Annotated in this window: 40 protein-coding genes (1 of these 40 only partly in view); 14 read left to right on the top strand and 26 right to left on the bottom strand. The window is 58.7% G+C overall.

Annotated features, from left to right (window positions below; genetic code table 11):
• Positions 1-171: 171 nt before the first annotated feature.
• On the bottom strand, positions 172-498 hold the full coding sequence (locus MPRO_RS01895; RefSeq protein ID WP_067286276.1) for a DUF1820 family protein: 327 nt from the start codon (positions 496-498) through the stop codon (positions 172-174).
• A gap of 199 nt (positions 499-697) precedes the next feature.
• Here MPRO_RS01895 and miaB point away from each other — a divergent pair, with 199 nt between their 5' ends.
• The 6 genes from miaB to MPRO_RS01865 all read left to right on the top strand — a co-directional run bounded on the left by miaB (position 698) and on the right by MPRO_RS01865 (position 6,382).
• Positions 698-2,047, top strand: a complete 1,350-nt coding sequence (miaB, locus tag MPRO_RS01890) for a tRNA (N6-isopentenyl adenosine(37)-C2)-methylthiotransferase MiaB (RefSeq protein ID WP_067286275.1) — start codon at positions 698-700, stop codon at positions 2,045-2,047.
• 59 nt (positions 2,048-2,106) lie between these two features.
• On the top strand, positions 2,107-3,114 hold the full coding sequence (locus MPRO_RS01885) for a PhoH family protein (RefSeq protein WP_067286274.1): 1,008 nt from the start codon (positions 2,107-2,109) through the stop codon (positions 3,112-3,114).
• Positions 3,111-3,566: an rRNA maturation RNase YbeY gene (gene ybeY / locus MPRO_RS01880; protein ID WP_067286273.1), complete on the top strand. Its 456-nt coding sequence runs from the start codon at positions 3,111-3,113 to the stop codon at positions 3,564-3,566. The genes MPRO_RS01885 and ybeY overlap by 4 nt, the downstream gene beginning before the upstream one ends.
• 12 nt (positions 3,567-3,578) lie before the next feature.
• Complete coding sequence (locus MPRO_RS01875; protein WP_067286272.1) at positions 3,579-4,421, top strand: CorC family transporter; 843 nt, start codon at positions 3,579-3,581, stop codon at positions 4,419-4,421.
• A 15-nt stretch (positions 4,422-4,436) separates the two neighbouring features.
• Entirely contained in the window at positions 4,437-5,984 is a 1,548-nt protein-coding gene (gene lnt / locus MPRO_RS01870) for an apolipoprotein N-acyltransferase (protein WP_082708387.1), read from the top strand.
• A gap of 77 nt (positions 5,985-6,061) precedes the next feature.
• Positions 6,062-6,382, top strand: a complete 321-nt coding sequence (locus MPRO_RS01865) for a carboxymuconolactone decarboxylase family protein (protein WP_067286271.1) — start codon at positions 6,062-6,064, stop codon at positions 6,380-6,382.
• Positions 6,383-6,548: 166 nt separating this feature from the next.
• Here MPRO_RS01865 and MPRO_RS01860 read toward each other — a convergent pair whose 3' ends face one another.
• From MPRO_RS01860 to MPRO_RS01845, 4 genes are read right to left on the bottom strand one after another with little or no spacing between them, the layout of a single operon-like run.
• Positions 6,549-6,980, bottom strand: coding sequence for a YqaA family protein (locus tag MPRO_RS01860; RefSeq protein WP_067286270.1), 432 nt, complete (start codon positions 6,978-6,980; stop codon positions 6,549-6,551).
• 2 nt (positions 6,981-6,982) lie between these two features.
• Positions 6,983-7,681: a gamma-glutamyl-gamma-aminobutyrate hydrolase family protein gene (locus tag MPRO_RS01855; RefSeq protein WP_067286267.1), complete on the bottom strand. Its 699-nt coding sequence runs from the start codon at positions 7,679-7,681 to the stop codon at positions 6,983-6,985.
• Complete coding sequence (locus MPRO_RS01850; protein WP_067286259.1) at positions 7,660-8,631, bottom strand: amidoligase family protein; 972 nt, start codon at positions 8,629-8,631, stop codon at positions 7,660-7,662. Before MPRO_RS01850 ends, MPRO_RS01855 begins: the two co-directional genes overlap by 22 nt.
• A gap of 53 nt (positions 8,632-8,684) precedes the next feature.
• Positions 8,685-9,230: a zinc ribbon-containing protein gene (locus tag MPRO_RS01845; protein WP_067286258.1), complete on the bottom strand. Its 546-nt coding sequence runs from the start codon at positions 9,228-9,230 to the stop codon at positions 8,685-8,687.
• Between the two features lie 455 nt (positions 9,231-9,685).
• Here MPRO_RS01845 and leuS point away from each other — a divergent pair, with 455 nt between their 5' ends.
• The 6 genes from leuS (at position 9,686) to MPRO_RS01815 (ending at position 16,629) form a co-directional block, all read left to right on the top strand.
• Positions 9,686-12,280 carry a leucine--tRNA ligase gene (gene leuS / locus MPRO_RS01840; RefSeq protein ID WP_067286257.1) on the top strand — a complete coding sequence of 865 codons (2,595 nt, stop codon included), beginning with the start codon at positions 9,686-9,688 and terminating at the stop codon, positions 12,278-12,280.
• A 15-nt stretch (positions 12,281-12,295) separates the two neighbouring features.
• Positions 12,296-12,781 carry an LPS-assembly lipoprotein LptE gene (locus tag MPRO_RS01835; protein ID WP_067286256.1) on the top strand — a complete coding sequence of 162 codons (486 nt, stop codon included), beginning with the start codon at positions 12,296-12,298 and terminating at the stop codon, positions 12,779-12,781.
• Entirely contained in the window at positions 12,778-13,806 is a 1,029-nt protein-coding gene (gene holA, locus MPRO_RS01830) for a DNA polymerase III subunit delta (protein WP_067286255.1), read from the top strand. Before MPRO_RS01835 ends, holA begins: the two co-directional genes overlap by 4 nt.
• 533 nt (positions 13,807-14,339) lie before the next feature.
• On the top strand, positions 14,340-14,786 hold the full coding sequence (locus MPRO_RS01825) for a VOC family protein (protein ID WP_067286254.1): 447 nt from the start codon (positions 14,340-14,342) through the stop codon (positions 14,784-14,786).
• Positions 14,787-14,903: 117 nt separating this feature from the next.
• A complete protein-coding gene (locus MPRO_RS01820) occupies positions 14,904-15,719 on the top strand; it encodes a transglutaminase-like domain-containing protein (RefSeq protein ID WP_067286253.1) in 816 nt (271 codons plus the stop codon).
• A gap of 58 nt (positions 15,720-15,777) precedes the next feature.
• The gene (locus MPRO_RS01815; protein ID WP_067286252.1) at positions 15,778-16,629 is read left to right on the top strand and encodes a transglutaminase family protein; all 852 of its coding nucleotides are present in this window, start codon (positions 15,778-15,780) and stop codon (positions 16,627-16,629) included.
• Positions 16,630-16,746: 117 nt separating this feature from the next.
• Here the strand turns inward: MPRO_RS01815 and lipA are convergent, their stop codons facing one another.
• The 13 genes from lipA to MPRO_RS01750 form a co-directional block, all read right to left on the bottom strand.
• Complete coding sequence (gene lipA, locus MPRO_RS01810) at positions 16,747-17,727, bottom strand: lipoyl synthase (RefSeq protein ID WP_067286251.1); 981 nt, start codon at positions 17,725-17,727, stop codon at positions 16,747-16,749.
• Positions 17,728-17,734: 7 nt separating this feature from the next.
• Positions 17,735-18,385, bottom strand: a complete 651-nt coding sequence (lipB, locus tag MPRO_RS01805) for a lipoyl(octanoyl) transferase LipB (protein ID WP_067286305.1) — start codon at positions 18,383-18,385, stop codon at positions 17,735-17,737.
• Entirely contained in the window at positions 18,385-18,657 is a 273-nt protein-coding gene (locus tag MPRO_RS01800; protein WP_067286250.1) for a YbeD family protein, read from the bottom strand. The genes lipB and MPRO_RS01800 overlap by 1 nt, the downstream gene beginning before the upstream one ends.
• 3 nt (positions 18,658-18,660) lie before the next feature.
• The gene (locus MPRO_RS01795; RefSeq protein ID WP_067286249.1) at positions 18,661-19,515 is read right to left on the bottom strand and encodes an aminotransferase class IV; all 855 of its coding nucleotides are present in this window, start codon (positions 19,513-19,515) and stop codon (positions 18,661-18,663) included.
• Positions 19,516-19,587: 72 nt separating this feature from the next.
• Positions 19,588-20,808: a D-alanyl-D-alanine carboxypeptidase family protein gene (locus MPRO_RS01790; protein ID WP_245635007.1), complete on the bottom strand. Its 1,221-nt coding sequence runs from the start codon at positions 20,806-20,808 to the stop codon at positions 19,588-19,590.
• Positions 20,809-20,888: 80 nt separating this feature from the next.
• Entirely contained in the window at positions 20,889-21,761 is an 873-nt protein-coding gene (locus tag MPRO_RS01785) for a septal ring lytic transglycosylase RlpA family protein (protein ID WP_281177113.1), read from the bottom strand.
• Complete coding sequence (mltB, locus tag MPRO_RS01780; protein ID WP_067286247.1) at positions 21,758-22,816, bottom strand: lytic murein transglycosylase B; 1,059 nt, start codon at positions 22,814-22,816, stop codon at positions 21,758-21,760. The genes MPRO_RS01785 and mltB overlap by 4 nt, the downstream gene beginning before the upstream one ends.
• 13 nt (positions 22,817-22,829) lie before the next feature.
• The gene (rodA, locus tag MPRO_RS01775) at positions 22,830-23,972 is read right to left on the bottom strand and encodes a rod shape-determining protein RodA (protein WP_173645490.1); all 1,143 of its coding nucleotides are present in this window, start codon (positions 23,970-23,972) and stop codon (positions 22,830-22,832) included.
• Positions 23,973-24,123: 151 nt separating this feature from the next.
• Positions 24,124-26,046 (bottom strand): penicillin-binding protein 2, encoded by a 1,923-nt coding sequence (gene mrdA, locus MPRO_RS01770; RefSeq protein ID WP_067286245.1) that lies wholly within the window; start codon positions 26,044-26,046, stop codon positions 24,124-24,126.
• A gap of 7 nt (positions 26,047-26,053) precedes the next feature.
• Positions 26,054-26,521, bottom strand: a complete 468-nt coding sequence (gene rlmH / locus MPRO_RS01765) for a 23S rRNA (pseudouridine(1915)-N(3))-methyltransferase RlmH (protein WP_067286243.1) — start codon at positions 26,519-26,521, stop codon at positions 26,054-26,056.
• Between the two features lie 5 nt (positions 26,522-26,526).
• Complete coding sequence (gene rsfS, locus MPRO_RS01760; RefSeq protein WP_067286242.1) at positions 26,527-26,868, bottom strand: ribosome silencing factor; 342 nt, start codon at positions 26,866-26,868, stop codon at positions 26,527-26,529.
• Between the two features lie 6 nt (positions 26,869-26,874).
• Complete coding sequence (gene nadD / locus MPRO_RS01755) at positions 26,875-27,543, bottom strand: nicotinate-nucleotide adenylyltransferase (protein WP_067286240.1); 669 nt, start codon at positions 27,541-27,543, stop codon at positions 26,875-26,877.
• A 6-nt stretch (positions 27,544-27,549) separates the two neighbouring features.
• Positions 27,550-28,806: a glutamate-5-semialdehyde dehydrogenase gene (locus MPRO_RS01750; RefSeq protein WP_067286238.1), complete on the bottom strand. Its 1,257-nt coding sequence runs from the start codon at positions 28,804-28,806 to the stop codon at positions 27,550-27,552.
• Between the two features lie 61 nt (positions 28,807-28,867).
• Here MPRO_RS01750 and MPRO_RS25650 point away from each other — a divergent pair, with 61 nt between their 5' ends.
• Positions 28,868-29,008, top strand: a complete 141-nt coding sequence (locus MPRO_RS25650; RefSeq protein ID WP_158651717.1) for a hypothetical protein — start codon at positions 28,868-28,870, stop codon at positions 29,006-29,008.
• Between the two features lie 56 nt (positions 29,009-29,064).
• Positions 29,065-30,702: a hypothetical protein gene (locus MPRO_RS01745; protein WP_067286235.1), complete on the top strand. Its 1,638-nt coding sequence runs from the start codon at positions 29,065-29,067 to the stop codon at positions 30,700-30,702.
• Between the two features lie 105 nt (positions 30,703-30,807).
• On the opposite strand, the gene parC is transcribed toward MPRO_RS01745, so the two are convergent.
• The 8 genes from parC to MPRO_RS01705 form a co-directional block, all read right to left on the bottom strand.
• A complete protein-coding gene (parC, locus tag MPRO_RS01740; protein ID WP_067286234.1) occupies positions 30,808-33,063 on the bottom strand; it encodes a DNA topoisomerase IV subunit A in 2,256 nt (751 codons plus the stop codon).
• A gap of 40 nt (positions 33,064-33,103) precedes the next feature.
• Positions 33,104-35,005, bottom strand: coding sequence for a DNA topoisomerase IV subunit B (gene parE / locus MPRO_RS01735; protein ID WP_067286232.1), 1,902 nt, complete (start codon positions 35,003-35,005; stop codon positions 33,104-33,106).
• 16 nt (positions 35,006-35,021) lie between these two features.
• Positions 35,022-35,651, bottom strand: coding sequence for a YqiA/YcfP family alpha/beta fold hydrolase (locus MPRO_RS01730; protein WP_067286230.1), 630 nt, complete (start codon positions 35,649-35,651; stop codon positions 35,022-35,024).
• A gap of 46 nt (positions 35,652-35,697) precedes the next feature.
• Positions 35,698-36,483 carry a metallophosphoesterase gene (locus MPRO_RS01725; RefSeq protein WP_067286229.1) on the bottom strand — a complete coding sequence of 262 codons (786 nt, stop codon included), beginning with the start codon at positions 36,481-36,483 and terminating at the stop codon, positions 35,698-35,700.
• A 36-nt stretch (positions 36,484-36,519) separates the two neighbouring features.
• On the bottom strand, positions 36,520-36,957 hold the full coding sequence (locus tag MPRO_RS01720) for a DUF1249 domain-containing protein (RefSeq protein WP_067286227.1): 438 nt from the start codon (positions 36,955-36,957) through the stop codon (positions 36,520-36,522).
• An 11-nt stretch (positions 36,958-36,968) separates the two neighbouring features.
• Positions 36,969-37,589 (bottom strand): NUDIX domain-containing protein, encoded by a 621-nt coding sequence (locus MPRO_RS01715; protein WP_067286225.1) that lies wholly within the window; start codon positions 37,587-37,589, stop codon positions 36,969-36,971.
• 82 nt (positions 37,590-37,671) lie between these two features.
• Positions 37,672-39,441 carry a GGDEF domain-containing protein gene (locus tag MPRO_RS01710; protein WP_067286222.1) on the bottom strand — a complete coding sequence of 590 codons (1,770 nt, stop codon included), beginning with the start codon at positions 39,439-39,441 and terminating at the stop codon, positions 37,672-37,674.
• A gap of 101 nt (positions 39,442-39,542) precedes the next feature.
• Positions 39,543-40,598, bottom strand: partial view of a sensor domain-containing protein gene (locus MPRO_RS01705; RefSeq protein ID WP_067286221.1) — the end only. It continues 1,602 nt past the right edge of the window; 1,056 of the gene's 2,658 nt are visible here — the last part of the coding sequence; its start codon lies beyond the right edge, outside the window; its stop codon occupies positions 39,543-39,545.

The following is a 40,598-nucleotide window of genomic DNA, read 5'->3' as shown; positions in this document are numbered from 1 at the left end:
TTTTAAGTGACTGGGTGTAGTGTTGCACTCTTGGTGGCGCTTTAGAACGCGCTCATTTTTTCGCCAGCCAAGGCGTGAGGCGGAGTCATAGTGGGGCTACGGCGACAACGAACAACGCAGGATGGCGGAAAAAGGGGCCGTTATAAGCTTCATGTAGCGTGAAACACTACACTAGCGATCCCGCCGCGGCGGTACTGACAACGGGAAGGCCGTGACGCTGCCACGCGCTTCGCTGATCTTGGGAACCCCTTGCTGGCGGACTTCGTCGATACGGATAATAGCCTGCATCGGTATATAGGACCGTTTCACATCCCCGAACTGCTTTTTCAGTTTTTCCTCGCCAGGGTCCACCAGCAGCTCGGAACGACTGCCAAAGACAAAGTCTTCGATTTCGATAAAGCCCCACATCTCGCTCTGGAACACATGGCGCGCATAAAGCTCGTACACCTGATCCTGATTAATAAATTGCACCCGATACATTCGCTCATCACTGGTCATTGTCTGTACTGCTGCTAACTGTATTACGCCTTATAATGAGGGCGAAATCGCGCGATACAAGGCTGCTCAAAATCTAGGCAGCCCCGCTCGCTTTCAGTATAATGCCCGGTCCTTTCGGGAGCCGATGTGGCACTGTCGTGTAAAGCGACAGGCAAACGCGGTCCCCCAGAGCAACCCGTTTAATCAATACAGGTGAGAAATGGCGAAGAAGCTATTTATCAAAACCCATGGCTGCCAGATGAACGAGTACGATTCGTCTCGTATGGCGGATCTGCTGGGTGAGAGCCATGCGCTGGAGCTGACAGACAACCCGGAAGATGCGGATGTGCTGCTGCTCAACACCTGTTCTATACGTGAAAAAGCCCAGGAGAAGGTGTTTCATCAGCTCGGCCGCTGGCGCAAGCTCAAGGATCGCAACCCCGATCTGGTGATAGGTGTAGGCGGCTGCGTCGCCAGTCAGGAAGGCGAAGCCATCTATAAACGCGCGCCCTACGTGGACATGATTTTTGGTCCGCAAACCCTGCACCGCTTGCCGGAAATGATTGATCTGACCCACCAGGGCCAGAAAGGCGTGGTGGATGTCAGCTTCCCGGAAATCGAAAAGTTCGATCACCTGCCCGCTCCCAAGGTCGAGGGTGCCGAAGCCTTTGTATCTGTGATGGAAGGCTGCAGCAAGTACTGCACCTTCTGCGTGGTGCCCTATACCCGCGGTGAGGAAGTCAGCCGCCCACTGGACAGCGTACTGGCAGAATGCCAGGAGCTTGCCGAACAGGGCGTGCGTGAAGTGAATCTGCTGGGGCAGAACGTCAATGCCTATCGCGGTGACACAGCCGATGGCGACAGTGCGGACCTGGCCGAGCTAATCCGCCGGGTGGCCGCCATAGAGGGCCTCGATCGCATTCGCTTTACCACCTCCCACCCGGTGGAATTCAACGACAATCTGATCAACGCCTACGCCGATGTGCCAGAACTGGTCAGCCATCTGCATCTGCCAGTACAAAGTGGCTCGGATCGCATACTGATGGCCATGAAACGCGGCCATACCGCTCTGGAGTACAAATCCAAGCTGCGCCGTATCCGCAAGTTGCGCCCGGAGATCAGTTTCTCGTCAGATTTCATCGTCGGCTTCCCCGGCGAAACCGAAGCGGATTTTGAGGCCACCATGAACCTGATTCAGGACATCGGCTTCGATAATTCCTTCAGTTTCGTCTACAGCCGCCGCCCGGGCACACCAGCCGCCGACCTGCCGGATACCGTATCGGAAGACACCAAAAAGATGCACCTGAAAATTCTGCAGGAACGCATCGTCCAGCAGGCGATGGGGATCAGCCGCCGCATGGTGGGTACGGTGCAGCGCATTCTGGTGAACGGTTACTCCAGAAAAGACCCGGGTGAGTTGTCCGGGCGTACCGAGAACAACCGCGTCGTCAACTTCCGCTCCACCAATCCGGACTTGATCGGCCACTTTGCCGATATTCGGATACTGGATGCATACGCCAACTCGCTTCGCGGGGAACTGATCAGCTCGGAGCTTGATCAAACGCACTGAACGCGAACTCTGTAACCGCAGGGTGCTTTTCCCCCTGCGATTACCGACTAGGAGCTAAATTGAACACAGCGCAAACGCTACGCCTGACCCTAGAACCCGATAACATCGAACACTTGGCCAATCTGTGTGGCCAGCTCGATGAGCACATCAAACTGATCGAACAACGCCTGCATATTGAGATCCGTAATCGCGGCAATCACTTTCAGCTGATTGGCGACCTGGAAATCGTGCGCGTTGTCGCCGAAATGCTGCAGAACCTCTACAAGGAAGCTGGCGCCGGCGTACAGCTGACGCCCGAAGCCGTGCACCTGCAGTTACAGCAATCCGGTGTCGAGCTGCTGCAGAACCGCATCGATCAGGGCGGCGTCGGCGGCGACGTCAGCATCCGTACCAAGAAAGTCCATATACGACCGCGCGGTGAAAACCAGCAGCAGTATGTGCGCGCCATCCGTAGCCGCGACGTCAATTTCGGCATAGGCCCCGCCGGTACCGGCAAGACCTATCTGGCAGTAGCTTGCGCAGTGGAAGCACTGGAACGCGAAGAAGTCAGCCGCATTCTGCTGGTGCGCCCGGCCGTGGAAGCGGGCGAAAAACTCGGTTTTCTGCCCGGTGATCTGGCCCAGAAAGTGGATCCTTACCTGCGGCCACTGTACGACGCCCTCTACGAAATGCTGGGCTTTGAGCGCGTCACCAAACTGATCGAGCGCAACATCATCGAAGTGGCACCGCTGGCCTATATGCGCGGTCGCACACTCAACGGCTCTTTTGTGATTCTGGATGAAAGCCAGAACACGACCCGCGAGCAGATGAAAATGTTCCTCACCCGTATCGGCTTTGGCTCCACCGCCGTGATTACCGGCGACATCACTCAGGTCGACCTGCCCAAGCACGTCCAGTCAGGCCTCAGGCACGCCATGGAAGTGCTGGGCGATGTCGACGAGATTGGCTTTACCCACTTTTCGGCCAAGGATGTAGTGCGTCATCCGCTGGTGCAGCACATAGTGCGCGCCTACGAGCGCTATGAACTGGAGCAGGCTAACGCCTCGACTGCAGGAGCCAGCTCTTGAAGCCCAGCGTGGAAGTTCAACGGGCCAGCGAAGCTAGCGATATCCCTGGGGACGCACAGTTCCAGATCTGGGTCGAGGCAGCCCTTAAGGGCCGCTTCGACGGCGGCGAACTCTGCATTCGCGTAGTTGATAACAGCGAGAGCCAGGCACTGAACCTGCAGTACCGCGGCAAGGACAAACCCACCAACGTACTGTCTTTCCCCTTCGAAGTACCTGAGGGTATCGAGCTCGATCTGCTCGGCGATCTGGTCATCTGTGCCGACGTCGTCGCACTGGAAGCTGCTGAGCAGCAAAAACCGCTGCTCGATCACTGGGCGCATCTGGTTATTCACGGAACCTTGCATCTGCTGGGTTACGATCATATAAAGGACGAGGACGCCGAAGAGATGGAATCACTGGAACAGCAATTGCTTGCCGACCTGTCCATCCCGGATCCTTACCAGGAACGCTAATCGAGGAACACCATGAGCGTTGACCGATCGGGGGGCCAACCCCGAAGTTGGTTTGGCCGCCTTGCCCAGGCCTTTGCCGACGAACCTCGCACCCAGGAAGACTTGCTCTACCTGCTGCGCGAATCCGTTGAGGACAATGTCCTCAGCCTAGAAGCCCTCGGTATCATCGAGGGCGCCATGCAGGTAGCCGAAATGCAGGTGCGAGACGTCATGGTCCCGCGCTCGCAGATGGTGGTGGTGCAGGTAGAACAGTCGCCACGCGACTTTCTGCCGCTAATCATTTCCAGCGCTCACAGCCGCTTTCCGGTGATCGGCGAAAGCCCTGACGAAGTACTGGGTATTTTGCTGGCCAAGGAACTGCTGCCGCTGATTCTGGAAGATAACAATGACAATTTCGATATCCGTAACGCCCTGCGTCCGGTGACCGTCATTCCCGAATCCAAGCGCCTCAACACCCTGCTGCAGGAGTTTCGCGCCACGCGCAACCATATGGCAGTGGTGGTCGATGAGTACGGCGGCATCGCCGGCCTGATCACCATCGAGGATGTGCTGGAACAGATCGTCGGCGAAATCGAGGATGAAACTGATATTGACGACGATGACGGCAATATCCGCCCATTCGACGACAATGGCTATATCATCAAGGCACTGACCCCTATCGAGGACTTTAACGAGTATTTCGATGTTGGCCTGCCCGACGATAACTTCGACACCATTGGCGGTCTTGTCACCCAGCGTTTCGGTCATCTGCCGCGCAAGGACGAGACCGTTGAGCTGGACGAATTCACCGTCAAGGTGCTGTCCGCCGACAACCGCCGCATTCGCCTGCTGCAGGTCAGCCGCCAGTCCCGTTAATCCCGGATACCCCCTATGTTTGCGATGGATCGTGCTGCCCCGCTCTGGCTTAGAGCGCTGGCAGCCGCCCTCGCCGGTGGCCTGACGCCACTGGCTTTTGCCCCCTTTGACCTCTGGCCACTGGCGCTCTTTGCTCCGGCACTGCTGTGGCTGTGCCTGCGGGATCAGTCCCCCCGCCGTGCGGCCTGGTTAGGCTGGCTGTTTGGTCTGGGATTTTATGGCGTCGGCATTTCCTGGGTCTACGTCAGCATCCATAGCTACGGCAACGCTTCGGCCTTGCTGGCAGGGCTGCTTACCGCCGCCTTTGTCGCCGCGCTGGCCTTGCTGGGTGCCGCCCAGGGCTGGATGTACGGCCGCCTGTTTGGCCGTGGCGGTGGTCAGTGGCTCGGTTTTGTCGGTCTTTGGCTGATCTGGGAATGGGTGCGCAGCTGGCTGCTGACCGGATTTCCCTGGCTCTATCTGGGCTATCCGCTGATCGACACACCTCTGGCGCTCTGGGCACCGGTGGGCGGCGTCTGGGCACTGAGCCTGATTGCCGTACTGCTGGGTACAGGCCTGGTGCAACTGTTGCTGGCGCGCACAACCCGGAACCGGCTGTTGACCGCAACCCTGCTCAGCCTGCCGCTAGCCGGCATCGCCCTGCTGCCGCTAAGCTGGACGCAATCCTCAGGCGCGCCGCTCAAGGTCGCACTGGTGCAGGGCAATATTCCGCAACAGATGAAATGGGAATCGGGCCGCCTGTTCGACATCATCAGCCGTTATCAGCAGCTAAGCCTGCAGGCGGGCCCGGTTGATCTGCTGATCTGGCCTGAAACCGCCATTCCCTCGACCCTTCACCAGGCCGAACGTCAGCTCAGCCCCTTTGTAGCAGCGCTGGCACGCAGCGGCACCGGATTTATCTCGGGGCTGCCCTCGGTAGTGCAGGACAGCACCGACCCCGCCCGCAGCATCTATCACAACAGCCTGGCGATTCTGACGCCCGAGCCTGCGGTTTATCACAAGCAGCGGCTGGTGCCATTTGGCGAGTACGTGCCGCTGGAATCCTGGCTGCGTGGCCTGATCGACTTTTTCAACCTGCCAATGTCGGCCTTTAGCCTGCCCCAAAGCGAACAACAGCCGCTGCCGCTTGAGTCGCACCGCATCGCCGCGGCCATCTGCTACGAAATTGCCTACCCGGAGCTGGTACGCCGCTCCAGCCTGAACTCAGACCTGCTGCTGACCGTATCCAACGACACCTGGTTCGGCCGTTCCATAGCGCCCGATCAGCATTTGCAGATTGCTCGCATGCGGGCGCTGGAAAACGGTCGCTGGCTGATCCGGGCCACCAACAATGGTATCAGTGCACTGGTGGACAGCCAGGGTCAGATACGCGCCCAGGCGCCGCGTTACCAGAGCGCCGTACTGGTCGATGATGTGCAGGGTATGCGCGGACTGACACCCTATCAGCGCAGCGGCGTCTGGCCTGCGCTGTTAATCGCGGCACTCTTTTGCAGTCTGGCACTGATATCCCGCCTCCGTGCACCAGCCCCGAAACCCAGAGGGCATTCCCGTAGCGCCCGATGAATCCGCGCCCAGCCTTGGCCCCACTGCTATGCTGCAAGGCGTATGCTGATACACAGGATCAATCAGGAGAAGCCGTCATGGCCGAGTCGAAGCTTCCGAAAAACTATGTCCAGTTTCGCAGCCGCTACAAAAAGCTGGCCGGCGCACTGGATAACCTGGGCAAGGCAGTGCGCGAAGAAGGTCCGCTGGATGAAAAAAGCGCGCAGCTGATTCAGCTCGCCGCCGCCGCCAGCATCCGCTCCGAAGGCGCCGTACACAGCCACTGCCGTCGCGCACTGGACGCCGGTGCCAGTGCAGATGAAATCCGCCACGCCCTATTGTTGCTGACCAGTACCCTGGGGTTTCCCGCCATGATGGCTGCACTGAGCTGGGTGGAAGACATTATCGATGATGGCTAAACGCCCGACCGTTGGCGCAGCACGCAAACAGGATGCGGGAACCGATGAAATCCGGCGCTCCATTGTCCACTGTACTGCTCACCAGCACCCTGGGCTTTCCGTCCATGATGGCGGCACTGAGCTGGGCTGAGGATGTACTGGACAGCAACTAAGCCTTTAGGTCACTTCAGAACAGCAAGGCATCGGCAAACAGGATCACCACCAGGTACCGCAACCCCTTGCCGATGCCCACCAGCACTACGAAATGAGCCAGTTTCACTCGCATGATGCCACCAATAAAAGTCAGGGCATCACCACCGATCGGCAGCCAGGCAAACAAAAGACTCCAGACACCAAAGCGCTGAAACCAGCTTTGCGCCCGCTCCAGCTCCCGCGCCTTGATGGGAAACCAGCGCCGCTCCCGATAATGCAGCATGTACTGCCCCAGCCACCAGTTGAGTACCGCGCCAAGGGTATTGCCAGCAGTAGCCACCAGCCACAATAAGGCCCAGTTGGCGGGCTGTTCGGACAGCAGAATTGCCAGATAAACTTCAGAGTAAAACGGCAGAATGGTGGCGGCCGCGAAAGCGCCACCAAACAGCAAAAAATATTCAGTCATGGTCAGTCGTCAAGGGATTCGGGCTTGCTCTGTCGCGCACAGTCTATCAGATAGCGAAACAGCCGACGCTGCACCCCAAGGTAAGACAGATATTCGGGATGCCACTGCACCCCCAGAATCAGCCGACCCTGATCGCACTCCACCGCCTGCACAAAGTTATCCAGATCCCGCGCGGCGACCACCAGCCCCTGCCCCAGCCGATCGATGGCCTGATGATGCAGGCTGTTGATGGCCCAGCGCTCTCGCCCCAGGACCCTGCGCAGCACGCCTGAATGCGCACTCTGTGCCGTCTTGCGTGGCAAGGGGGTGCGAAAATTGGAGGTCTGGCGACGCAGGCCGCGAATATCGCCGTGCAACGATCCCCCCAGCACTACATTGATCAGCTGGGCGCCGCGACAGATACCCAGCAACGGCAGACGAGTATGCAAGGCATGCTCAATCATTTCGATTTCAAAGCGATCCCGCTCGGGGTCTATAGGCGCCCGGCCATTGTCATGGCCGTCGTAAAGGCTTGGGTCTATATCATCTCCGCCACCGATAATCAGGCCCTGCAGAGGATCGTGACTGTGCCGTTGATAACGGGTGGGCGTCAGTCGCAGCGCTCGCCCACCGGCCAGCCAGATTGCCAGACAGCTAGCCCACCAGGCGAAGACGAGTCCGCCATCGGGGCCCGTTACGCCTATGAGGGGTCGGCCAGCCACAGTTCCACCTTTTCAGACCAGGGTGCGATCCAGTCCGGCAATGCCCCCTGCAAATGGACCCGATAATGCCGACAGAGCGCATCCAGCTTCGCAGGGGACTGCACCAGCATTTCCACCTGTTGCCAGTCCTGCCAGGCATCCAGCAGACGCCACTGGGGGTTGTCGATATCTGAATTGGGCAGACGGTAATGCAGCGTGGGTCTTGCATTGATCTTTTCATCCGGCACCGCCGCCTTCACCGCCGCCGAATCCAGCCAGGCCAGTAGCGGCAGCATGTCGAGCGCCCGGTTGCGGGTCGGATTGAGGGCCAGATAGTCACGAATCAGGCCGTCCTGATCTGGCCAGTAGTCGCTTTGCAATACCTGCTCACAGTATTCCCGCGCAAAGGGCTGAATAAAGGGGCTCAGGCGCCGTACCAGTGCTGTTTCCTCCCGTGCACCCAGCCAGTCATGCAGACACAGATACGCCTTTAGATAACGCACCAGTGTGCAACTATCCAGCGCAGGCAATTCGGGATTGAAGTGCACCCCGAAGGCATAGCGGGCGGCCCCATGGGTGCCCAGGGCGCCGGCCTCGCGCAATGATTGCACCAGGGTTTCAAGCACCTCAAGGCGAGAAAAGGGAATGGGCGGGCAGACGATTTCAAAGGGCACCAGATTACTGGCGACCGCCGCCAGCGCCTCAGTAACCAGACTCTCCAGTTCACTGCTGTGACCGTGGCTCTGTTCGCGGCCAAGCTGCTTGAGGTAGCGCAGATCCAGTTCCAGACTGAAGCGGCCAAATTCGGTACCTGCTACACGCTGTTCGCACACCGAAACCCGCTCTACCCGCCCACCGAAGGAGGCCTGAATACAGCGGGCGATATCGTCCAGCTCGATACCCGCCAGCTCAATTTCGACACCGACGCGCCGCTCCTGTCCCTCCTGGGTGAAGTTATGCGCAGGTTTCATCAAAGAAGTTGCGCCTTTGCAGATCTCAGAAGATGCCAGTACACCGCAGCGCCTCAGGCCCCTGACCAGGGTTTGGATATACGTCTGAAGAAGCCCTTGCCGCAGGTCTGGCAATCATCGATACGGGAGGTTTCAGTCAATTCCTGAGTAGCGCCACAGTTCAGGCAGGCCAGGGTTCCCACTGTGGCAATTTCGCCACTGAGGTAATCATCTTCACCATGGGACAGGCGCTCACGCAGCGTTTCCTGATCAATGCGGGTCCGATCCGCCAGGCCCATTAGCAGCTGACCCAAACGGTGTTCGAGGATATTCAGATCGAAATGCAACCAGGCGGCGATACCGGCACCGGTTTCATGGGCATAGTAGCCCAGGCGCTTGAGGTCACGCTTGAGATAGGCCGTGAGCAGATCCATCTCATCGCGGGTCATTTCTTCGGCGGCCAACTCCAGCTTGGCAGCTTCTTCTATGCGTTCCTGCAAATAATCCCAGGAACGAATCTCGGCGCGTTCAAGATCGGCCAGCAGCCGCTTGAGAATGCGATCATAGGCCGTGGTGGCCTTGTCGTGCTGCTGTTCCTGCTTGCGGGGATCATCAGTCATATCGTCTCCTGGGAGGCTTTCGGGCTTGGCTGGTCGTAGCGAGGGAAAGTCCGCCTTGCTCAACACGACCATGTACTCGACCCTTTGGGGCTTGCACGTTCAATCGTTCCCTGCGCTTGAATGAGCCAGTTTTGGGCTCTTTCGATGCGATTAATCAGAAGGCTAGCCGAGTTACACAGCGATAGCTGCCAACCGGACAAGCTACATGAATGTAGCTTGTGAACAGTGGTTCTATCAAAGAACATACAAAAATGCCCCCTCTTTAACCCTAGAGAATCGGCTTTCCACAGTAGATCAGTGTTAAGCCCGACTGTCTCTTAGACTAGGCGCATTCCACTGTTGATGGAGTAGCTTCTATTGTATGCTATGCCGCATGTCACGAACTTTCCATTGAACCAATAGCCGGCATTTCCAGATGCCGGTTTTATTGTCAGAGAATGTCGATTCCTAAATCCATGAACGAACAATACCAGCCCGGGGACATCGAGTCCCAGACCCAGGCGTACTGGGACGAGCACGATAGCTTCCGCAGCGATGAAGACCTCACCAAAGAAAAATTCTACTGCCTGTCGATGTTCCCGTATCCCAGCGGCCGTCTGCACATGGGGCATGTACGCAATTACACCATTGGTGATGTAGTCTCTCGCTACCAGCGCATGCAGGGCAAGAATGTCCTCCAGCCCATGGGCTGGGACGCCTTCGGCTTGCCCGCTGAAAACGCCGCGATCAAGAACAATGTCGCGCCGGCCAAGTGGACCTACGAAAACATCAGCTACATGCGCAATCAGCTGCAGCAGATGGGGTTTGGTTACGACTGGAGCCGCGAAATCGCCACCTGCCACCCGGAATACTATCGCTGGGAACAGTGGTTCTTCACCCGGCTGATGGCCAAGGGCATGGTTTACAAAAAGGAATCCGAGGTTAACTGGGATCCGGTGGACATGACCGTACTGGCCAACGAACAGGTTATCGACGGCCGCGGCTGGCGCTCCGGCGCTCTGGTTGAGCGCAAGAAAATTCCGCAGTGGTTCCTGAAAATTACCGACTACGCCGATCAGTTGCTGGACGATCTCGACAAGCTGGAACACTGGCCGGAACAGGTCCGTACCCAGCAGCGCAACTGGATCGGCCGCTCCCAGGGCGTGGAGCTGAAGTTTCAGGTCGCTGGCAATGGCGAGCTGGAAGTTTTCACCACCCGCCCTGATACCCTGATGGGTGTCACCTACCTGGCCGTGGCGCCGCAGCATCCACTGGCGCTACAAGCGGCCGAGCAGAACCCACAGCTTGCCGCCTTCCTGAAAGACTGCAAGCACACCAAGGTAGCCGAGGCTGATCTGGCCACCATGGAGAAGAAAGGCATGGCGCTGGGTCTGGAAGCAACCCACCCCCTGACCGGTGAGAAAGTGCCTGTCTGGACCGCCAACTTCGTACTGATGGACTATGGCTCGGGTGCCGTTATGGCCGTACCAGCCCACGACCAGCGCGACTGGGAGTTTGCCCACAAGTACGATCTGCCGCTGCGCCAGGTGATCAAGCCGCTGGATCCGGCTACCCCGATTGATATCGAGCGCGAAGCCTTTACCGACAAGGGCATACTGATCAATTCCGGCGACTTCTCCGAACTCGAATTCGAGCTGGCCTTCAAGGCCATCGCCAAAGAACTCGAGCGCAAGGGCAAGGGCCGTACCACCATCAACTATCGCCTGCGCGACTGGGGTGTTTCCCGTCAGCGTTACTGGGGCACGCCTATTCCGGTGATCAACTGTCCGTCCTGCGGCCCGCTGCCGGTACCTGAAGACCAGTTGCCCGTGGTTCTGCCGGAAGATGTCGACTTCGATGGCGTCGGTTCGCCAATCAAGAAGATGGACAGCTTCATCCAGACCACATGCCCCGGCTGTGGCGGTGCGGCAGAGCGCGAAACTGATACCTTCGATACCTTTATGGAATCGAGCTGGTACTACGCCCGCTACGCCTGCGCCCGCAGTGACAACGCCATGCTGGATCCTGAACAGGCCAACTACTGGCTGCCAGTGGATCAGTATATCGGCGGCATCGAACACGCCATCCTGCACCTGCTGTATTCGCGTTTCTTCCACAAGCTGATGCGCGATGAAGGCCTGGTCCAGTCCGACGAGCCCTTCACCCGCCTGCTGTGCCAGGGCATGGTGCTGGCTGACACCTATTATCGTGAAGACGAAAAGGGCGGCAAGATCTGGATAGCGCCTACCGATGTCGATACCGAAACCGACGACAAGGGCCGCATTATCAGCGCGCGTCTGAAGTCTGATGGTCTGCCGGTGGAGCAGGCTGGCGTTTCGAAGATGTCCAAGTCCAAGAACAACGGTATAGATCCGCAGGTTATGATCAACAAGTACGGCGCCGACACCGTGCGCCTGTTCATGATGTTCGCAGCCCCGCCTGAGCAGTCGCTGGAATGGTCCGACTCCGGTGTCGAAGGCGCACACCGCTTCCTCAAGCGCTTGTGGAAACAGGTGCACGATCACCTGCAGCACGGCCAGAACGTGGTCACTCTGGATAGCGCCAACCTCAGCGACGAACAACGCGACCTGCGCCGCAAGGTACACGAAACCATCGCCAAGGTGAGCGACGATATCGAGCGTCGCCAGACGTTCAACACCGCCATTGCCGCCGTGATGGAGCTGTCCAACAGCATCGGACGCTTCGTCGATGTGAGCGAACAGGGTCGTGCCGTCACCCGCGAAGCTGTGCTGGCCGCCACCCAATTGCTGTCACCCATAGTGCCGCATATTACCCATCACCTCTGGCAGCAGCTCACCGGCAGCACCGATTTGCTGCATACGCCCTGGCCGCAGGTGGATGAAAGCGCCCTGGTGCGTGCATCCCTGGAAATGGTGGTACAGGTTAACGGCAAGGTACGCGCCAAAATCAGCGTCGCCGCCGACGCCGATGAAGATGTAATTCTGCACACCGCCCTGGCGGACGAAAATGTGCGTAAGCACATGGCCGACAAGCAGTTGCGCAAGAAAATTGTAGTGCCGGGTAAACTGGTTAATATCGTTGTAGGCTAAGGACGGGAGAAGGCAATGACTGTGCAATTGAGGCTGATACTGCTGATCGCAACACTGCTGTTAAGCGGCTGTGGTTTTCAGTTGCGCGGCAGCGCCGATGTCCCGATGGAGTTGCGCGAACTGGCACTACAAATGCCAGCTGGGCGCAGCGACCTGCGACTCGAATTGAGCCGCACCCTGCGCAGCAACGGCATTGAGCTGGTCGTGGCTGCCCCCTACACCCTGGAAATTCTCGAAGAGAAACAGGGCCGCCGTGTCGCCTCGCTGGATGAAAGCGTCAAGGTGGACGAATACGAACTGCGCACCGAAGTGCGCTTTCAGATAACCCAGGGCGAGCGCTTTCTGATAGCGCCAACTGCGGTACGCACCGAGCGGGTCTATACCTACGACGCCGATGCCATTACCGCCAAAAACGCCCAGCAAGCCCTGCTGCGCCGCGAAATGCAGCAGGATATTTCGCGCCAAATCCTGCGTCTGTATATCGCTGCCGGTCAGCCATGAAACTCAAACCAGAACAGCTCGGTGCCCGCCTGAAACAGGCTGTGGCGCCGGTCTATCTGGTCACCGGTGATGAACCTCTGCTGGCCGAGGAAAGCTGCGACCTGTTGCGCAAAACGTTCCTCAGCCAGGGTTTTACCGAACGCGAAGTCCTGCACGTTGATGGCAGCTTCAAGTGGGAGTACCTGCTTGAGTGTGCTAGCGCCCTGTCGCTTTTTGCCGAACGCAAGATCATCGAACTGCGTCTTGGCAGCCAGAAGCTGAACAAGAACGCCAGCGAGATGTTGCAGCAGTATCTGGTCAACCCTGCGCCCGATAATGTACTGCTGATCACCGCCGACAAGCTCGATGCCGGTGCCAAAAAGAGCGCCTGGCTCAAGGCCGTCGACAAGAGTGGCGTGATCGTTGAGCTCTGGCCCGTTGAACCTGCCCAGCTGCCGGAATGGATCCGCCGTCGTGCAGTGCAGATGGACATGCGCCTGGACGACAGCGCAGTGGAAGTTCTGTGTCAGCGGGTGGAAGGCAATCTGCTGGCGGCGCGCCAGGAAATGAGCAAGCTGCAGCTACTGTTCCCCAACAAGACTCTGACTGCGGATGACGTTATTGATGCCGTCTCCGACAGTTCGCGCTTCGATATCTTCGGCCTGACGGATGCGGCTCTGGGCGCTCAGCCCCAGCGTGTCACCCGTATTATTCAGGTATTGCGCCAGGAAGGCACTGAACCCGCCGTAGTGCTTTGGGCCCTGGCCCGAGAGATTCGCATCCTGCATGCAGTACAACGTGGCCTGCAACAGGGAACCGGCTTTGACAGTCTGTGCCAGCAGCAGCGGTTATTCGGCAAGCGCAAGCAGCTGGTACGCAACACCACCAAACGCCTGTCCCCGACCACTCTGGAAAATCTGCTGCAGCAGGCCGCCGAGGTCGACCGACTGGTCAAGGGCGCTCGCGCCGGCGACCCCTGGCTCACCCTCACCTCGATTCTGCTACACCTGGCCGGTACCACGCTGCCACTGGATGCCACCGGCTGATTTTGGCCACCCCGCGTTATCCCTGCACGTCCCCCTAATCGAATACCATATCCTGTCCCTTTCTTGCGCGCTGCCTTTGCAGCGGCCATGCACCCTTGATCAAAAAACAACCAGCTCCACGTTCACCCCCTGTAACAGCGCTCAGCCCAGTTACCCATAAGTTACGCACAGACCTACCCCTAGATTCTGTGGATAAGGCTAAAATACTAAATCGGAAAAATTTCCGATTTGGCTTGACAGCGGAACTTGAGCCGACCTTTTTTTCTGCACATATGCACAACGCAAGTTGCTGAAAAACTAACTATTTAACGCTCAAAAAACGCACGCATCAGGCAATACGCCGGCTCTGCACGGCCCTGGATGAGTACCCATACCTTATGCACAATTTTATACACAAGATTCGGGGATAAGATTCCAGGCCAGTCTCAGCTCAGAGTTGTCCACTGCCGTAAAGTTGCCCACAGACAGGCCCGATCCACCGCCAGGGTGTATAACTAATAGGATCCAGACGTTCACTATTCCCGGAGTATTCCATGTCCGCCTCCGCCCGAATTACCCACATAGCCCTGCACGTAAGCGATATGACAGCCTGTGTCGCCTTCTACCGTCAGTTCTGTGGCATGCACCTGATCCACGAACGCCATAGCCACACACAAACCATCAGCTGGATGGCGGAGCCTGGGCGGGAACGGGACTTTATTTTCGTGCTGATGAATGGCGGTCAGGATCTGCAGTTGCCGGATAACGACTATCGCCATTTTGGCTTCGCACTGGAAAGCCGCGACGCCGTCGACAGTATCGCCAAGCAGGCTCGCGATGCAGGCTGCCTGGTCTGGGCACCGCGGGACGAGCCCTTCCCTGTAGGCTACTACTGCGGCCTTCGCGATCCCAATGGCAACTACGTGGAATTTAGCTATGGCCAGCCACTGGGGCCCGGAGCGGACGACTTTGACCTACTGCCCGAGCGCGGTCCCAACTGATCATGTTGCTTCATCACCAGACCCTGCAAAGGAATCCATTACGCAGGTGCAAAAACCTGTACAGTGAAATCATTATCCTGGCGATTTATGCCTATGTTAACTCAAAGGACGAGCCCCATGTGGTTAAGAACCAGCTGTGATCTGACATTCGACATTGAGGTGCCAACTCCCTTTGTGCTGATGCTGCGCCCCCGCAGCGGTGCCCAGCAATGGATTGCCAGCGAACAATACAAACTGGTCCCCAGCGTACCCGTGTTCGAATTCACCGATAACTACGGTAACCTGTGCCAGCGCCTGATTGCTCCTCCCGGCGTCTTCAGTATCCATACTGCAGCAGAGGTCATGACATCGGATCATATAGACCGCGCCCCTGGCGCTCGCTTCGTCGAAATACAGAACCTGCCCGAATCTGCGCTCAACTATCTATTACCCAGTCGCTACTGTGAATCTGATCGTTTCAGTCAAATGGCAAACAGCATCACCGCGGGCTACGCGCCGGGCTACGATCAGGTGGCCGCGATCGAAACCTGGCTGCGCAATACCATTCGCTACGAGCCCGAAAGCAGTGATATCCAGATTTCTGCGACCGAGATTAACGCCCGAGGCTGGGGAGTATGCCGTGACCTGGCACACCTGGGGATAGCACTCTGTCGCAGCCTGAGCATTCCTTCACGCATGGTGGTCGGCTACTTGCATAACCTTGAGCCTATGGATCTGCACGCCTGGTTCGAGGCCTATGTGGCTGATCGCTGGTATACCTTCGATGCCACCCAGGCCCAGCTGCACGGCGGCTACGTTGCCATCGGTTATGGCCGGGATGCCGCCGATGTGGCCGTTTACAACCAGTTTGGGCCTGCGACCTACCCACGGGAGCAGCGGGTAAGCGTGCAGCACATTGATGAACAGGGATATGATCAGGGCAGCTACGCCTGACGCCAGCAACAGAAAGCTTTATTGACCTCGCCCCCCAGGCCGACTCCGGGATGACATTATGCAGCGCTACAAGATTGTGCATCACACCTACTACAACTTCACCGACGAGGTATCGCTGGGCGAACACAAACTGCTGCTACGACCACGTGAAGACCATGAACTGCGTATCCAGTCGTTTTCCCTCGACATAAGCCCAGCGGCTACTCTGCTGTGGCACCGTGACGTCGAAGATAATTCTGTGGCGCTGGCCAATTTCACCCTGCCTTGCCGCCAGCTGGTCGTCAGGAGTGAAGTCATTATTCAGCAGTACAACGAAGCCCCGCTGGACTTTCTGGTATCGGACTACGCCCTGAGCTACCCGTTCAGTTACCAACCCGATGACGAACCCATGCTGGCGCCCTACCATACGTTGCCCGATGCACATACCAGCGCCCTGCTGCACACCTGGATCAGCAATTTCTGGCAAGCGGGCGAGAATATTCAGACCTACAGCCTGCTGCAGCGCATCGCCGAACATATTTACCAGACCCTAAGCTATCGCGTGCGCGAAGAACCCGGCGTCCAGAGCGCCCGCCAGACGCTGGAATACGGTACCGGCTCCTGCCGTGACTTTTCCGTGCTCTTTATGGAAGCTGCCCGCTACCTGGGGCTGGCTGCCCGCTTTGTCAGCGGCTACGTGCATACGATTCTGGCCCCGGACAGCAACGGCGCCACCCACGCCTGGGCCGAAGTCTATCTGCCCGGTGCCGGCTGGAAAGGATTTGACCCTACCATCGGCAAGATCGCCGGCACTGATCATATCCCCGTTGCCGTCGCGCGCCTGCCAAACGCGGTTCCGCCCATATCAGGCTCCTACCGCGGTAGCGCCACTGCCACCCTGGATGTCGGAGTCTGGGTCACCAAGGTGTAACACGCCACCGACGACGACTGGGGTTAGAGCCCCACAAAAAAAGGAGCCCGCAGGCTCCTTTTTCAACATTTAGCTGTCAACAGTCAGCTACATTCAACCCACAGGGGCCGATAGGATCTAACCGACCTTCTCACCCTTGGCCTGCAGATCAGCATGGTAGGACGAACGCACCAGCGGGCCTGAAGCAACATGGGAGAAGCCCATTTCCTTGGCCAGACGGGCAAACTCGTCGAATTCGTCCGGCGTTACAAAGCGATCGACCGGCAGGTGACTGCGGCTCGGCTGCAGATACTGACCAATAGTAATCATGTCGACATTATGCGCGCGCAGATCGCGCATGACTTCGACAATCTCTTCATTGGTTTCACCCACGCCCACCATCAGACCGGACTTGGTGCGAATGCCGGGCTGACGCTGCTTGAAGCCTTCGAGCAGATCCAGTGACCATTCGTAGTCGGCGCCCGGGCGAACCTGCCTGTACAGGCGCGGCACGGTTTCCATATTGTGGTTGAAAACATCCGGCGGTGTGGCACTGAGAATCTCCAGCGCAACATCCATGCGGCCGCGGAAATCCGGCACCAAAGTTTCGATCTCGATGGACGGTTGGCGCTCGCGGGTTTCGCGTACGCAATCGGCGATATGCTGGGCACCGCCATCACGCAGGTCGTCGCGATCAACAGAAGTAATAACCACATAGCGCAGACCCAGATCCGCTATGGCGGTAGCCAGCTCGCGGGGCTCGTCGGCGTTGAGCGCATTGGGACGACCGTGGGCTACGTCACAGAACGGGCAGCGACGGGTGCAGATGTCGCCCATGATCATGAAGGTAGCGGTACCATTAGTGAAGCACTCACCGATATTCGGGCAGCTGGCCTCTTCACAGACGGAAGACAGCTTGTGTTCACGCAACTTGGACTTGATACGCTGCACTTCAGCCGAGGAGCCCATGCGTACGCGCAGCCAGGCCGGCTTGCGTGGCATTGCGTCTTTCTCGGTAGGGATAACCTTCACCGGGATACGGGCGACCTTTTCGGCGCCACGAAGTTTGACACCCTGTTCGGCGCGCGCGCCAGCGGTTTTGTTATCAGAACTTGCCATACAATCGCTAATCCAATCTGGTTCTGCGGGACACCGTAGTATACCCGATTTTGTTGATCAAAATATCACCCATACGACTGACGGCCGCAGCGCTATCCAGCCCCGATACCAGGCTTGCAAGCTGGGTCATCGCCATGCCGGCATAGCCGCAGGGATTGATACGCAGGAAGGGCTCCATGTTCATATCCAGGTTCAGCGCCAGGCCATGGAAGGAGCAGCCACGGCGTACCCGCAGGCCCAGCGAGCAAATCTTGGCATCACCGACATAGACACCGGGAGCATCGGGCTTGGGATAAGCCTGGACACCATATTCGGCCAGCAGCGCCACCACGCTTTGCTCCATCAGGTCCACCAGATCACGCACACCCAGGCTTTTGCGACGCAGGTTCAGCAGCAGGTACACCACCAGCTGACCAGGACCATGATAGGTTACCTGACCGCCACGGTCGGCCTGCACCACCGGTATATCACCGGCATTCAGCACGTGCTCGGCCTTGCCCGCCTGCCCCTGAGTAAACACGGGGCTGTGTTCCAGCAGCCAGATTTCATCCGGCGTCTGGTCATCGCGGCTATTGGTAAGATCCTGCATCCGCTGCCAGGTGGTGTCATAGGGCACCAACCCCAGACTGCGCAGAATTAGAGTATTGGCAACGGTCATCACATGACCATTTTAACGCGGCCAGAGGATTTCAGATCCTGATGCATCTGTTCCAGTTGCTCGACCCCGGTGGCGGTAATGCAAAAGCGCACCGACTGAAAGGTGCCCTTTTTGCTGTCCTGCACTGTAACGCTGGCGACATCAAGATCCGGCGCGTACTTGAGCACGGTTTCGATAACATAGTCCCGAAAATCGGTGCTGTTCACCCCTATAACCTTGATCGGATAATCGGGGCAGGGAAATTCAATCTTGGGGGGTTGCTGTTCGCTCATGACTCACTCCCCCGTCATCAGTTGCTGCTGATAACGGGCCAACAATTCAAACATTCGAGCCCAGACGGGCCCCTTTTTACCGCTGCCAATGGGACTATGATCCACCCTTGTCACCGGCACCACGCCGCGAGTCGAACTGGAAATCCAGACTTCGTCAGCGCTCATCAGGCTATCGTAATCGATATCCACTTCCTGGTACTGCATGCCGTTGGCATCGGCCAGGCCCAGAACCAGCTCCCGGGTAATACCGCCCAGAATATCGGAGCTGCGCTTGGGGGTATAGATCACGCCCTGGCGCACCACAAACAGATTGCAGGAGGTGCCTTCGGTCAGCACGCCGTCGCGCAACAGCAGAGCTTCATCCGCCCGGTGATCCTTCGCCTGTTGCAGCACCAGAATATTGGGCAGCAATCCGGTAGATTTGATATCGCAGCGATGCCAGCGCAAATCCGCCGTGACAATGGCGCTAATACCTACCACATCGTCGGCCGGCACCGCGGCGAAATTGCGCACCGGCGCACAGCAGGCAAAGACAGTAGGCTTTAGGCTGGCATCATAGCTGTGACTGCGACTGCCACAGTCCCCGCGGGTCACCTGCAGATATACCGACATGTTGCCGCCGCCATTGCGCTGCACCAGCTCGTCCATCACTGCAGCCCAGTCAGTATCTGCCTGAATACGCACGGCCCGCAGGCTGTGTTCCAGCCGGGCTATATGCTCCTGCAGCCTGAAACCTATACCGCGAAAATAGGGCACTACCTCATAAACACTGTCGCCGAACAGAAATCCGCGGTCGAAAGGCGACACTGTCGCCTCTTCAGAAGCCATGAACTGGCCCTTGAGATATACGATATTCATCGACGTCTGGCTCCTCAATCCGCCGGCAGGGCGCTGGCGGAAGGATCAGTGGGTGCTTACTGCTCTAAATATTTAGCCAATCAAGCTGAGGAAAAACAACAGTATGCTGTGCCAGATACGCTTGAGCAGGCCACCTTCGGCGACATCTTCCAGCGCAACCAGCGGCACTTCGCGCACAAGTTCACCATTGAGCATCACCCGCACGCGGCCATACTCCTGCCCCTGTACGACTGGAGCCTCAATCACACGATCTACATCCAGCGCAGCTTCCAGCTGATCGGTCTGTCCACGGGGCACAGTCACCGCCAGGGATTCCGCCAGGCCCAGGCGTACTTCGCCACCCTGACCACCCCAGACAGTGGCCGTATTCAGCGGCGTGCCGCCATCGTACAGCTTGTGGGTGCGGTAATAGCGGAACGCATAGGCCAGCAGCTTCTGGGTTTCCTGCGCACGCGACTCTTCACTGGTGGTACCCAGCACCACGCTGATCAGGCGCATGTCATCGCGTTTGGCCGATGCCACCAGGCAATAGCCGGCTTCTTCAGTGTGGCCGGTCTTCAGGCCATCAACCGAGTCGTCGCGCCACAGCAGGCGGTTGCGGTTGGGCTGGCGGATTTCGTTGTAGGTGAAGTACTTCTCGGAATAGATCGGGTAATTTTCCGGGAACTGGCGAATGATCGCCCGCGCCAGGATAGCCAGATCGCGCGCCGTGGACATGTGCTGATCCGCAGGCAACCCGGTGGCATTGCGGAAATAGGTGTTTTTCATGCCCAGCAGGCCTGCGTGCTGGTTCATCAGGTCGGCAAAAGCCGACTCGCTGCCGGCTATGTGCTCTGCCACGGCAACCGAAGCATCGTTACCCGACTGAATAATGATGCCCTGCAACAGATCGATCAGTTTCACCTGGGTACCTTCGCGCACGAACATGCGCGAACCTTCAGTGCGCCAGGCCTTTTCGCTGATCAGCACCATGTCATCCTTGGAGATGTTGCCCTTGGCCAGTTCGTACTCAACGATATAGGCGGTCATCATCTTGGTCAGGCTGGCGGGGGCAAACTGCTCATCTTCCTTGTCGGAGAGCAGAATTTCGCCGGTTTCAGAATCCATCACCAGATAGGAAGTTGCCGCTATCTGGGGCGACGCCGGTATCAGCTCGGCCGGCGACAGGGTCGGAGTCGAATTGAGCGTCGGCGTTGCGTTCAGGGTCGGCGTTTCAGCCTGTACGGGGCCTGCCAGAAGAAGTGAACAGAGGAAAAAGCCGCATAGTCGGGCGTATATCGGTTGTTGAGCCATGATTCTCTTTATCAGTCTGCGGAAAATTGGGTGCAGGGTAGACGTCTTGGGAGACTAAAAGTTCTACTCTACTCAGGCGATCAGGGTAAGTCCACCGGACGGGCGGCGGTGTAACCGGCATCCCCTAGCTGGCGCATAAGACGCGCTTCGGTTTCACTGTCAGGCACGGGTCCAAGCTGCACGCGATACAGGGTGCGGCCCTCCTGAGTTACGGGAGACACCCGCAGGTTCAAACCCGCAGACAGCTGGCCGATATTCTGCTCGATGCGCTCAATGGCCGCTCGATCCGAGAAGGCCCCCACCTGCAGATAGCGCCCAGGACCTGGCGTCGTTTTTGTACCGGCTGGCAGGGCGGGGGCCGCAGCCAAAGTGGTACGCGGATCCAGAACTTCGAGCGAGACACGGGCCGTGCCCTCGCCCATCATGTCCAACCGTGACGCCGCCGCGTAGGACAGGTCAATCACCCGTCCTTCATGGAAGGGACCGCGGTCATTCACCCGCACCACGACCTGGCGGCCGTTATCAACATTGGTCACCCGCACATAGCTTGGCAATGGCAACGACTTGTGCGCAGCCGTCATGCTGAACATGTCGTAGACTTCACCGTTGGAGGTTTCGTAACCATGGAACTTGCGACCGTACCAGGAGGCGGTACCCTGCTCCTTGTAGCCCCGCGCTTCCTCGATGATATGGTAACGCTGCCCCAACACCTCGTAGGGACTGCGATTACCCCTCAGGCTTTTTGGCTCCAGCCGCGGCACGGCATCCGGCACCTTGGACACATCCACCATTTCCAGCGGTGCCTTGTCGTGTTTCATGGAATAACGACCGGCATTGGCTTCAGGTACGGGGGTAACCCCGGTGCTGTCTTCGGTCTGTTTTACCGAGGACGAACAACCGGCCAGCAGCGCCAGCAGCAATACCAGCGACAGGCGCACTTGTGTGAAACTCACCCCTGCTTGCTCCCCCGGTAGGCGGCGCCGATCATTTGGCTGAGTTCATGCACCGCCATGCCGTAGAGCCGGCTGTGGTTATAGCGGGTAATGACGTAGAAGTTGTGCAAACCAAAGCGGTATTCGTCCCCTTCGGCCATTTCCAGCTGCATCAGGGTCGCTTTCTGCGTCTGGTCCAGGTCTTTGCGGGTGCTGATGCCACGCTCGGCCCACTGCGCCAGGGTGACTTCGGGTTTGAGATCGGCATTGAACCAGCTCGCATCCGCGGTGCCGTTGATCACCACATTGCTGATCACAGGCTCACCCTTTTTCCAGCCGTGGCGGGCAAAGTAATTGGCTACACTGCCGATGGCATCGACCGGGTTGTTCCAGATATCACGTTTGTTGTCGCCATCGAAGTCCACCGCATAGGCGCGAAAGCTCGAGGGAATAAACTGACCGTAACCCATGGCGCCGGCATAGGATCCCTTGAGTGACAGCGGATCAACCTGCTCTTCCTGAACCAGCTGCACGTATTCCTTCAGCTCACCGCGAAAGAAGGCGCCGCGCTTGGGATAATCAAATCCCAGCGTCGCCAGCGCATCAATCACGCGGTAACTGCCAGTAATGCGGCCGTAACGGGTTTCAACGCCGATAATGGCGACAATCACCTCGGCCGGTACACCAAACTGCTGCTCGGCCCGGGCCAGGGTGTCGGCGTGCTCGCGCCAGAATTGCAGGCCCTGATCGATACGCTTCTGCTCAATAAAGATCTTACGGTACCCACCCCAGGTCAGGCGTTTTTCCGCCGGGCGCGACATGGCCTTAAGAATGGATTCCTGGCGCTGCGCCTGATCGAGCAAGCTCACCAGATAGGCGCGATCCACCCCCTCGGCCACCATTTCGTCGATCAGAGGCAGAGCCTCGGGGTGCTGCGAATAGCCGACGGTGGCGTCAGCTGCCGCCACCGGCGCCGAAACTGCGTCTTTGCTGACATGACCCACCGCTGTTGAAGCACAGCCGGTTTGCAATACCAGCGCCAGTGTAACCAAAGCCGGAACCAAAACTTTTTGCATACTTAATCCCTGTTTATCGACGCAGCATCTGCCGATGGGTGTGAACCGACATCATAATGCCGAAGCCTGCCATCAGCGTCACAATAGAGGTACCGCCATAACTGATCAAGGGCAGCGGTACACCAACCACCGGCAAGAGTCCGCTGACCATGCCGATATTTACAAATACATACACAAAGAACGTCAGAATAATGCTGCCCGCCACCAGGCGGCCAAAGCTGTCCGGTGCCCGACTGGCGATGATCAGGCCGCGGCCTATCACCAGCAGATACAGGAACAGCAGAGTCAGCACGCCAATCAACCCCATTTCCTCGGCAATCACCGCGATAATAAAGTCGGTATGGGATTCGGGCAGAAAGTCTAGCTGCGACTGGGTGCCTGCCATATAACCCTTGCCCCAGACCCCGCCAGAACCTATGGCTGTCTTGGACTGGATAATATTCCAGCCACTGCCCAGCGGATCGCTTTCCGGATCAAGAAAAGTGAGTACCCGCTGACGCTGATAGTCTTTCATCACCATCCAGAGCCCCGGTAACGCAGCCCCGGCAGCCACCATGGCCGCCAGCACATAGCGCCAGAGGATACCCGATAGCAGCAGCACGAAAATACCGGAAGACGCAATCAGCAGCGAGGTTCCCAGATCCGGCTGCTTCATTATCATGACCGACGGAATACCCAGTAGAACCAGCGAGACAATAATGTGCAACGGCCGCGGAGGCAACGGCCGGCTCGAAAGATACCAGGCAATCATCAGCGGCAGCACCAGTTTGGTGATTTCCGACGGCTGAAAACGAAAGCCCGGCAGTGCCAGCCAGCGCTGCGCCCCCTTGGCACCCACTCCAACCAGCAGCACCGCCAGCAACAGCAGTACGCTGGCGGCAAACATCCAGGGTGCCCAGCGCGCCAGATGACGCGGATTGACCTGGGCCAATCCGATCAGCACCGCCAGACCCGCCCCCATGCGAATCGCCTGCCGGCTGACGTAACCGACGTCCTGCCCGGAGGCGCTATAAAGCACGAAAAGCCCAAAGCCGCACAGCAACAGCAGAAACAACAGCATCCAGGCATCCAGATGGGTATGGGACCACCAGCCAGGACGCTTCGCCAGATGCTGGCCGGATTCTGGCATGGTGCGCTGAAAGTCACGCAGACTCATGCAAGTACTCCCAAGCCTGCAACGGAGGCCGATTCGGTCATCATCGTGATATTTCCATTTCCTGCAGTACTTCTTCTGCTATCCCAGGTGTCAGTCACAATGCGGGCGGACCCTGGTGAAGACCGAGGCTGCAATACGGCCGTTTCAAGCATCATCGTGATATTTCCGCTTCCTGCAGCTCTTCTTCCGCCATCGGGTCTTCACTGGGGTCTATACCCAGCAACCAGGCATCCATGACCTGACGGGCTATGGGTGCAGCCGTACTGGAGCCGCCACCGCCGTTTTCCACCACCACGGCCACGGCGATCTGGGGATCATCCACCGGTGCAAAGGCCAGAAAGAGCGCATGGTCATGGTTACGCTCCGACAGTTTGGATGCATCGTAACGCTCATCCTTCTTGATACCCACCACCTGGGCAGTGCCGGTCTTGCCGGCGATAATATAGCCCGCATCCTTCCCGGCCTTGCGCGCTGTGCCGCGCTCGCCGTGCATCACGTCCACCATGCCCTTGATCACTTGCTGCCAGTAGGCATCGGACTTCAGGGTCACGTCTTCAGGCATGGGCCGGGCGTCATCCAGCGTCGGCATCTTGATGCTGATGTCGCCTTCCTCGCCCTTGGTGCGCACGCCCTGCAACAACTTGGGCTGTACCCACTTGCCGCGATTGGCCAGTACGGTGGCGGCTGTCGCCAGCTGCAGTGGCGTGGCAACGAAAAATCCCTGACCAATACTCAGGTTAACCGAGTCGCCAGGATACCAGGGACGATTGCGGGAGCGACGCTTCCATTCCTTGGATGGCAGTACCGCCGGTACCGCTTCGGGCAGATCGAGACTGGTGACAGCACCAAATCCAAAGCGACTCAGGTAATCCGACATCTTGTCGATCCCCATGCGATAGCCGACATCGTAGAACCAGACATCACAGGACTGGGCCAGCGCCAGATTCAGGTCCACCCGGCCATGGCCGCCACGCTTCCAGTCGCGGTAGCGACGCCCGCCCTGACTGAGGGTAAAGAAGCCCGGATCCCACACCGTATGACTCGGAGATATGGTGCCGGAATCAAGCGCCGCCAGTGCAATCACCGGCTTAATGGTCGACGCCGGCGGATAACCGCCACGCAGCGCACGGTTGAACAGTGGCAGGTCGGGCGAGTCCCGCAGCGCGCTGTAGTCCTTGGTCGAAATACCGGTCACGAACAGGTTGGGGTCGTAGCCCGGCTCGCTCACCAGCGCCAGAATGCCACCGGTCTTGGGGTCTATCGCCACCACAGAGGCGCGGCGGCCATCGATCAGCCGTTCGGTGATCTGTTGCAGGCGCAGGTCGAGACTCAGTACCAAATCATCCCCCGGCACCGGATCGACACGCTCCAGCACGCGCAACACCCGGCCACGGGCATTGGTTTCAACCTTCTGAAAACCCACCTGGCCATGCAACTGCGGTTCGTAGAACTTCTCGATACCCAGCTTGCCGATATAGTGCGTGGCGGCGTAGTTGTTGGCCTCCACCCGCTGCAGTTCGGCCTCGTTAATACGCCCGACATAACCCAGCGCATGGACCACGGCCTCGCCGTAGGGATAGTAGCGGATCAGATCCGCTTCAACCTGCACACCCGGCAAGCGGTGATAATTAACGGCAATACGGGCAATCTCGGGTTCCGTAAGACGAAAACGCACCGGCACCGTTTCAAATGGTCGCCGGCGCTGACTGTAACGCTTTTGGAAACGCTCCAGTTCGGATTCGGTGATGGGTATCAGCTGTTTCAGAATATCCAGGGTGCCATCGAGATCCTTTACCTCTTCCTTGAGGACCGTCACGCTGTAGCTGGGGCGATTTTCGGCCAGCAAGACACCATTGCGGTCGTAAATCAGGCCACGGGTAGGCGCCACCGGCTGCAGATGCACTCGGTTGTCCTCCGACATGGCGGCATAACGATCGTACTGCACCACCTGGAGGAAATAGAGCCGGCCAACCAGCACCGACACCAGCGCCACCACCAGCACAAAAGCCAGCATTGCCCGGGCACCAAAGGTGCGGCTTTCCTGGCTGTAATCCTTGAAGCGTTCGAAGGCCATGAAATCGCTATTTGTGGTAGGGGTGACCCTGCAAAATGGTGCAGGCGCGGTAGAGCTGCTCTGCCAGCAGCACACGCACCAGCGGATGGGGCAACGTCAGCGCCGACAGCGACCAGCGCTGTTCAGCCGCCGCACTGCAACGGGCATCCAGACCGTCCGGACCGCCGATCAGCAAGGAAACGTTTCGACCGCCCATGCGCCAGCCTTCCATGTTAGAGGCCAGCTGCTCGGTCGACCAGTTACGGCCTTCCACCTCCAGCGCCACCACCAGGTCTCCCTTGGGGATGGCCGCCAGCATCTGATCGCCTTCCTGGCGCTTGGCCCGGGCAAGATCCGCGCCCTTGCCCCTATGCCCCAGGGCCAGCTCCACCAGCTCCAGCGTCAGATCTGCCGGCAGGCGCTTGGCGTACTCATCGTAGCCCTGGGTGACCCAGCCTGGCATCTTGCCGCCAATGGCAATCAGACGTACTTTCATCGCCGTTACTCAGCCGCTTTAGCCACGTCAAAGTTCCACAACCGTTCCAGATCGTAGAAGCTGCGAGCATCCGGCATCATGACATGGACAACGACATCACCCAGATCCACCAGCACCCAGTCACCGCCTGTCTGACCCTCGGTGCCCAGCGGCATCACGCCCGCAGCTTTCGCCGTGTCGATCACGCTCTGGGAAATAGAGTTCACATGGCGATGGGAGGTTCCGCTGGCGACCAGCATGAAGTCGGTCACGCTCGACTTGCCCTGCACATCCACTAACACGACATCTTTGGCTTTCATATCTTCCAGCGCGGTTTGCGCCAGGGTGACCAGTTGATCAATCCGCATCTTGGGTTAACTATCCTCTTCAATCACGTAAAGTTTGTGTAGTTGCATAAAGTGCCAAACGGGGTCTGGACACAGATAACGGGGTGACAGACCCTTCGCCACCAGTTGGCGAATCTGGGTAGCCGAGATGCTCAACGGCGTCAGTTCGTGCATTAGCACGCGGCCGCAGGGTGAGCCCAGCACTGTCTTCAGCGAACGAGTTTCATGGGCACGGAAGAAACGCCGCATCCGCTCATCCGGTTCGTATACATAACCTGGCCTGCACACCACTATGATGTGGCAGTAGTCAGGCAGTTGTTCCCAGCCATGCCAGCTGGCCAATCCGAGGTAGGCGTCCATTCCCAGCACCATGCACAGCGACCGGTCGGGTCCGATTTCGGCCCGCAGCGACTGCAGCGTGAGCAGGCTGTAGGAGGGCTGTTCCGACAGCACCTCCCGCGGATCAACCCGCAGGGCAGGCTCATGTTCCACCGCCAGGCCTACCATGGCCAGACGCTGTTCCGACGAGCAGCCAGGCTGCTCGCGGTGCACCGGGACCTTCGAGGGGATCAGGCAGACCTGTTCGACTCCCATCCACTGCTGGATCTCCAGCGCGGTGCGCAGGTGGCCATTGTGCACGGGATCGAAGGTGCCGCCCATGAAAACCAGGGCATCCGCAGGGCCGGTATCGGTCATGTCCCTTTACTGACGGATATGACCATCACCCAGCACCACGTATTTCTGCGACGTCAGGCCTTCAAGGCCGACCGGGCCACGGGCATGAATCTTGTCCGTGGAAATGCCAATTTCGGCCCCCAGGCCATACTCGAAACCATCGGCAAAGCGCGTCGAGGCATTGACCATCACCGAGCTGGAATCCACTTCCCGCAGGAAGCGCCGCGACTTGGTGTAGTTTTCGGTGACGATAGCATCGGTATGGTGGGAGCCATACTTGTTGATATGGCTGATGGCCTCATCCATGCCGTCCAGCACGCGGATCGACAGAATGGGGGCCAGGTATTCGGTCGACCAGTCTTCCTGTGTTGCCGCCACAATTTGCGGCAGCAGCGCACGGGTGCGTTCACAGCCGCGCAACTCAACGCCGGCCTGCTCATAGGCGCCGGCCAGCTCCGGCAGAACCTTGGCGGCTACACTGCTGTCGACCAGCAGGGTTTCCATGGTATTGCAGGTACCATAGCGGTGCGTCTTGGCATTGAGGGCGATATTGATCGCCTTGGAGATGTCGGCCTCGCTGTCGATAAAGACATGGCAGATACCGTCCAGATGCTTGATCACCGGCACCCGCGCATCACGGCTGACACGCTCGATCAAACCTTTGCCACCGCGGGGCACTATAACGTCAACGTACTCCGGCATGGCGATCAGCTGACCGACAGCCGCGCGGTCGGTGGTCTCGACCACCTGTACCGCCGTCTGCGGCAGGCCCGCACGCTTAAGACCCGCGGCAATACAGGCTGCAATCGCCTGGTTGGAATGAATCGATTCCGAGCCGCCGCGCAAAATGGCGGCATTGCCGGATTTCAGGCACAGGCTCGCCGCCTCGACCGTCACATTGGGCCGCGATTCATAAATTATACCGATCACGCCCAGAGGCACACGCATCTTGCCGATCTGAATGCCACTGGGGCGATAGTTCATATCGGTGATGCCGCCAATGGGGTCCGCCAGTGTCGCCACCTGACGCAGACCCTCGATCATGGTATCGATACGTGCCGGTGTCAGTTCCAGACGATCCAGCATGGCTGCATCCAGACCACTGGCCCGAGCATTTTCCAGATCCTGCTGATTCGCGCTCGCCAGAGTATCGCGCCCGGCCTCAATGGCTTCAGCCATATACAGCAGCGCCTTGTTCTTGATGCCGGTTTCGGCACGTGCCATCAGCCGCGACGCCTCGCGTGCACGCTGACCCAGCTCGATCATGTATGCCTCTACGTTCATGCCCTGCCCTTAGCTCCGGTCGTTAACCTGCGCATTATACCGTCCGGAACCCGGATCTTGCATGAAGGATTTCACTTTTGCTGCAAGCATCGAAAGCGGCACCCCAATCGGGGCATTAACTGGTCATCGCGGCCAGCGCTTTAAATGGCTCCTGGATGCGCTGCAACATGCGGCCCGGCAGTACTGTGCCGGCTCCGGTTGAGCTGTTATGATCGGTTTCGTCCAATTTCCACGCGCCCCTGGATAACCCAGCACACTATGTCCGCAGTCCAGCCCCAGATTACCGCTATCCCGTCCCCGTTGCGTCGTCGCCTGCTGTTGCAACTGGCCATGATTCTGACCTTTGGCCTGCTGCTCAGCGGCGGCTATCTCTGGTTCAGCGCCAGCAAGGATGCCCAGGCAGAAACACTGGCATCTGGTGAAAAGTTGATGCGCCAGTCCGCCGTGCTGCTGCAACCCCTGCTGCTGGCCGACGACCGGGTCAGCCTGAACTACCTGATTAATGAGCTGGGCGAGCAACCCGAAGTGCGTGGCATCTCACTCTACAACCAGACCAGTGAACTGGTCGCCCGTAGCGGCGAAGCCGAAGGGCCGCTTGAACGCGAGCTGGTGCTGGAACGCGAGCAGCAGATCATAGGTCGCATGCTGTTCTGGCTCGATCCGGCCCCCGCCCGGGACCAGCGTCTGGAGCAGCTGACCCTGGTGGCCATGCTCTGGCTCGGCTGCGCCCTGGCGGCACTCCTGACCCTGGCCATGACACTTAATGCCCGCCCGCCGCGCGCATTCGATGACGACGACGAACTGGAAGATGAAGCCGATCAGGCGCTGGATACGGCGACAGAGGACGAGCTGAACCTGGCGGCCTTCCCGGCAGAAGAGCCGACGCAGGCAAGCCTGCATGACGACTCAGACACAGAATCCCGGCGCTACGATTTCCCGGCCGAAGACGCAGGCGCATCGGACGCTGCTTACGAGGACTATCAGTCGCTGGAAGAGGCTGATGAATTTAACCCTGACCAGGACAACGATCAATACGACGACCAGGATCATGCCTCCGACAAACGGCGGGACGAGTCCGGTTTCGATGGATTGCTGGACCTGCTGCGGCCGGTGAAAGAACGACTGATGCCCCGCTTCATGCCCTCGGCGCCCCAGCCGGAAGAGTCGGAACGCGTGCATGAAGCCCGTTTTATCGACGAGGATTTGGAGATTGACGACGACGAACCCGCCGCAGCTGAACCGCAGCAACCCAGCGCACCCAATCCGCTACGCGAACGCAGCGAGACCCAGCTGGGTCTCTACAGTTTTGAGCATGAGCTGGAACTGCGGCTGACGCCCCAGGAAGCCAGCTATCTGCTGCTGATCGACACCGCCAGCGGTCACGCCGAGTATGTCGATGAACAGGAGCGTGCCGAACTGCTGACCCACTACAGCCAGTTCGCCCACCAGATCGCCGCCATTTACAGTGGCGACATCGAGCCCCAGAACAACGGCGACATTCGCGTCTGGTTCCGCCAGCCCACCGAGGAAGACGCCCACGGTGCCAATGCACTCTGTGCCGCCAAGCTTTTCACCCTGCTGTATCGGACTTTTAACCAGCGCCGCATTCGCGGTTTCCAGCCGGTACTGAACCTGCATATAGCGCTGGTGCGCGGCAACTGCCTCAAACCGTCGCTGATGCTGGAAGAAGTCCAGTTCCTCACCCGCAGCACCCAGAGCAACGAGCTGATCAGCCACACTGCCCTGACTGAAGTTCCGGATCTGAAGGGTAATTTGCTGGAACACGCCGATATCAGGCGCGAGGACGAAGACAAGGTGCTGATCCATCGCCTGAGTGAGGATTACGAGGAACTGCTGGAGCGCCAGGCCAGTCATCTGATCAGCAAAACCGGCTGACCTCAGTCGGACGCTCCACAACAGGCCAGACATACAAAAGGCGCTGACGACACAGAGGTCGCCAGCGCCTTTTTCGGATACCAGGGCGCTTGCAGGCGTTGCCCGCTACTCGTCGCCCTCCACTTCCAGACGGTCAACCCGCTGATAGCCCCGGGGCAACTTGTTGCCGCGCCGGCCACGCTCGCCGCGATAATGATCAATCTCCGCCGGCTTGAGCTTGAGATGCTGCCGCCCGGCATGCACCACCAGGGTCTTGTCCGGATCCAGCGTCACCAGCGCGGTCAGATACTCTTCCCGCGCCTTGGCCCGTGCGCCCGGAATATTGATGATCTTGTTGCCCTTGCCCCGCGCCAGCTCCGGCAGATCCGCCACCGGGAAGACCAGCAGTCGGCCTTCATTGGTCACCGCCGCCAGCAGATCCCGTGCCGCATCCTTCACCAGAATGGGCATCAGGGTCAGACTCGCCTCCGGCAGTGTCAGCGCCGCCTTGCCGTTTTTGGTTTTGCTGCTCAGGTCAGACACCTTGGCGACAAAGCCATAACCCGCATCGGACGCCAGCAGCACCCGGTCATTATCCTGCCCCGAGAACATGCCTTCGATGGTCGCGCCCTTGGGCAACGACAATTGGCTGGTAACAGGCTCGCCCTGTCCCCGCGCCGATGGCAGCGTATGAGTATCCAGGGTATAGCTGCGCCCGGTGGAGTCGAGCAGCAGAGTTGGCTGATTCATGCGCCCGGCACAGGCCAGTTTGAAGCTGTCGCCGGACTTGTAGCTCAAGCCTTCGGCATCGATCTCGTGGCCCTTGGCAGCTCGAATCCAGCCCTGCTTTGAAATCACCACGGTCACGGGATCTGCACTGAGCAGATCCTTCTCGCTGAACGCCTGAGCTTCATTACGCTGCACTATGGGCGAGCGGCGGTCATCGCCGTAGGTTTTGGCATCTTCTTTCAGCTCATCCTTGATCAGCTTGCGCAGCCGCGAATCTGATCCCAGGATTTCTTCAAGACGCTTGCGTTCGGCTTCCAGCTCATTCTGCTCGGCACGGATCTTGAACTCTTCCAGCTTGGCCAGGTGGCGCAGCTTGAGTTCCAGAATCGCTTCGGCCTGGCGCTCACTGATATTGAAGCGCCGGATCATCTCGGCCTTGGGCTCTTCCTCGTAACGGATGATGGCAATAATCTCGTCGATATTGAGATACGCAATCATCAGGCCTTCGAGCAGGTGCAACCTATCCAGCACCTTGTCCAGACGATACTGCAGGCGACGGCGTACCACCTGAGTTCGCCAGCTGAGCCATTCGGTGAGGATCTGACGCAGATCCTTCACCTGGGGCCGGCCATCGATACCTATCATGTTGAGGTTAACGCGGTAGCTGCGTTCCAGATCGGTAGAGGCAAACAGATGTGCCATCAGCTGGTCGATATCAACGCGGTTGGAGCGTGGAATAATTACCAGCCGGGTGGGGTTTTCGTGATCAGACTCATCCCGCAGATCCGCCACCATCGGCAGCTTCTTGGCCTGCATCTGGGCCGCTATCTGTTCCAGAATCTTGTTGCCTGAAACCTGATGCGGCAGCGCCGTGATGACAATCTCACCCTGTTCACGGATATAGACTGCACGCATGCGCACCGAACCGCGGCCAGTTTCATAGAGCTTGCGCAGCTCATGGGCCGGGGTGATGATTTCAGCATCCGTGGGCATGTCCGGCCCCGGAATGAATTCGCACAGCGACTGCACGTCCGCCGAAGGATGGTCCAGCAGATGCAGACAGGCGCTGGTCACTTCACGCAGGTTGTGCGGTGGTATATCCGTCGCCATGCCCACCGCAATGCCGGTGGTACCGTTAAGCAGCACGTTGGGCAGGCGCGCCGGCAGTACCGCAGGCTCCTGCAAGGTGGCGTCAAAGTTGGGCAACCAGTCAACGGTGCCCTGGCCCAGTTCGCGCAGCAGCAGCTCGGCATAGGGCGCCAGGCGCGACTCGGTATATCGCATGGCGGCAAAGGACTTGGGATCGTCCGGCGAGCCCCAGTTACCCTGGCCATCGACCAGCGGGTAACGGTAGCTGAACGGCTGTGCCATCAGCACCATGGCCTCGTAGCAGGCCGAGTCTCCATGGGGGTGGAACTTGCCCAGCACGTCGCCGACGGTACGGGCCGATTTCTTGTACTTGGCCGTCGCCTTGAGCCCCAGCTCAGACATGGCATAAATGATGCGACGCTGCACCGGTTTCATACCATCGCCTATATGCGGCAATGCGCGGTCGAGAATGACGTACATGGAGTAATCCAGGTAGGCCTTCTCGCTGAAGGCTTTTAGCGACAAGCGCTCAACGCCGTTCTCAAAAGTGGATTCTGTACTCATTTCAAAATTCCGTCAGTGCATCTGGTGCCGTTGCCCGATCTCAGATATCGGCCAGGTTGCCCTTAATCTCGAGCCAGCTCTTGCGATCAGGCGAGCGCTTCTTGGCCAGCAGCATGTCCATGGTTTCGTCGGTGTCATCATCCTCTTCCGTATCGATGGTGAGCTGCACCAGACGGCGGGTATCCGGTGCCATGGTGGTCTCACGCAACTGCAACGGATTCATTTCACCCAGCCCCTTGAAGCGCTGCACGCCAATCTTGGCGTTTTTGCGCTCGGCACGAATGCGTTCGATGATGCCGTTCTTCTCGTCCTCGTCCAGGGCGTAGAACACTTCCTTGGCGACGTCGATGCGAAACAGCGGCGGCATGGCGACATGAACATGACCGGCCGCCACCAGCGGCCGGAAATGACGCGCAAACAGGGCGCACAGCAAGGTGGCGATATGCAGACCGTCTGAGTCCGCATCGGCAAGGATGCAGACCTTGCCGTAACGCAGGCCGGCAAGATTATCGGAACCGGGCTCAACACCGATAGCCACGGAGATATCGTGAATTTCCTGCGACCCCAGTACCTCGCCGGAGTCCACTTCCCAGGTATTCAGAATCTTGCCCCGCAGCGGCATTATGGCCTGGAATTCACGGTCCCGCGCCTGCTTGGCAGAGCCGCCGGCCGAGTCACCCTCCACCAGGAACAGCTCGGATTGCATGGCGTCACCGCCGGAACAGTCCGCCAGCTTGCCGGGCAGAGCCGGCCCCTGGGTCACCTTCTTGCGCACCACTTTTTTGTTGGAGCGCAGACGGCGCTGGGCATTGCTGATTACCAGCTCCGCCAGCTGCTCACCCTCTTCCACATGGCGGTTCAGCCACAAAGAAAAGGCATCCTTGATGGCTCCGGAAATAAAGGCGGCAATCTTGCGCGATGACAGCCGTTCTTTCGTCTGACCGGCGAACTGCGGATCGCGCATCTTGGCCGAGAGGATATAGCAACAGCGCTCCCAGACATCGTCAGCGCTGAGCTTGACGCCACGGGGCAACAAGTTGCGAAACTCGCAGAATTCACGCATGGCTTCGAGCAGGCCGGTACGAAAGCCGTTTACATGGGTGCCCCCCTGAACCGTGGGGATCAGGTTGACGTAACTTTCGCCCACCATGTCACCCCCATCCACCAGCCACTGCACGGCCCACTCCACCGCGTCCTCTTCACCGGTAAGGCTGCCACTGAAAGGCACTGCCGGCAGCGCTTCGAAGACCTGAGTCGAGCCCTTGAGGTAAGCCACCAGACCATCTTCGTAATACCACTCGTCTTTCTCGGCCTTGGCATCACCCTGGTCGACAAAGGTGACCCGCAGCCCCGGGCAGAGCACCGCCTTGGCGCGCAGCACATGCTTGAGGCGCGGTACGCTGAATTTCGGGCTATCGAAGTACTTCGGATTCGGCGAGAAGCGCAGGCTGGTGCCGGTATTGCGCTTGCCACAGCTGTCGATAATTTCGAGCTCCGACACCTTGTCGCCATCGGCAAAGCCGATGCGATAGACATTGCCGTCACGCTTGACCTGCACATCCAGCAGACGCGACAGCGCATTGACCACAGACACGCCCACGCCATGCAGGCCGCCGGAGAACTGGTAGTTGTCGTTGTTGAACTTGCCACCGGAATGCAGCCGCGTGAGGATCAGTTCAACCCCGCTGACCTTTTCTTCGGGGTGTATATCCACCGGCATGCCGCGGCCGTCGTCACTCACGGTCATGGAGCCGTCTTTGTGCAGCACGACGTCGATCTGTTTGGCGTGGCCGGCCAGCGCCTCATCGACGGAATTGTCGATCACCTCCTGGGCCAGGTGGTTGGGACGGTCGGTTTCGGTATACATGCCCGGCCGGCGTCTTACCGGGTCCAGACCACTGAGGACTTCAATCGCCTCGGCTGTGTATTGTTGTGTCGCCATCGGTTGCGGATTCCTGTCAATGCGATAGCTGGGAGAAGGGTAAAGCTACGGCTTCGGGTAACTCAATGCGCCCGGCCGCAAAGGCGAGAATCGCCGGCAGCAGATCCTCGAAACGGTCAAAACCGTGACTACCGCCTGGCTGCACAAACTGTTCTGAGCCGGCATAACGGGCCACGGCTTCGCGATAATCCAGAGTTTCATCGCCAGTCTGCTGCAACAACAGATAGCGTTCCTGCGCCTGCAGCTCGGAACAGGCCAGCGCCTGCAGCTGGGCCAGGTGCTCTGGCGTCAGCTGGTAGTGTTCGTGGGTATAGAGATTTTCGTTGTCGCCAAGCCAGCTGGCCAGCAATTCCTGGGGCGCGACAGCCGGGTTCACCAGCACGCAGCGACAATGCGGGTATTTTTCCACCAGCGCGGTGCTGTAAAAGCCGCCCAGTGAACTGCCCACCAGCAGCACGGGCTGCTGCCTGTCGGCCACCAGCGCTTCGAGCTGTGTCATGGCCTCTGCCGGCCAGTGTGACAGCATAGGCACGCTGTAGTGCGCCGCCAATCCCAGGCGCTCTAGGTAATCACCCAGGATGCGGGCCTTGATGGACGCGGGGGAACTGTTAAAGCCGTGAACATAGATAAAATGGGTCTGCGTCATCCCCGCTCCTTGCTGATATTACATGGCGGAACCATACCGGAGGGGCCTAATTGACGCAATCCGGCAACGCTATGCGACACAGCCTGGCCTCTATGCGGCCATCATCCTGCAACTCGTAATAGCGATACCCCGGCCGCGCCAGCGCGACATCGGTTTCAAGCTGAAAGTTTTCGCAGCCCGCTTCAAACTGCATCGCCGTGGAGGGCGCAGCAAACAGCTGTATCTGGCCGCGATGCAGATGCTGCTGCTGATGCACATGACCGAACATCAGCCCGCGCACCTGTGGATAACCATCGAGAATGGCCCACAGCTGTGGAGCATTACCCAGCATAATGGCATCCTGCCAGGCACTGCCAAGGGCTACCGGATTGTGATGCAAGGCGATAAACACCCAGCGTTGACCGGCACTGCGCAGTTGCTGGCGCAACCAATCAAGCTCGCCGTCGGACAGGCTGCCGCTCCCACGGCCATCGGGATCTGCGCTGGAGTCCAGCAGCAGAATTCGCCAGTGCTCGCTGTCGATCAGTTTACAGCCCAGTGCGGGCTCCTGCGCCTCGAGCGCCCGCATAGACGCAGCCACATCATGATTGCCCGCCAGCCAGTGGCGCTGCGCGGCCAGGCCGTCCACAGAATCCAGCAGCCGCCGGTAGGCATCGGGGGCACCATGATGGGTCAGGTCGCCGGTTAGCAGCAGCAGATCCGCCTGTACAAAGCGCTGACGCACATCGGCAACCACGGCATCCAGGTGGCACAAAGGATCAATTCCACGGAACAGACCGCCGGGATTCGGGCTCAGATGGCAGTCACTCAACTGCAACAGGCGAAGGGGCATTTCAGACAACTCTTGAGGCAGTTTTTAGAGCGTTTTTTAAACAAAGACGGGTTCGTTGTGGTGGCCGTGATTAAGGCAGTGGTTCAACCACTCACCCAGGTAGCCATTGAGCTGCGCTTTCTCATCGGGATGGTGCATGTCACGGTTGGGATAACCGTAAACACCTGATAGCTGCCGCCGGCTCTTCAGGCAGATGACTTCCGCCATGGTGGCATCATGGTACAGCCGCACGACGAGCGTGGGGGTTGTCAGCCAGCTGGAGCCTTCGTGCAGCTGCTTCACCAGCACAGTGGAGGTGTAGGCGAAGCGCTCCTCCACTTCGAGGCGCACCACGACCTGATGCGCTTTCCAGTACACCTGGAATTCGCGATGATCGCAGACATCCAGGTCCGGCAGCAACTTCATCATGCGTGCGTAGTTGGCCTCACACTGGGCCATCTGCCGCGACAGGTCGGGTACATACTTGCGTCTCATGGCGGCTCCCGTTAAACCCACTGCTGTTCGAGTCGAGGGCTGTGCATTTGCAGCCATTGTATCGCAATGATCGCCGGCGCGTTATCGATCACCCCATCCCGCACCAGCGCACAGGCTTCGTCCAGAGACAGTACATGCACAAGAATGTCCTCCCCCTCTTCCGCCAGGCCATGTACACCCCCCGCCTGGCTGGCATCCACCTGGGCACAGAGCAGATCAATATACTCGCGGGCGGCACCCGGGCTTGGCGTAAAGCGGAGTATGGGTTCGATAGCGCCCAGCTGCAGGTCGGCCTCTTCCACAGCTTCACGGTGTGCGACATCGATGGTGCTCTCCCCCGGTTCCACCAGGCCGGCCACCAGCTCCAGCTGCCAGGGGCCTCGCGGATGATCCAGGGTACCGACACGAAATTGCTCAATCAGTACTACAGCGCGCAGCACAGGATCATAGGGCAAAACACAGACAGCATCCCGGCGCCGATAAAGCTCGCGCTGGATACTCGCCTCTCCGCCCAGAAAACAGCGGTGTGTCACCGTGACCCGGTCAAGCTTGAAAAAGCCATGATGCAGCGCTTCGTCGGCGCTGATATGAAAATCAGCGACACCGAAACGGGGTTTCCAGCCGCCAGCCATATCTGCGCTCCCGTTACGAAACGCACACTATAGCAGAGATCATCAGCGGCACCGGATAGCGGCCGCATTGAAAGAATATCGATCAGAGCGCGCGGCGCGGGGACAGATACAAGGGACCGAGGCGGGTAGTTTTGGCGGCCTTCTTGGCTTCGGCGGCAAGCTCCCCCACCTCCTGAAACCCGGGGCAGCGGTAAGGATCGGGATGCACCACGCCGACAGCAAGCCCCAGTAACTCATGGAACTGATGGCCGCCCTCACGCCCCTGGGCCCAGATACCGCCGTCTTTCAGATGCTGCGGATCATAGAATTCGCGCACAGAATGGCCAAAATCTTCCAGAATACGCTCGCAGGCCCCCCTCCAAAGCCCGTGCCGGAATATCACCACGAAGTCATCGCCGCCAATATGACCCACAAAGGTATCAGGCGCACTGGCATGGCGAGCCAGCAGATCGCCCAAGTGCCTTATCACTCGATCACCCCTGGCGTAGCCGTAGCGATCGTTATAGGCCTTGAACTGATTCAGGTCGAAATAGGCTACGTGGAAATCACAGGCGCCCTCAAGGAGACGATCGAGCTCCTCGTTCACCGGCACATTACCCGGCAGCAGCGTCAGCGGATTGGCATAGCGGGCCGTACGAATCTTGAGCTCGGTAATAGTGCGCAGCAGGTCGCGTATATTGCCCATGCCCAGATAGCTGCCATCCTGAACGATAAGAATATCCTGCTGCACCAGGCTGGACTCCTGCTCGGTAAGCAAATGCGACACCTGCTCCAGCGGCATGCCAACCTCAACCGCCAGAAAATCACGCTGCATAATGTGACTTACCGGCCTATGTTCATAGAGTGCCCGTCCATACTGGCTGGAATAGAGTTCCCACAGCTCCTGTCGACGCAGCACACCCACAGGCTGCCCCTCATCCAGTACCGGAATAAGGGTCAAATCCGGGTGCTGGCGCAGCAGCACACTGGCGGTATCGATCTTGTCGTCCAGGGCCACCGCCGGTGCAGACCTGAGCAGTACGGCAGCGGTCTCGGCCCGCTCATTGTCTCGACTGGCCCGGCTCGACGTCATGGCTATATGACGGCACGCCGCCGCGGACACTGGCAGCGACTGGGGCTTGCCAAGCAGAAACCCCTGACCAAAACCAACACCCAGTAGCTGCAGCGCATGCAGCTCGCCGCGAGTTTCAATCCCCTCGGCAACGATGCGACAGCGGGTGCTGTTACCTATATTGATAATGGATTTGACGAACTCGCGCTTCACGCTGTCCTGATCGATACCACGCACAAAGTGCTTGTCGATCTTGACGTAGGCAGGTTCCAGCTCTGACCAGAGCCGCAGCCCAGAATAACCTGAACCCAGGTCATCGATGGCAATACCAAAACCCATGTCCTGATAGTGGCGCACCGCAGTCTGCGTCAGGCCGCAGTGATCAAATGGATGCTGCTCCGACAACTCGATAACGATACTGGCCTGAGGAATCTGCAGTTGTTCGAGCCACTCCAGCGTCAGCCCCTGGGGGTGACCTGGCAGGCCGAGCAGAGACGCATTAATATTCAGAAACAATAGGCCGGCGGGCCTCAGTTCAGCAAAACGCTCTAATGCCAGGCGTCGGCATAGCAACTCCAGCTCAGCCAGGGTGCCTTCGGCCAGAGCGGCTTCAAACAGAGGCCCAGGCATCTGCAGAGCGCTGTCCTGGGGGCCGCGAATCAGCGCCTCATGGCCAATCACCTCACCGCTCTGAAGATCGACTATTGGCTGGAAATAGGGGGTCAGATTTTCATCACGAATGATGCTGTCCAGCACACTGAGTTCGTTCGCCAGGGGCGCTGTGTGAAGGCTTGACTGCATGCGTTATTCACCGGGAGCTAGCGACATTATGGCCGCCAGACTATGCCCGTTTAATGACAGACGCATGACAGCGACAGCAAAACCTGGGCGCCGCCCGTGACTCAGTCGGTCAGTTCAACCTCCAATAGCTGCATAACCGATTCCAGCGGCATAGGGCGCGCCAGCAGGTAGCCCTGGCCCATTTCACAGCGGTTCTCGCGCAAGAAGGCCAGCTGCTCCGGGGTTTCAATGCCCTCCGCCACCACCTTTAATCCCAGCTTGTGAGCCATGGCGATAACGGCGGCGGTAATTTCCATGTCGTTGCGGTCGTGAGGTATATCCCGCACAAAGGAAGCATCCACCTTGAGTTGGTCCAGCGGCAGTTGCTTGAGATAACTCAGCGAAGAATAGCCGGTACCAAAGTCGTCGATCGACAGCGTTACACCCAACTCCTTGAGCGCGCCCAGGATCTCAAGCACACGATTGATATCGTCCATGATCATGGATTCGGTAATCTCGAATTCCAGATAGCGTGCTTCAAGCCCGCTGCTCTGAAGCGCCTCACGCACCGTATTCAGCAGGTTCGGGTCACGGAACTGGCGCAGCGACAGGTTCACCGCCACCTTGACATCATGCCCCTGCTCGACCACATGAAAACCGGCACTACAGGCTTCGCGGATAACCCAGTTACCCAGCGGCACTATCAGGCCCAACTCCTCAGCCACAGGAATGAATTCAGCCGGTGAAATCCAGCCACGCTCAGCATGGTGCCAGCGAATCAGGGCTTCCATACCCACCAGCTGCAAACCGCCCAGCAAATTCCACTGCGGCTGATAGACGAGACTGAAGTGCCCTCCTTCCAGCGCAGTGCGCAGCTCGGCTTCCATCTGCGCCCGCCGCATCACCTCTTCATTCATTTCACGGGTAAAGAACTGGTAGTTGTTGCGCCCCTGACGCTTGGCTCGGTACATTGCCAGATCCGCATTTTTCATCAGTACAGACCAGGTATCACCGTCATCCGGCGCTAGCGTAATGCCGATACTGAAGGTAATCAGCACCTCATGCCCGGCCACAGGAATAGGCGTGCGCAGCGCGTTAAGCAGTTTCTCCGCTACTTTCTTGGCCTGCCCCAGGCCCGTCACCTGAGGTAGCAGGATGATGAATTCATCCCCCCCCAG

Source organism: Marinobacterium profundum (assembly GCF_001528745.1).
GTDB classification, from domain to species: Bacteria; Pseudomonadota; Gammaproteobacteria; order Pseudomonadales; family Balneatricaceae; genus Marinobacterium_A; species Marinobacterium_A profundum.
This window is presented reverse-complemented; position numbering and strand designations above follow the sequence as displayed.

Coding starts and splice junctions, on each gene's coding strand:
- miaB (WP_067286275.1), top strand. CDS start 698: ATGGCGAAGAAGCTATTTATCAAAACCCATGGCTGCCAGATGAACGAG.
- MPRO_RS25650 (WP_158651717.1), top strand. CDS start 28,868: ATGAAGGATTTCACTTTTGCTGCAAGCATCGAAAGCGGCACCCCAATC.
- MPRO_RS01790 (WP_245635007.1), bottom strand. CDS start 20,808: ATGGCTCAACAACCGATATACGCCCGACTATGCGGCTTTTTCCTCTGT.
- MPRO_RS01745 (WP_067286235.1), top strand. CDS start 29,065: ATGTCCGCAGTCCAGCCCCAGATTACCGCTATCCCGTCCCCGTTGCGT.
- MPRO_RS01800 (WP_067286250.1), bottom strand. CDS start 18,657: ATGAGCGAACAGCAACCCCCCAAGATTGAATTTCCCTGCCCCGATTAT.
- MPRO_RS01850 (WP_067286259.1), bottom strand. CDS start 8,631: ATGAAACCTGCGCATAACTTCACCCAGGAGGGACAGGAGCGGCGCGTC.
- parE (WP_067286232.1), bottom strand. CDS start 35,005: ATGGCGACACAACAATACACAGCCGAGGCGATTGAAGTCCTCAGTGGT.
- MPRO_RS01750 (WP_067286238.1), bottom strand. CDS start 28,806: ATGAACGTAGAGGCATACATGATCGAGCTGGGTCAGCGTGCACGCGAG.
- nadD (WP_067286240.1), bottom strand. CDS start 27,543: ATGACCGATACCGGCCCTGCGGATGCCCTGGTTTTCATGGGCGGCACC.
- mrdA (WP_067286245.1), bottom strand. CDS start 26,046: ATGGCCTTCGAACGCTTCAAGGATTACAGCCAGGAAAGCCGCACCTTT.
- MPRO_RS01895 (WP_067286276.1), bottom strand. CDS start 498: ATGACCAGTGATGAGCGAATGTATCGGGTGCAATTTATTAATCAGGAT.
- MPRO_RS01730 (WP_067286230.1), bottom strand. CDS start 35,651: ATGACGCAGACCCATTTTATCTATGTTCACGGCTTTAACAGTTCCCCC.
- lnt (WP_082708387.1), top strand. CDS start 4,437: ATGTTTGCGATGGATCGTGCTGCCCCGCTCTGGCTTAGAGCGCTGGCA.
- rlmH (WP_067286243.1), bottom strand. CDS start 26,521: ATGAAAGTACGTCTGATTGCCATTGGCGGCAAGATGCCAGGCTGGGTC.
- holA (WP_067286255.1), top strand. CDS start 12,778: ATGAAACTCAAACCAGAACAGCTCGGTGCCCGCCTGAAACAGGCTGTG.
- lipA (WP_067286251.1), bottom strand. CDS start 17,727: ATGGCAAGTTCTGATAACAAAACCGCTGGCGCGCGCGCCGAACAGGGT.
- MPRO_RS01835 (WP_067286256.1), top strand. CDS start 12,296: ATGACTGTGCAATTGAGGCTGATACTGCTGATCGCAACACTGCTGTTA.
- MPRO_RS01825 (WP_067286254.1), top strand. CDS start 14,340: ATGTCCGCCTCCGCCCGAATTACCCACATAGCCCTGCACGTAAGCGAT.
- MPRO_RS01715 (WP_067286225.1), bottom strand. CDS start 37,589: ATGGCTGGCGGCTGGAAACCCCGTTTCGGTGTCGCTGATTTTCATATC.
- rsfS (WP_067286242.1), bottom strand. CDS start 26,868: ATGCGGATTGATCAACTGGTCACCCTGGCGCAAACCGCGCTGGAAGAT.
- MPRO_RS01860 (WP_067286270.1), bottom strand. CDS start 6,980: ATGACTGAATATTTTTTGCTGTTTGGTGGCGCTTTCGCGGCCGCCACC.
- MPRO_RS01710 (WP_067286222.1), bottom strand. CDS start 39,441: ATGCAGTCAAGCCTTCACACAGCGCCCCTGGCGAACGAACTCAGTGTG.
- leuS (WP_067286257.1), top strand. CDS start 9,686: ATGAACGAACAATACCAGCCCGGGGACATCGAGTCCCAGACCCAGGCG.
- rodA (WP_173645490.1), bottom strand. CDS start 23,972: ATGAGTCTGCGTGACTTTCAGCGCACCATGCCAGAATCCGGCCAGCAT.
- MPRO_RS01815 (WP_067286252.1), top strand. CDS start 15,778: ATGCAGCGCTACAAGATTGTGCATCACACCTACTACAACTTCACCGAC.
- mltB (WP_067286247.1), bottom strand. CDS start 22,816: ATGCAAAAAGTTTTGGTTCCGGCTTTGGTTACACTGGCGCTGGTATTG.
- MPRO_RS01720 (WP_067286227.1), bottom strand. CDS start 36,957: ATGAGACGCAAGTATGTACCCGACCTGTCGCGGCAGATGGCCCAGTGT.
- MPRO_RS01845 (WP_067286258.1), bottom strand. CDS start 9,230: ATGACTGATGATCCCCGCAAGCAGGAACAGCAGCACGACAAGGCCACC.
- parC (WP_067286234.1), bottom strand. CDS start 33,063: ATGAGTACAGAATCCACTTTTGAGAACGGCGTTGAGCGCTTGTCGCTA.
- MPRO_RS01875 (WP_067286272.1), top strand. CDS start 3,579: ATGAGCGTTGACCGATCGGGGGGCCAACCCCGAAGTTGGTTTGGCCGC.
- MPRO_RS01795 (WP_067286249.1), bottom strand. CDS start 19,515: ATGAATATCGTATATCTCAAGGGCCAGTTCATGGCTTCTGAAGAGGCG.
- MPRO_RS01725 (WP_067286229.1), bottom strand. CDS start 36,483: ATGCCCCTTCGCCTGTTGCAGTTGAGTGACTGCCATCTGAGCCCGAAT.
- lipB (WP_067286305.1), bottom strand. CDS start 18,385: ATGACCGTTGCCAATACTCTAATTCTGCGCAGTCTGGGGTTGGTGCCC.
- MPRO_RS01865 (WP_067286271.1), top strand. CDS start 6,062: ATGGCCGAGTCGAAGCTTCCGAAAAACTATGTCCAGTTTCGCAGCCGC.
- MPRO_RS01820 (WP_067286253.1), top strand. CDS start 14,904: ATGTGGTTAAGAACCAGCTGTGATCTGACATTCGACATTGAGGTGCCA.